The organism is Rhizobium sp. M1 (assembly GCF_002531805.1).
Lineage (GTDB): Bacteria > Pseudomonadota > Alphaproteobacteria > Rhizobiales > Rhizobiaceae > Rhizobium > Rhizobium etli_C.
Genome location: NZ_NWSW01000020.1, coordinates 110,163 through 151,026 on the forward strand (window position 1 = coordinate 110,163; position 40,864 = coordinate 151,026).

Annotated in this window: 30 protein-coding genes and 1 pseudogene (1 of these 31 running past the window's edge); 22 read left to right on the forward strand and 9 right to left on the reverse strand. The window is 62.2% G+C overall.

All coding sequences use genetic code 11. From position 1 onward, the window contains the following. From CO655_RS20615 to CO655_RS20650, 7 genes are all read left to right on the forward strand, one after another. Positions 1-1,394: the 3' portion of a heme lyase CcmF/NrfE family subunit gene (locus CO655_RS20615; protein WP_097666246.1), read on the forward strand. 601 nt of this gene lie to the left of the window's left edge; 1,394 of the gene's 1,995 nt are visible here — the last part of the coding sequence; its start codon lies beyond the left edge, outside the window; the stop codon is at positions 1,392-1,394. Positions 1,395-1,540: 146 nt separating this feature from the next. Further along, positions 1,541-2,038, forward strand: a complete 498-nt coding sequence (locus tag CO655_RS20625) for a cytochrome c-type biogenesis protein (RefSeq protein WP_097609051.1) — start codon at positions 1,541-1,543, stop codon at positions 2,036-2,038. A gap of 207 nt (positions 2,039-2,245) precedes the next feature. Beyond that, positions 2,246-3,844, forward strand: coding sequence for a Do family serine endopeptidase (locus CO655_RS20630; protein WP_097609050.1), 1,599 nt, complete (start codon positions 2,246-2,248; stop codon positions 3,842-3,844). Positions 3,845-3,918: 74 nt separating this feature from the next. Next, positions 3,919-4,665 (forward strand): response regulator transcription factor, encoded by a 747-nt coding sequence (locus CO655_RS20635; protein ID WP_097666250.1) that lies wholly within the window; start codon positions 3,919-3,921, stop codon positions 4,663-4,665. After that, the gene (locus CO655_RS20640) at positions 4,662-6,074 is read left to right on the forward strand and encodes a HAMP domain-containing sensor histidine kinase (RefSeq protein WP_097666251.1); all 1,413 of its coding nucleotides are present in this window, start codon (positions 4,662-4,664) and stop codon (positions 6,072-6,074) included. Before CO655_RS20635 ends, CO655_RS20640 begins: the two co-directional genes overlap by 4 nt. 136 nt (positions 6,075-6,210) lie before the next feature. Next, the gene (locus CO655_RS20645; protein ID WP_097666253.1) at positions 6,211-9,168 is read left to right on the forward strand and encodes a bifunctional [glutamine synthetase] adenylyltransferase/[glutamine synthetase]-adenylyl-L-tyrosine phosphorylase; all 2,958 of its coding nucleotides are present in this window, start codon (positions 6,211-6,213) and stop codon (positions 9,166-9,168) included. A 189-nt stretch (positions 9,169-9,357) separates the two neighbouring features. Further along, a complete protein-coding gene (locus tag CO655_RS20650) occupies positions 9,358-10,812 on the forward strand; it encodes a methyl-accepting chemotaxis protein (protein ID WP_210201025.1) in 1,455 nt (484 codons plus the stop codon). A 255-nt stretch (positions 10,813-11,067) separates the two neighbouring features. On the opposite strand, the gene CO655_RS20655 is transcribed toward CO655_RS20650, so the two are convergent. Continuing rightward, positions 11,068-13,377 carry a PAS domain-containing sensor histidine kinase gene (locus tag CO655_RS20655; protein ID WP_097609047.1) on the reverse strand — a complete coding sequence of 770 codons (2,310 nt, stop codon included), beginning with the start codon at positions 13,375-13,377 and terminating at the stop codon, positions 11,068-11,070. Between the two features lie 192 nt (positions 13,378-13,569). Then, positions 13,570-16,218 carry an aminopeptidase N gene (gene pepN / locus CO655_RS20660; protein WP_097666255.1) on the reverse strand — a complete coding sequence of 883 codons (2,649 nt, stop codon included), beginning with the start codon at positions 16,216-16,218 and terminating at the stop codon, positions 13,570-13,572. A 275-nt stretch (positions 16,219-16,493) separates the two neighbouring features. On the opposite strand from pepN, the gene CO655_RS20665 reads away from it, so the two are divergent. Next, positions 16,494-17,432, forward strand: coding sequence for a DMT family transporter (locus tag CO655_RS20665; RefSeq protein WP_097666257.1), 939 nt, complete (start codon positions 16,494-16,496; stop codon positions 17,430-17,432). Positions 17,433-17,608: 176 nt separating this feature from the next. Next, positions 17,609-18,481, forward strand: coding sequence for a hypothetical protein (locus CO655_RS20670; protein WP_097666259.1), 873 nt, complete (start codon positions 17,609-17,611; stop codon positions 18,479-18,481). A 51-nt stretch (positions 18,482-18,532) separates the two neighbouring features. On the opposite strand, the gene CO655_RS20675 is transcribed toward CO655_RS20670, so the two are convergent. Beyond that, positions 18,533-19,450 (reverse strand): LysR family transcriptional regulator, encoded by a 918-nt coding sequence (locus tag CO655_RS20675; protein WP_097666261.1) that lies wholly within the window; start codon positions 19,448-19,450, stop codon positions 18,533-18,535. Between the two features lie 91 nt (positions 19,451-19,541). Here CO655_RS20675 and CO655_RS20680 point away from each other — a divergent pair, with 91 nt between their 5' ends. The 11 genes and pseudogenes from CO655_RS20680 to CO655_RS20730 all read left to right on the forward strand — a co-directional run bounded on the left by CO655_RS20680 (position 19,542) and on the right by CO655_RS20730 (position 30,567). Beyond that, positions 19,542-20,351 (forward strand): RraA family protein, encoded by an 810-nt coding sequence (locus CO655_RS20680; protein WP_245423864.1) that lies wholly within the window; start codon positions 19,542-19,544, stop codon positions 20,349-20,351. Positions 20,352-20,356: 5 nt separating this feature from the next. Next, positions 20,357-21,361, forward strand: coding sequence for a D-2-hydroxyacid dehydrogenase family protein (locus CO655_RS20685; RefSeq protein ID WP_210201026.1), 1,005 nt, complete (start codon positions 20,357-20,359; stop codon positions 21,359-21,361). Further along, positions 21,358-22,146, forward strand: a complete 789-nt coding sequence (locus tag CO655_RS20690; RefSeq protein ID WP_097666263.1) for an SDR family oxidoreductase — start codon at positions 21,358-21,360, stop codon at positions 22,144-22,146. The genes CO655_RS20685 and CO655_RS20690 overlap by 4 nt, the downstream gene beginning before the upstream one ends. Positions 22,147-22,185: 39 nt before the next feature. Beyond that, positions 22,186-23,493, forward strand: a complete 1,308-nt coding sequence (locus tag CO655_RS20695) for an MFS transporter (protein WP_097666265.1) — start codon at positions 22,186-22,188, stop codon at positions 23,491-23,493. 155 nt (positions 23,494-23,648) lie between these two features. Beyond that, positions 23,649-24,155, forward strand: a complete 507-nt coding sequence (locus CO655_RS20700; protein ID WP_097666267.1) for a cupin domain-containing protein — start codon at positions 23,649-23,651, stop codon at positions 24,153-24,155. 171 nt (positions 24,156-24,326) lie between these two features. Further along, positions 24,327-24,743, forward strand: a complete 417-nt coding sequence (locus CO655_RS20705; RefSeq protein WP_097666293.1) for a RidA family protein — start codon at positions 24,327-24,329, stop codon at positions 24,741-24,743. Positions 24,744-24,886: 143 nt separating this feature from the next. Continuing rightward, positions 24,887-26,461 carry a Re/Si-specific NAD(P)(+) transhydrogenase subunit alpha gene (locus CO655_RS20710; protein WP_097666269.1) on the forward strand — a complete coding sequence of 525 codons (1,575 nt, stop codon included), beginning with the start codon at positions 24,887-24,889 and terminating at the stop codon, positions 26,459-26,461. 20 nt (positions 26,462-26,481) lie between these two features. After that, complete coding sequence (locus CO655_RS20715; protein WP_097666271.1) at positions 26,482-27,915, forward strand: NAD(P)(+) transhydrogenase (Re/Si-specific) subunit beta; 1,434 nt, start codon at positions 26,482-26,484, stop codon at positions 27,913-27,915. A gap of 155 nt (positions 27,916-28,070) precedes the next feature. After that, entirely contained in the window at positions 28,071-28,688 is a 618-nt protein-coding gene (locus tag CO655_RS20720) for a TetR/AcrR family transcriptional regulator (RefSeq protein WP_097666273.1), read from the forward strand. 174 nt (positions 28,689-28,862) lie between these two features. Then, positions 28,863-29,436, forward strand: a pseudogene (locus CO655_RS20725) (NAD(P)(+) transhydrogenase (Re/Si-specific) subunit beta); the annotation flags it as partial. Positions 29,437-29,604: 168 nt separating this feature from the next. Further along, complete coding sequence (locus CO655_RS20730; protein ID WP_097666275.1) at positions 29,605-30,567, forward strand: MBL fold metallo-hydrolase; 963 nt, start codon at positions 29,605-29,607, stop codon at positions 30,565-30,567. 213 nt (positions 30,568-30,780) lie between these two features. Here the strand turns inward: CO655_RS20730 and CO655_RS20735 are convergent, their stop codons facing one another. The 5 genes from CO655_RS20735 to CO655_RS20755 form a co-directional block, all read right to left on the reverse strand. Then, complete coding sequence (locus CO655_RS20735) at positions 30,781-30,972, reverse strand: hypothetical protein (RefSeq protein ID WP_010035016.1); 192 nt, start codon at positions 30,970-30,972, stop codon at positions 30,781-30,783. Between the two features lie 132 nt (positions 30,973-31,104). Continuing rightward, positions 31,105-31,995, reverse strand: coding sequence for a uracil-DNA glycosylase (locus CO655_RS20740; protein WP_097609043.1), 891 nt, complete (start codon positions 31,993-31,995; stop codon positions 31,105-31,107). A gap of 68 nt (positions 31,996-32,063) precedes the next feature. Further along, entirely contained in the window at positions 32,064-33,356 is a 1,293-nt protein-coding gene (locus tag CO655_RS20745; RefSeq protein WP_097666277.1) for an Hsp70 family protein, read from the reverse strand. 227 nt (positions 33,357-33,583) lie between these two features. After that, on the reverse strand, positions 33,584-36,700 hold the full coding sequence (locus CO655_RS20750; RefSeq protein WP_097666279.1) for an efflux RND transporter permease subunit: 3,117 nt from the start codon (positions 36,698-36,700) through the stop codon (positions 33,584-33,586). Then, positions 36,697-37,980: an efflux RND transporter periplasmic adaptor subunit gene (locus CO655_RS20755; RefSeq protein WP_097666281.1), complete on the reverse strand. Its 1,284-nt coding sequence runs from the start codon at positions 37,978-37,980 to the stop codon at positions 36,697-36,699. Before CO655_RS20755 ends, CO655_RS20750 begins: the two co-directional genes overlap by 4 nt. Positions 37,981-38,271: 291 nt before the next feature. Between CO655_RS20755 and CO655_RS20760 the strand changes: the two genes are divergently transcribed. Beyond that, a complete protein-coding gene (locus tag CO655_RS20760) occupies positions 38,272-39,150 on the forward strand; it encodes an aminoglycoside phosphotransferase family protein (RefSeq protein ID WP_097609039.1) in 879 nt (292 codons plus the stop codon). Positions 39,151-39,164: 14 nt separating this feature from the next. Here the strand turns inward: CO655_RS20760 and CO655_RS20765 are convergent, their stop codons facing one another. Continuing rightward, positions 39,165-39,953 (reverse strand): SDR family oxidoreductase, encoded by a 789-nt coding sequence (locus tag CO655_RS20765; protein ID WP_097609038.1) that lies wholly within the window; start codon positions 39,951-39,953, stop codon positions 39,165-39,167. Between the two features lie 247 nt (positions 39,954-40,200). On the opposite strand from CO655_RS20765, the gene CO655_RS20770 reads away from it, so the two are divergent. Then, positions 40,201-40,864, forward strand: a 664-nt coding sequence (locus tag CO655_RS20770) for an NAD(P)/FAD-dependent oxidoreductase (RefSeq protein ID WP_141514341.1), incomplete at its 3' end; no start/stop codon positions are given.

The following is a 40,864-nucleotide window of genomic DNA, read 5'->3' on the forward strand; positions in this document are numbered from 1 at the left end:
CCGCCTGGGCGCGCTGGGTGCGGCCCTGGACGCTGGCCGCCTGGACCTGTCTGACATTAGGCATCGCCATGGGCTCCTACTGGGCCTATTACGAGCTCGGCTGGGGCGGCTGGTGGTTCTGGGATCCGGTGGAAAACGCCTCGTTCATGCCCTGGCTGGCCGGCACCGCGCTGCTGCATTCGGCGCTGGTCATGGAAAAGCGCGAGGCGCTGAAGATCTGGACGGTGCTGCTCGCCATCCTGACCTTCTCGCTGTCGCTGATGGGCACCTTCCTGGTGCGCTCCGGGGTGCTGACCTCGGTGCATGCCTTTGCCAGCGATCCCTCCCGCGGCGTCTTCATCCTTTGCATCCTGTTGTTCTTCATCGGCGGAGCGCTGTCGCTGTTTGCCCTGCGGGCGCCGAAGCTTGCGGCCGGCGGGCTGTTTGCGCCGATCTCGCGCGAGGCGGCGCTGGTTCTCAACAATCTGATCCTGACGGTCGCCTGCGGCACGGTCCTGACCGGCACGCTTTATCCGCTGCTCTTGGAGACGCTGACCGGCGACAAGATCTCCGTCGGGCCGCCCTTCTTCAACCTGACCTTCAGCCTGCTGATGGCGCCGCTGCTCGTCATCGTGCCGTTCGGGCCGCTGCTTTCCTGGAAGCGCGGCGATCTGCTCGGCGCCCTGCAGCGGCTCTATCTTGTCGCTGCTCTCGCCTTCGCCGCCGCCGTCATCCTGTTCTACATCGAGCATGGCGGGCCGGTGCTCTCCGTGCTCGGGCTGGCGGCCGGGCTGTTCCTGATCCTCGGCGCCATTGCCGATCTCTGGTATCGCGCCGGCATCGGCAAGGTCGCCGGAAGCATCGCCTGGCGCCGGCTGACCGGCCTGCCGCGCTCGGCCTTCGGCACCGCCCTTGCCCATGCCGGGCTCGGCGTCAGCGTGCTCGGCATCGTCGCCGTCACCACCTTCCAGAGCGAACATGTCGTCGAGATGAAACCGGGCCAGGTGGTCGAGGCCGGCGGCTACAGCCTTGAGTTCGACGGCATGCGGCCGGCAAGGGGACCGAACTATAGCGAGGAGCGCGGCCACTTCACCATCCGGCGCGCCGGGGTAGCGGTCGCCGACACCTGGTCGGCCAAACGCCTCTATACCGCCCGGCAGATGCCGACGACCGAGGCCGGCATCCTGACTTTCGGTCTCAGCCAGCTCTATGTCTCGCTGGGCGACGCCACCACCGACGGCGGCATCGTCGTGCGCATCTGGTGGAAGCCGTTCATCCTGTGCATCTGGGGCGGCGCCCTGATCATGGCCGCCGGCGGTCTCGTCTCGCTCTCCGACCGCCGCCTGCGCGTCGGCGCCCCGCGCCGCAAGGCTAAGGCGAAGCCGGTGGCTCCCGCGATGGAGCCGGCGGAATGACGGGCTCACGACCTCCCTCATTCCTGTGCTGGTCACAGGAATCCAGCGCGCCCAAGTCCTTGGGCGCAGGAGACTCGTTGAGTGGCGGTATGGATTCATTCACGGCGCCGACGCGCCGTGGCTGGATTCCTGTGACGAGCACAGGAATGAGGGGAGGAGAGGTTCGGCGCATCTCGCAGAGGTCGCCTTTTCTCTCCCGTCTCCTCGTCATCCTGTTCATCCTCTTCGCACCCCTGTCCGCCTTCGCCGTCAATCCCGACGAAGTTCTAACCGATCCCGCACTCGAGGCGCGCGCCCGCACTCTTTCGGCTGAACTGCGCTGCATGGTCTGCCAGAACCAGTCGATCGACGATTCCAATGCCGAGCTGGCGAAAGATCTGCGCCTGCTCGTGCGCGAGCGCATCAAGGACGGTGACAGCGACGAGGAAGTGCTGGACTACATCGTCTCGCGCTACGGCGAATTCGTGCTGCTGAAGCCGCGGTTCAATCCGAAGACAGTGCTGCTCTGGGGCGCGCCGGTGCTGCTGGTGCTCGCCGGCGGGCTGTCACTGCTGGTCTTTGCGCGCCGGAGGGCCGGCAAGCCGACGGGAAGCAAGCTGACGGCGGAAGAACAGGCGAGGCTGAACGAGCTTCTAAAGAAATAACAACCCGTCGAGCCGGGATGAATATTTCCGCATCCTTTGGACACCCCAGGGAAACGCCGGGCGCAGTAACCGCCAGAAACATTCCAAACATTACCAATTTTTCATTGGCCGGACAGTTCGCAGTAAGGTGCGCTATCCTATATCTTGATGCATCGACTGATCCGGCCTTGCCGGTCTGAAGGTTTAAGAACAAGAGAAGGTGCACCAATGCTGAAGAATTTCAACGGACGTCCGTCCCTCGCCACTGTGCTCAAGGCTTCTACCGTCGCCGGTATCGCAGCCGCTGTGCTCGCAACCGGCGTTCCGCTCGAAATCACCCGGTCTTATGCCGAAGCCGTCAAAGTTCAGGCGCCTGCCGTTCCGAGCTTCGCCAATGTCGTCGATGCCGTTTCGCCCGCCGTCGTGTCCGTTCGCGTCGAAAACCGCGTCAATCCCGTCGCCGACAACAATGACGGCTTCTCCTTCGATTTCAATGGCCGCGGCTTTGACGACCTGCCTGATGATCACCCGCTGAAGCGCTTCTTCCGCCAGTTCGGCCAGGATCCGAACGACCAGCAGGGCGGCCATCAGCGGCGCTTCGGCCAGAACGGCCCCGGTGGCCCGGGCGGCCCGAATGGTCCCGGCAAGGGCCGTCTGCGTCCGGTCGCTCAGGGCTCCGGCTTCTTCATCTCCGAGGACGGCTACATCGTCACCAACAACCACGTCGTTTCCGACGGGCAGGCCTTCGTCGCCGTTATGAATGACGGCACCGAACTCGATGCCAAGTTGATCGGCCGGGATCCGCGCACCGACCTCGCTGTGCTGAAGGTCGACGGCAAGGGTAAGAAGTTCACCTACGTCAACTGGGCCGACGACAATAACGTCCGCGTCGGCGACTGGGTCGTCGCCGTGGGCAATCCCTTCGGTCTCGGCGGCACGGTCACGGCCGGCATCGTCTCGGCCCGCGGCCGCGATATCGGCTCCGGCCCCTATGATGATTACCTGCAGGTGGATGCGGCCGTGAACCGCGGCAACTCAGGCGGTCCCACCTTCAACCTCAGCGGCGAAGTCGTCGGCATCAACACCGCGATCTTCTCGCCGTCCGGCGGCAGCGTCGGCATCGCCTTCGCCATTCCCGCCTCGACCGCCAGGGATGTCGTCGCCGATCTGATGAAGGACGGCCAGGTTTCGCGCGGCTGGCTCGGTGTCCAGATCCAGCCGGTGACCAAGGATATCGCCGAATCCATCGGCCTTTCCGAGCCGAGCGGCGCCCTCGTCGTCGCCCCGCAGGCCGGATCGCCGGGCGACAAGGCCGGCATGAAGGCCGGCGACGTCGTCACCGCCCTGAACGGTGAAACGATCAAGGATGCGCGTGACCTCAGCCGCCGCATCGGCGCGATGCAGCCTGGCAGCAAGGTCGAGCTTTCGGTCTGGCGCGCCGGCAAAGCGCAGTCCCTGACCGTCGAACTCGGCACGCTGCCGGCCGACCAGAAGGATGCGTCCGCCGATGACAACACCCAGCCGCAGCAGCCCGAGGCGCCGGCGTCTGAAAAGGCGCTCGCCGATCTCGGCCTGACGGTCGGTCCTTCCGATGACGGCAAGGGCCTGGCGATAACAGGTATCGACCCGGACTCCGACGCCGCCGACAAGGGCATCAAGGAGGGCGAGAAGATCACCTCGGTCAACAACCAGGAAGTCTCCACCCCTGCCGATGTCGTCAAGGTGCTGAACCAGGCCAAGAAGGACGGCCGTACCCGGGCGCTCTTCCAGATTCAGTCGGGCGAAGGAAGCCGTTTCGTCGCTCTGCCGATCAACGGCCAGGGCTGATCCCCGAAAACCGTGAGCCGTGCGGAGCAAACTCCGCACGGCTCGATTGTTCTGATTTTTGAAGGGTGATCGCGATGAGCGCCGCTCCGCAGCCAGATGCTTTGAGCCTTGCCGAAACGCAGCCGGTGGGTAATGTCGGCCGCATGAAGATTCTCATCATCGAAGATGATCTCGAAGCCGCGGCCTACCTCACGAAAGCCTTTCGCGAGGCGGGCATTGTCGCCGACCACGCCAGCGACGGCGAGAGCGGCCTGTTCATGGGATCGGAAAATACCTATGACGTCATCGTCATCGACCGCATGCTGCCGCGCCGCGACGGTCTTTCCGTTATCAGCGAGCTGCGCCGCAAGGGCATCCATACGCCGGTGCTCATCCTCTCCGCGCTTGGCCAGGTCGATGACCGGGTGACCGGCCTTCGCGCCGGCGGCGACGATTACCTGCCGAAGCCTTATGCCTTCAGCGAATTGCTGGCGCGTGTCGAGGTGCTCGGCCGCCGCAAAGGCACGCCGGAGCAGGACGTCGTCTATCGCGTCGGTGATCTCGAACTCGACCGCCTCTCCCACGAGGTGCGCCGCGGCGGCAAGGAAATCCCGCTGCAGCCGCGCGAATTCCGCCTGCTCGAATATCTGATGAAGAATGCCGGCCAGGTGGTGACCCGCACCATGCTGCTCGAAAACGTCTGGGACTACCACTTCGACCCGCAGACAAACGTCATCGACGTCCATGTCTCGCGCCTGCGCTCGAAGATCGAGAAGGACTTCAGCCAGCCGCTCCTGAAAACCATCCGGGGCGCGGGGTATATGATCAAGGACGAGGGATGAGCCGCTTCAGGGTTCTCTTCAAGTCCACCCCAGTCCGCCTTTCGGCACTCTACATCCTGCTTTTCGCCATCTGCGCCGCGACCCTCGTCTTCTATGTGACGGCGATGTCGGAACGGCTGCTGACCGGCCAGATCCGCGATGCCGTCAAGCAGGAGGTGGAGCAGGTGCAGCGCGCCTATGACACCGGCGGCATGAACCTTCTGCTGCGCACGATGGAGCGGCGCGCCCGCCAGCCGGGCGCCAATCTCTATATCATCGCCGGCCCCTCGGGCGATATTCTCGCCGGCAATGTCGCCTCGGTGCAGCCGGGTGTTTTCGAGGAGGTCGGCTGGACCTCCGCCCCCTTCGCCTATCAGCGCTATACCGACGGCGGCGGTGTCGAGCGCCGCCATCGGGCGATCGCCAATATCTTCGTGCTCGACAACGGCTTGCGGATCCTGATCGGCCGCGACCTCGGCGATCCCGAACGTTTCCGCCTGCTGGTGCGTCAGGCGTTGATGGTGGCGCTGGCGATCATGGGGCTCGGCGCGATCATCATCTGGTTCGCCATTGGCCGCAATGCGCTGAAGCGCATCGACCGCATGTCGGATGCGAGCAAGAAGATCATGGCCGGCGACCTGTCGCAGCGTCTGCCGGTCGGCGGCTCCGGCGATGAGTTCGACCGGCTTTCGATGTCATTGAATACCATGCTGGAGCGCATCGAGAAGCTGAATGAAGGCCTGCGGCAGGTCTCCGACAACATCGCCCACGATCTCAAGACGCCGCTGACGCGGCTGCGCAACAAGGCGGCCGATGCGCTCGACATGAGCGATGTCGATGCGCGGCGCGTCGCCCTCGAAGGCATCATTTCCGAATCCGACCAACTGATCCGCACCTTCAACGCGCTGCTGATGATCTCCCGCGTCGAGGCAGGCTCGGTCGCCGCCGAGATGTCGTCGGTCGAGCTGTCGGCCATCGTTTCCGACAGCGCCGAGCTTTACGAGCCGGCGGCGGAAGAGGCCGGGCTTGGCTTGAGCGCCAACGTCGAACCCGGGATCGAGGTGCAGGGAAATCGCGAGCTGATCGGCCAGGCGATCTTCAATCTGCTCGACAATGCCATCAAATATTCTTCCGATACGGAAGGGGCGGGTGAGGTGTCGCTGAGGCTTGCCCGCCGCCCGGACGGCGTCTGCCTGTCGGTGGCCGACCACGGGCCGGGCGTACCGGCCGATCGGCGCGACGACGTAGTGAAGCGCTTCGTCCGCCTCGACGAAAGCCGCTCGAAACCGGGCACCGGACTCGGACTTTCACTGGTGGAAGCGGTGATGGAACTGCACAACGGCCGGCTGGAACTCTCCGATACCAATCCCGACAAGCCGGAACAGCGCGGACTGACCGTCAGCATGATCTTCCCGGCCAAGGCTGCCTGAACGGCGCCTGCGCAAACACGATCGGTTGAATCGCGTATTGGCGGTTTGGCGCCGAGACCCTAGTTTAATCCCGATCGAGGAGGCGGGGCCGTGATTCTGGCGCCCGTTTCCTCCGCTCCAAAGCCAGGGAGAGCCTATGCTGACGAAATCGACGCATGGCCTCAAGGACGTCGCCGAAGGGCTGCTGCGTCCATTGAGCCAGACGGAGTTGAAGCTGGCGCTGAGCGACCTTCAGCAGGCCGGCAAAAGCGAGCCGTCGGTCGCTGCGATGCTGAAGAGCGAAGGGCCACTGCGCGATTTCATCTCCGCCGTGCTGACGCTCTCGCCCTACCTGCGCGAAATCGTCAATCTCGACCCGGCCATTCTCGCCGGCGCCATCACGCAACCACTGGAGCCGCAGATCGAAGCGCTGATCGCCGAGGCGCGGGACTGCTGGCGGCCGGACGGGGAAGGGGTCGCGCCGGCGGAATCGGCGGTGATGAGCAGACTGCGCATCATCAAGCGCAAGGCCGCCTTCCTCGTCGCACTCGCCGATCTCTCGCGCATCGTCGATGGCCGGGCCACGACCGCCTGGCTGAGCGAGCTCGCCGAAGCCTCTGTCGCCGCTGCAATCGACCATCTGCTGCTCTCCGCGCATGAGAGCGGAAAGGTCAGGCTGCGGGATCCGGCGAAGCCGAGCGAGGGCTCGGGGCTGATCGTGCTCGGCATGGGCAAACTCGGCGCCTGCGAGCTCAACTATTCCTCCGATATCGACCTCGTCGTCTTCTTCGACGAACAGGCCGGCATCGTGCCCGACCCCGATGACGCCATCGAGGTGTTCCCGAGGATGATGCGCCGGCTGGTGCGCATCCTGCAGGAGCGCACGGCGGATGGTTACGTCTTCCGCAGCGATTTGCGATTGCGGCCCGATCCCGGTTCGACGCCGCTGGCAATTCCCGTCGACGCGGCGATGATCTATTACGAGGGCAGGGGCCAGAATTGGGAGCGGGCGGCCTTCATCAAGGCGCGCGCCGTGGCCGGCGACCTCGTGGCCGGCGGCGAGTTTTTGCGCGGGCTGTCGCCTTTCGTCTTCCGCAAATATCTCGATTACGCGGCGATCGCCGATATCCATTCGATCAAGCGGCAGATCCACGCGCATAAGGGTCACGGCGCCATCGCGGTCAAGGGCCATAATGTCAAGCTCGGGCGCGGCGGCATCCGTGAAATCGAATTCTTCGTCCAGACGCAGCAGCTGATCGCCGGCGGCCGCATGCCGGCGTTGCGCGGCCGGTCGACGGAGGAGACGCTCGGCGAGCTCACCAAGGCGAAATGGATCGATGCGCAGACGCGCGACGAACTGACGGAGGCCTACTGGTTCCTGCGTGACGTCGAGCATCGCATCCAGATGGTGCGCGACGAGCAGACCCACCTTCTGCCGGAGACCGACGCCGACCTCAAGCGCATCGCCTTCATGATGGGCTTTTCCGACACGCCGAGTTTTTCCGAACGGCTGGTCGGCGTGCTGAAGACGGTGGAGCGGCGGTATGCCCGCCTCTTCGAGCAGGAGAGCAGGCTTTCCGCCGAAACCGGAAACCTCGTCTTCACCGGCCAGGGCGATGACCCTGATACGCTCAAGACCTTGAAGAAGCTCGGTTTCACCAGGCCGTCCGACATTTCCCGCATCATCCGCACCTGGCATTACGGCCGCTACCGCGCGACGCAATCGGTGGAGGCGCGTGAGAGACTGACGGAGCTGGCGCCGGAGCTCCTGCGCGTCTTCGGCGAAAGCAAGCGCGCCGACGAGGCGCTGCTGCGTTTCGACAGTTTCATCTCCGGCCTTCCCGCCGGCATTCAGCTCTTCTCGCTGCTCGGCAGCAATCCGGCGCTCCTGTCGCTGATCGTCAACATCATGTCCTCAGCACCCCGGCTGGCCGAGGTGATCGCCGCCAAGCCGCATGTCTTCGACGGCATGCTCGATCCAGGCCTGATGGCTGAGCTGCCAACGCGCGACTATCTCGGCGAACGCCTGAAGGGCTCACTCGTCCAGGCGCGCCATTATGAGGAGGTGCTCGACCGGCTGCGCATCTTCGCCGCCGAACAGCGCTTCCTGATCGGCATCCGCCTGCTCACCGGCGCCATCAACGGGGCAATGGCCGCTCGCGCCTTCACCCATCTCGCCGATCTCGTCATCGCAGCCGCGCTCGACGCCGTGATCGGCGAAATGCGGGCGGCACACGGCAACTATCCCGGCGGGCGCATCGCCATATCAGGCATGGGCAAGCTCGGCAGCTTCGAGCTGACAGCGGGTTCCGATATCGATCTGATCCTGCTCTATGATTATGACGACGCCGCCTCCGAATCCGACGGGCCGAAGCCGCTCGACGCGACGCGCTACTTCACCCGCATCACCCAGAGGCTGATCGCCGCCTTGTCGGCGCCGACCGCCGAAGGCGTGCTCTATGAGGTCGACATGCGGCTGCGTCCCTCCGGCAACAAGGGGCCGGTCGCCACCCGCATCAATGCCTTCGGCAAGTATCAGCGCGAGGAGGCCTGGACCTGGGAGCATATGGCGCTCAGCCGCGCCCGGCTGATCTCTGGCGATGACAGCCTGATCGCCGAAGCGGAGCATATCATCCGCGAGGTGCTGTCGGCCGGTCGCGACATCGCCAAGGTGGCGCATGACGTCGCCGAGATGCGCGAACTGATCGAAACGGAAAAGCCGCCTTCCGGCCCGTGGGACCTGAAGCTGATCCCCGGCGGCGTCGTCGATCTCGAATTCATCGCCCAGTATCTGGCGCTGATCGCTCCCACCAAAGGCGTCGGCATCCCCGTCAATGGACTGAGCACCGGCGAGGCCCTGAAGCTGCTCGGCGACCGGCTGCTGGCCGCGGACGATCTCGCCACCTGTCTCGAAGCCTTCGCACTCTATACCAGCCTGTCGCAATTGATTCGTCTCTGCATCGACGGTGAGTTCGATCCGAACGACGCCCCTGCCGGCCTCATCGAACTCGTCTGCCGTGCCGGCGACTGCCCCGATATCAGGACGCTGGAGGGGGAAGTGAAACGGCTCTCGAAGGCGGTTCGGAAGATTTTTCTGTCTCTAGTGAAGAGCTGATGGGCATCGACCTTCGATCGAAATCCTATCCATTCTTGGAGCTCTTATCCATTTTGCGCAACCAACTCTTCGCCGTCCCCGGAAATGTAGGAGTTTGTTTAGCTTCACAGATTTTTAATCGGCGCGACGCAATCCCTCACTGGTTTGGTCAAGATTATCCCGCTTTAGTTGCATATAAACAGGTATACGATGAAAAATATTGAAGAGCAGATCAAGCCTTGGAGCGATGCACAAAAGCGGGTGGGAACCGAAGTTAGGGATCTTGTTCAAAAAAATCTGCGCCACGTCCTGACTTGCGCATATCGCTCGGTCGATCCGAATTTCAAAGAGCTTTCCGAAGCGCTGTTTCAACAGGAACTGCGCAAGTTCAACCGTATCGCTACCGGCGATCTCTCCGAGCAATATTTTACCGAACAGGCGGCGATTGCCCAAAATATCGCGCAGATGGTCGAATATCCCGCCTACCTGTCGGGCTACGCAATTTATGCAGCGGAACTCGTGATTACGCTCGTCGAAGCATCAAAATGGAAAACCGCCGCCAAACGCCGGGAACTCCTTCGCAGCCTTCTGAATTCGATCTTTGTTGATGTTTCCGTTGCGATGCATCATTTCTTTGCGGAAATTTCCGCAACGGCGGAAAGAGAGCGCAACGAATTCGATCGCCGGCTCAAGGAAAGCGAAGCCGAAGCCGACCGGGTCTCCATGGCCAACCTCAGCGACGCGCTCACCGCACTTGCCAACCGAGATCTGAGTTATCGGATCGAGGCTGAGTTTCCCGCAAAGAGCAAGGCCGCCAAGACCAACTTCAATGGTGCGACCGAAGCTTTGCTGGATGCCATGCTGCGCATCAGCGCGACAGCCGAAGCAATTCGCACCGGCACCGAGGAAATTGCCACGGCATCGGATGACCTCTCCCAGCGCACCGAGCGGCAGGCGAGTTCGCTCGAAAAGACGGCGGCGGCCGTCGAGGAAATTACCACGACCGTCCAACGCACTTCGCAGGATGCAAAGCGGGCGAACGAGGTCGCATCCGGCGCCAAAGCCGATGTCGATCGATCCGGCGAAATTATGAGTCAGGCCGAACAGGCCATGAGTGAAATCGCCAGAAGCTCAGGGGAAATCAATCAGATCATCGCAGTTATCGATGAAATTGCTTTCCAGACCAATTTGCTGGCGCTCAATGCCGGCGTCGAAGCGGCGCGTGCCGGCGATGCGGGAAAAGGCTTCGCGGTTGTCGCGTCCGAAGTGCGTGCACTCGCACAGCGTTCGGCGGAAGCCGCCAAGGAAATTCGCGGCCTTATCGCGGCAAGTTCGCAGCAGGTGAAGCGCGGGGTCGAGCTGGTGGAAAGTACCAGCCAGACGCTCGGAACCATTGTCAGCAAGGTCAACGAGATTGACGGTTTGATAGGCGCAATCGCCACCTCCGCGCAGGAACAGGCTGCCGGCCTGACCGAGGTCAACGCGGCAATCGTGCAAATGGATCAGGTTACGCAGCAGAATTCGGCGATGGTCGAAGAAACAACAACCGCGGCGTCCGATCTTCGAGCCAAGACGCGGCACCTCGCCGACCTGGTGAATAACTTCAAACTTGCCGCCGACCCCGTTCGTTCACGGTCCATCATTCGCGGTAACATCGCCGCTTGATGCTACGATATGCCCTGCAGCGCTGCGCTCCGTTTCAGGGGCGCAGCGGGCGCTATATCACGTCGAATTCCTGCGCAGCCAGATCACGGTCCGCATAGCTTCGCGGAGCGGATCTTCATGCGGCCGCCGTGCAGCGAGGGTCAGCGAGCTGTCACCGACCAGCAAATCATAGACGATCGTCACGATCCTGTGGCGTCGGAATAATCCGCGGCTGGCCATCATCATCCGGCGTTACAATGACCGCCTTAGTCGAAATTAAACGTCGTCCGGAATGCGCAGCGAGATCACCGTGCCCACCGCTTCGCGCGAGCGGATCTTCATGCGGCCGCCATGCAGCGCGGTCAGCGAGCGCGAGATGGCAAGCCCGAGGCCGGAGCCGCCCTTGCTCTTGGCGTATTGGCTCTGCACCTGTTCGAACGGCTGGCCGATCTTCGACAGCGCCGAGCGCGGGATGCCGATGCCGGTATCGGCGATGGTGACGGTGACGGCGCCGTCGACGCGCCGTGTGCGCACCGCGATGCGGCCGCCATTGTCGGTGAACTTGACCGCATTGGAGAGCAGGTTGAGCAGCACCTGTTTCATCGCCCGGCGGTCGGCCGTCAGCGTCAGGCCGGAGGAGATGCGCTGGTCGATGACGATGTTCTTTTCGGCCGCCGGAATGGCGGTGAAGCGCAGGCTTTCCTCGATCAGCGGCACGAGGTCGATGCGCTCGCAATGCAGCCTGAGATGGCCGGCCTCGATCTTCGACATGTCGAGGATATCGTTGATGACGTTGAGCAGATGTTTGCCGCTGTCATGGATATCACGGGCATATTCGTCGTATTTCAGCGAGCCGAGCGGTCCGAACATCTGGTTCTGCAGGATTTCCGAAAAGCCGAGAATGGCGTTCAGCGGCGTGCGCAGCTCATGCGACATGTTGGCGAGGAATTCCGACTTCGCCTTGTTGGCGGCCTCGGCGCGTTCCTTCTCCGCCTGGTAGTTGGCGTTGGCGGTCGAAAGCTCGGCCTTCTGGATCTCCAGCGTCTGGCGCGAGGCCGAAAGATCGCCGATCGTCGCCATCAGCCGGCGTTCGGATTCGCGCAGCCGCTCCTGATGGCGTTTCATCAGCGTGATGTCGGTTCCGACCGACACCCTGCCGCCGTCGCGGGTGCGCCGCTCGTTGATCTGCAGCCAGCGCTCGTCGGCCAGCTGCACCTCCGTCGTGCGCGAATAGCCGGAGCCGTCGGCATCGGCGATCCGCCGCTCGATGACCGGGCGGGCGGCGGCGGCATTGACGATCGAGCGTTCGGTGCCGGGCACCAGCACGCTGTCCGGCAGCCCGTAAGCCTGCTGGAAATGCGTGTTGCACATGACCAGCCGGTCGTTCTTGTCCCAGAGCACGAAGGCTTCCGAGGTGCATTCGATGGCGTCGGCCAAGCGCTGATCGGCTTCCGCATAGCGCTGGGCGAGTCGGTGCTGTTCGGTCACGTCCATGGCGATGCCGATCAGGTGCATGCGGCCGGAATTGCTGCGGATCACCTGGGCGCGCGCCCGCATCCAGACATAGTGGCCGCCGGCATGGCGCATGCGGAAGATCTGGTCGACCTGGCCGGAATGGCCCTTGGCGATGGCGCGGGCGATCTCATAGAGGCCACCGTCGTCGGGATGCATCAGCCGCGCGGCTTCGCCGAAGCCCATCGTCTTGTCGGAGCCCGGCAGGCCGAGCATGTCGTACATCGAGCGCGACCAGAAGAATTCGCGGTTCTCGAAATCGAAGTCCCAAAGGCCGCAGCGGCCGCGCGACAGCGCCGTCTCGACGCGCAGGTTCGATTCCAGGAAAATGTCGTCGGCGTCGCGGGCCCGCTTCACCTGCGTGTAATAGGCATAGAGGATGACGAGCAGGATCGAGGAGATGCCGGCAAACAGCGTGACGTTGAGCGCCAGCTGCTCGCGCCAGAGCCGGCCGACCTCCTCGAGCGAGGTGGCGGCGACGACGTAGCCGCCAGCATTGCCCATCAGCGTGATCTCGGCATAGTGCGGCACGCCGCCGATCGTCGTTTCGATGACGCCGGCCCGATCGCCGAAACGCCGGATCGCCGAGACTTCCGGGAAGAAATCGCCGACATTGCTGCCGACATGCGAAAGCCCGGCGGTCGTTGCGGCAAAAACCTTGCCGCTGGCTTGCACCAGCAGCACGAAAGCGCCGTTGTCCAGCCGGTCCTGCGGCAGGTACCTGGCAAGCCGGGCCTGTGCCTCGGTGATATCGCCGCTGTCAAAAATGTCGGCCGCATCGGCAAATACGGCCGAGGCCGTTGCCGCCGAAAGCGCGGTGGCATGGCGGGCGGAAGCCTCCAGCCGGCTGTATTCGCTCATCATGCCGAAGAAATGCGAGGCGGCGACGACGGAGAGGAAGGCGATGATCAGCGCCGGAATGGCGCGCTTCAAGATCAGCTCCGCCTTCGGCAGATGACGCAGGAGCGGCTCCGATGTCGAGTGACCGGATAGGCTGTCTCGCCAGGCTTTCAGCCCGTCAAAATCGACACGCAGCCGTCCTCCGGCCACGGTTGCCCGCCGCACGTCCATCATCTCTTCGCCTGTCCCTCGTGTGATTCGCGCGCCGCTCGCTCGAACCTGACCTAGAGAATCATGGGTGATTCGCCTTGTCCAGAGGCAAAGGTAAAAATCCGTTAACTATTTATATTTTCGTATTTTTCGGGCGATTCGAATCGCCGGGCGAGGCGGCCGCCGCGTGGTGCGCGACGGCCGGACCAAGCAAAATCACCCTTTAAGCGTGCGCTCGACGATATCGCGCACGTCGGTGGAAAGGTCGGGCGCCCGCTCGATCTCGATCAGGGCAGAGCGGGCGTGATCGGCGCGTATCGGCTCCAGCGAGCGCCAGGAACGCATCGAGGTGAGAATGCGGGCTGCAAGCTGTGGGTTGCGGCCGTCGATCTCGAGAATCTGACCGGCGAGGAAGCGATAGCCTTCGCCGTCGGCCCGGCCGAAACCGGTCGGGTTGGCAAAGGCGAAGGTTCCGACCAGCGCCCGCATCCGGTTCGGGTTGGTCCGCTTGAAAAGCGGGTTCTCCATCAGGCCGCGCACTCGGTCCAGCGCCTTGGCGCCCGGAATGCCGGCCTGGATCGTGAACCATTTGTCGATGACGAGTGCGTTTTCGGCAAAGCGATCGCGGAAGGCGGCCAGCGCCTCGCTTGCCTCCGCACTGTCGGGGAAACGATGGGCGAGGATCGTCAGCGCATGGCTGAGGTCGGTCATGTTGTCGGCTGCGTCGAAGGCTGCCTTGGCGCGCGCAGGTGTCTGTTCGGCGTGCGAGAGATAGGTCAGCGCGCTATTGCGCAGCGCCCGCAGGCCGGCGCTCTTGGCATCCGGGCTGAAGCCGCCGGATGTCGCCATCGCCGCGTAGAGGCCGGCAAAGACATCCTTTCCGGCGTCGGCGATCTGTTTGAGGATCGCCTGCCGGCCGGCATGGATGGCGTCGGGATCGTTGTTGCCGCCGAGTTCGCGGGCAATATCGGATTCGCTCGGCAGCGCCAGCGCCTGGGCGCGGAAGGCCGGTTCGAGGCTTTCGTCGGCAGCCGCCGCAATCAGCGTCTCGACAAAGGTCGGCTCGCAGACGACCGGCTTGCCCTCGCGCGCGTCGCGGGCAGCCTTCAGAAGGTTCGGCAGCGCCAGATCGGTCAGCGCCTGCCAGCGGGCGAAATGATCGGTCTCATGACGGGCGAGATGGGCGAGATCGGCCGGGCTTTGATCGAAATGCAGGTTGATCGGCGCCGAGAAGCTGCGGTTGATCGAAACGACCGGGCGCGAGCCGATGCCATGAAACACTGCCGTCTGCGTGCGGCCGGTCAGGTGCAGCACCTCGCCGGCATATTCGGCGCCGTCGACCGAGCTCGGCGCGATCTTGCCGCCGTTTTCGCCGAAGAGCGCCAGGCTGAGCGGGATATGCATCGGTTCCTTGCTCGACTGGCCGGGTGTAGCGGGCGTCATCTGTTCGAGCGACAGGGTGAAGCTGCCGGCCACCGCATCATAGCTGCCCGATGCGGTGACGAGCGGCGTACCGGCCTGGTGGTACCAGAGCGAGAATTGCGTGAGGTCGCGCCCGCTCGCATCCTCGAAGCATTTGACGAAATCCTCGATCGTCACCGCCTGCCCGTCATGGCGGTCGAAATAGAGGTCGATGCCCTTCTTGAAGCCGTCTCTGCCGAGCAGCGTCGCGATCATCCGCGTGACTTCGCTGCCCTTCTCGTAGACGGTCCTCGTGTAGAAATTGTTGATCTCGCGATATGTCGTCGGCCGCACCGCATGGGCGAGCGGGCCGCCATCCTCCGGAAACTGCTCGGACTTCAGGTGGCGCACATCGGCGATGCGCTTGACCGGGCGCGAGCGCTGGTCGGAGGAAAATTCCTGGTCGCGATAGACCGTCAGGCCTTCCTTGAGACACAGCTGGAACCAGTCGCGGCAGGTGATGCGGTTGCCGGTCCAATTGTGGAAATATTCGTGCGCGATGACCGCTTCGATATTGGCGTAGTCGGCATCGGTCGCGCTCTCAGGATCGGCAAGGACGTATCTGTCGTTGAAGACGTTGAGGCCCTTGTTCTCCATCGCCCCCATGTTGAAGTCGGAGACGGCGACGATCATGAAGATGTCGAGATCATATTCGCGCCCGAACCTCTCTTCGTCCCATGCCATCGAGCGCTTCAGCGCATCCATGGCGTAGGCCGCGCGCGGCTCCTTGCCGTGCTCGACATAGATCTTCAGCACCACGTCGCGGCCCGACATGGTGGTGAAGGTGTCTTCGACGACGCCGAGATCGCCGGCAACGAGGGCAAAGAGATAGCTCGGCTTCGGATGCGGGTCGAACCAGGCGGCGAAATGCTTGCCGGGGCCATAGCCGGCGCCGCCGAGGAAGTTGCCGTTCGACAGGAGCAGCGGATTGGCCTCCTTGTCGGCGATGATGTTGACGGTGAACGGCGCAAGCACGTCGGGCCGGTCGGGGAAATAGGTGATGCGGCGGAAGCCCTCCGCCTCGCACTGCGTGCAATAGATGCCGCCGGTACGATAGAGGCCCATCAGCTGGGTATTGGCCTCGGGGTTGATGATCGTGGTGATCGTCAGCTCGAAGGGGGCGCTCTCCGGCAGGTCGCGCACGATCAGGCTTTCCGGCGTCGCATCATAACGCGAAGGGTCGAGCTCCACCTGGTCGAACAGCAGCCCCGCCAGCGTCAGCTCGTCGCCGTCGAGCACGATCGGCGCGGTAATGTCGGCGCCCGGGCGACGGTGAAAGATCAGACGGGCTTCGACCTTTGTCTCCGTCGGATCGAGTTCGAAGGTCAGGTCCACGCGTTCCAGCACGAAGTCGGTGGGACGGTAATCTGCCAGATGAATGACCTGGCCGGTATCTGTTCGCATGGTGTTTCCTGAAGACCGTTATTTGACAACCGCGGATACAGAGGCGGGCGCACTCTGCGAGAATTTGCCGGGCATGATTACATTAAAGTCTGAACTAAAGTTAAAGCAAATTGCCCGTGAACACGAAGTTCACGGGCAAAATTTATCCTGATGTCGATTCCGATTTAAGGATTATGCAGCGGGATTTTCTTTCGCTACGATGGCGGCGTCACCTGTTGCGTTCCCGAGTCGAACGCGTCTCCCCGTTCGTTCAAGTCAGCATTAGAGCCAGGATCATGCACTCGGTTCTCAGAAACCCGATGAGAGGCATTGCGCTGAAAGTCTCGTCGGTCGTGGTCTTCCTGGCCATGCAGACCTGCATCAAGCTGGCCGGCCCGGATATTCCGCCGGGTCAGGTCACCTTCTGCAGGTCCTTCTTCGCGCTCTTCCCGATCATGGCCTATCTCGCCTATATCGGACAGCTGCGCGCCGCCTTCCACACCGCCAATCCGGTCGGCCACCTGAAGCGCGGCACGATCGGCATCCTGTCGATGGCTTTCGGTTTTTACGGCCTCCTGCATCTGCCGCTGCCGGAGGCGATCGCCCTCGGCTACGCATTGCCGCTCGTCGCCGTGATCTTCGCCGCCGTTTTTCTCGGCGAGACCGTGCGCATCTATCGCTGGAGCGCCGTTCTGGTCGGCATGGCCGGCGTTGCCATCATCTCCTGGCCGAAGCTCACCCTGTTTCGCGACGGCGGCATGGAAACCGAACAGGCCGTCGGCGCGCTGTGCGTGCTGTTTTCGGCGGTTCTCGGTGGCATGGCGATGATCCAGGTGCGTCGCCTCGTCGAGGAGGAGAAGACGGCGACGATCGTGCTGTATTTTTCGCTCACCGCATCGGTCTTCTCGCTGGCTTCGCTTCCTTTCGGCTGGCTCGTCCTGCCATGGCCGTCGGCGCTTTATCTGATCGTTGCCGGCTTTTGTGGCGGCGTCGCGCAGATCCTGCTGACCGAAAGCTACCGCCATGCCGACGTCTCCACCATCGCGCCGTTCGAATATACATCGATCCTGCTTGGCGGCATCGTCGGCTACTTCGTCTTCGGCGACGTGCCGAGCATCACGATGCTGATCGGCACCGTCATCGTCGTTGCCGCCGGTATCTTCATCATCTATCGCGAGCATCAGCTGGGTATCGAACAGCGCGAAGCGCGCAAGGCGACGACGCCGCAGGCCTGAGTTCACGGCAGGAATGGTCAATTCTTAGGATGGCGTCGACCTCAGGAATATGATTGTTGAACATGAGAAACTATCATTTATTCAACGCTGTGCACGGCTGGCGGGCCGCTGCCGCCGCGGCTTTCGATATTACTGCTCCGAACGCTGGTCTGCGAGCGGAGGTGGAGAAAAGCATAATGGCATTCACGGCGGAGCAATTGGCGGGGAACTGCTCCTTTCTGACGAGTATCCGCTTTCTGGCCGGGCAAACGCGCGGCATGTTCGACGCCGGCCCGCGTCTGGCACGATTGCTCGCCTCCCACCAGCGCTGGCTGCTGACCCAGACGGCCTATGCCCTTCACCTGGAATATGATCCGCGCGAGCCGACCTCGGGTTTTACCGCCGTTCGGCTGACCGGCCGCATCACCGCCCACAAGGTGGCCAGCCGTAACACCGTGCTCGCCTTCATCGAAGAACTCTATACCTACCGCTTCATCACCCATACGCCCGGCGACGAGCGGCGCCGGCCACGCCATTTCGAGCCCGCCAATGTCAGCCATCAGGCGATGTTTGCGTGGATTCACGCCAATCTCGCCGCGCTCGACCTGCTCGACGGCGGTGAACGGGCGGCTGTTTTCCAGGCAAATCCATCATTGATGAGGCTCGTTCAGCCGCGCGTTGCCCGCCACTGCCTGGAAGATGCCGCCTGGCGGGAGCCGCCGGCGCAGGTGGCGTTGTTTCTCTGGACCGAAGCTGGCGGCCTCGTCGTCGACAACTTCATCGCCAGGATGGATCCGGAAGACACCGGGGCGGGCAAGTTTCTCGTCGGCCGCGTCGAAACCCGCGCGCTTGCCGCCGATTTCATGATGTCGCGCACGCACCTGCAGCGGCTCCTGGCAAAGGCGGCGCAGCGCGGCTGCGTCGGCTGGCATGATGAGCCGCGCAAGACGCATCTTTGGATATCGCGGCATTTCGTCGAGGAATATTGCGCTTGGCAGGCGGTCAAGTTCGCCTATGTCGACGAAGCCTTCGAATGGGCGAAGGCCCGGATCGAGGAAATGACCGCCTGATCAGATTGCCGCAGCGCCTGTGCTTTGGCAGGACGGCCGCATTGCACTCTCCTATGGCGTTGCCGCCACCGGAGCCCCGCAGACATCGGCAACGACCGAGCGGAACCATTGATGCGCGGGATGAGTGTGAAGGCGCTCATGCCAGACAAGCTTGTAGATCAGCTTCTCGGTCTCGAAGGGTAGGTCGTAAGAGACTAGTCCGTGCTGCGCTACCAGCCCCGCGCCGGGTCCGTTGATAAAACCGCTTGGCACACAGGTCAGCAAGTCGCTTCTCGCGACAATTCTTAGCGCATCTGCAAAGTGATTGACGACCGCGGCGATTGTCCTTCTACGACCATGTAGACTCAGCCAGCCATCAACGACCCCTAGATCGACTCCGGATGGAGTTACCAGCACGTGCGACGCTGTGACGAACCGGCCCAAATCCATTTCGTTTCCCACTTTGTGCCCCGGCCGCATAACGCAGAGATAATGATCCGTCCGAAGCCCTTGAACATGGATGTCGCGCGGAAGTGACGGAAACATTCCGACGGCGCAGTCAAGCGTGCCGCGATCTATTCCCTCGAGAGAGCTCGCATTGGTGTGGAAGGAAAACGCCACCCGGGCATAGGGCGACATTGACTGTAGCTTCAGCGTGATGCCGCTGACCGCCTCTGCAGCGAGGCTGTCGGTGATGGCAATTCGGAAACTGGTCGGATCCGTGCGGGGATCAAATTGCTCGGGTGCGATCGAGGCTCGGATAGCTGCCAATGAACGATGGAGTTCGGGCCAGATCGCCATCATCCGCGCGGTAGGCTGAACGCCCTCAGCGACCTTCAGGAACAGTTGATCGCGCGTCAGGCTCCGGGCGCGCCTGAGTGCGTTGCTGACGGCTGGTTGGCTCATCGACAGACTGGCGGCGGCGCGCGTCACATTCCGCTCCAGCATGATCGCCTCGATAACCACGAGCAGGTTCAAATCCAGCCGCATATTATTCACCTCAGTTATAACGGTTACCCCTAAAACGAAATTGGACGATTCAAATCTTTTGCGCAACTCTATTGCCAGGACCCAAGGCGGCATGAACGAACATGCGGCTGCAACAGACACAGTCGGCTGCGCCGATATTGCGAGGATTTATTTCATGAATGATGCTCCTGCCGGAGACCTCGGGCTGAAGTTGACCGGAAAGATCAGCCCAGACCGTATTCAGCTGCTGCGCGCACCCCGGCCGCCTGCGGGTCTGGTCGAGAAGTTCAAGCATATTGCCGATGCTACCAGCGTCATTGCCGACGTCATGGACGAGCTGGGCATCACTGGCGCCGTCGGTGCATCGGTTCTAAAGCCGACCTTGCCACACGCCAGCATCGTTGGCCCGGCCCTAACCGTACGCAACATCATGCAACGCGAGCACGTCTACGAGACTGCGCGTGGCCGCGTGAATCGCATGGCGGAGTTCGAGGCGCACAATCTGGCGCTGCCCGGAGACGTCATCGTGATCGATGGCGTTCTTGGTGTATCCAACATGGGTGGCATATCGGCGCAGACCGGCAAACGGCAAGGCGAAGCCGGGGCGATTGTCTCCGGGGGCATCCGTGACGTCGGTCATTCCCGCCGTGTGGAATATCCGCTCTGGGCCACCGAGATCACGCCCGTCACTGGGAAATGGCGTATCGAAACGGTGGAGATCAACGGCGATATCCAGATCGAAGGCGTCCGGGTATCGCCCGGCGATATCGTCGTGGCCGATGAAACCGGGGTCTGCTTCATCCCGATTGCGCGTGCTGTTGAAGTGCTGGAACGGGCGCTGGCGAAAGCTGCCTTCGAGCACGAGAAATGTAGCGCGATCGACTTCGGCACGCCAGTTGCCGATCTGCCGAGCAAGGAGTGAGTTCAATGGCCAATCTCACCCCGAGACTGCGTGTTGCGATCCTCGACGACTATCAGGACGTCGTTCGTACGCTCGACTGCTTCAGCAAGCTTGAGGGCCATGAGGTAAAGATTTGGAACGATACGGTAGCCGATGTGGAGATATTGGCGGAACGGCTTGCGGCTGTTGACGTGCTGGTGCTGCTCCGCGAGCGGACCAAGGTGGACGAAGCGCTGGTCAGCCGGCTGCCGAAGCTTAAGCTGGTCAGCCAGAACGGTCACGTGCCACACATCGATCTCGCCGCATGCACGCGTTACGGCGTGCTCGTTTCCTCGGCGCTGACGCAACGCCCTTCCTACCCGACGGTAGAGTTCACCTGGGGTTTGATTTTGGCGGCGATGCGCAACATTCCTCTTGAAAGCGCAGCGCTTCGCAAAGGCTCATGGCAGAGCACAGTTGGGCTCGGCCTGCGCGGGCGGACACTTGGGATTTATGGCTTTGGCCGTCTCGGCTCCATGGTGGCGCGGATCGGCAGCGCATTCGGCATGGAGTTGCTGATTTGGGGCCGCCAGGGCTCGCTGGATCGGGCGCGTGCGGAAGGTTTTCACGTTGCCCCGAGTAAAGAGGCATTTTTCGAACAAGCAGACGTACTCAGCCTGCACTTGCGCCTGAATGCCGAGACCACCGGCCTCATCGGCCCGGGTGAGCTTGGCCTCATGAAGCCGACGGCGCTGCTGGTGAATACCAGCCGGGCGGAGTTGATTGAGCCGGGGGCGCTTGTCGCGGCGCTGCGCAACGGTCGGCCTGGAAAAGCGGCGGTCGATGTGTTCGAGCATGAGCCGCTGACCGACCCTCACGATCCCTTGCTGTTGCTGCCAAACGCCTTGTGCACGCCCCATCTCGGCTATGTCGAGCGTGATAATTACGAATTTGCCTACGGCAATGCCTTCGACCAGGTCGTGGCTTTCGCCCAGGGGATGCCGATCAACATCCACAATCCGGATGTGTTGAAACAGGGAGCACTGCAATGAACCTCGAGCTTGACGGGAAAGTCGTTCTGGTCACCGGCGGCAGCAAAGGCATCGGACTTGCCTGCGCTCGGGCATTCGGCAGCGAAGGCGCCCGCGTCGTCATCGTGTCACGCAGCCAAGACAACCTGGCCGCCGCCAAGGCGACACTTGCGGCGGACGGCATCGACGTCACGCCCTTTGCTGCCGATCTTGCCGACGGGGCGGCGGCCGAACGGACAGTGATTGCCGCCGAAGAGCAGGTCGGGCCGATTGCCGTGCTGGTCAATTCTGCGGGTGGCGCCGTTCGCGTGCCCCCGAGCGAGCTAACGCCGGACAAGTGGCGCGTGGCCATGGACGCGAAGTTCTTCACCTACATGAACGTCATGGACTTCGTCCTGCCACGCATGGTGGCGCGGCGCACGGGAGCAATCGTCAACATCATCGGCACCGGAGGCAAGATCGCATCACCGATCCACATTCCCGGCGGTGCTGCCAACGCGGCGCTGATGCTGGCTTCGGCAGGCTTGGCTGCTGCCTGGGGCCATGCCGGCATTCGCGTCAACGTCATAAATCCCGGCGCCACCATGACTGACCGGGTGCAGATGTCACTGGATGCAGAATCGCGCGCGACCGGAAAGCCCCCTGAGGAACTGCTGCGTCAGAACCAGCAGCGCATACCGCTCGGGCGCTACGCTACGCCGGAGGAGGTGGCCGATGCGGCGCTTTATCTTGCAAGCGCGCGAGCATCCTACGTCACCGGCGCGTCGCTGACTATGGATGGAGGGTTGACGCCGCTCGTCGTGTGACCGGCCGAGCCGGGAATTCAACATTGGGAGGAGATCGAAATGTTCAGCTGGTATCGTGAGTTAACAAAACGAGAGCGAAATACGTTCTGGGGATGCTTTGCGGGATGGGCGGTAGACGCGATGGATGCACAGCTCTTCAGCTTCGTGCTTCCGGTGCTGATCGCCGCCTGGGGCATGTCGACGGCGCAGGCGGGCTATCTCGCTACAGCCACACTCATTTCTGCGGCAGTGGGCGGGTGGGCGTGCGGCTATCTGGCGGACCGGTTTGGCCGCGTCCGCATCATGCAATTCACCATTTTATGGTTCTCGGTCTTCACCTTCCTCGCGGCCTTCACGCAAAATTTCGAACAACTCATCATCGTGAGGGTGTTGCAGGGGTTGGGGTTTGGCGGTGAGTGGGCGGCCGGCGCGGTGCTGATGGGCGAGATCATCCGGCCTGCTCATCGCGGCAAGGCGGTGGGAAGCGTTCAAAGCGGCTTCGGCGTCGGCTGGAGCGCGGCGGCAATCTTGGCCGGTATCGTTCTCGCCCACATACCGGCGGAATATGCGTGGCGGACCCTGCTGATGATTGGCGTGCTGCCTGGCTTTCTGGTGCTTTACCTGCGCCGATCGCTGGAGGAGCCGGAGCTTTATCAACAGACCCGTGCTGCGATTAAGGCTAGTGGCCGCGACCCGGGCCTCAGTGCGATCTTCGGCCCTGGCGTTCTGCGCGTGACAATCCTGGCGTCGCTGCTGGCCTTCGGCGTCGTTGGTGTCGGCGGCGCGATCGTCAACTGGCTGCCGACGTTCATGAAAACGGTCCGTCATCTCTCGCCCAGCGCCTCCGGCTATTACATCTTCCTGGTTACGGGCGGCTCCTTCTTCGGTTTCCTGGCGAGTGCGTATTTGTCCGACGTGCTCGGCCGGCGCCGCACATTTCAATTGTTTCTGGTCTGCTCGTGGCTCGTGACCATCGCCTATATGTTCCTGCCGCTCTCAGGTTGGGGACTCATCTTGATGGGAGTGCCATTCGGCTTTTTCACGATCGGAAACTATGCCGCACTTGGCCCCTTTTTCACGGAGCTGTTCCCAACGGCGGTGCGTGGCAGTGGTCAGAGCTTCGCCTACAACTTCGGCAAGGCCGCCGGTGCCATCGCGGTCTCCTGCATCGGCATCTTGGCACAGTGGATCACATTGGCGGAGGCCATCGGCTTGATCGCATTGCTCGGCTACAGCATCGCGATCGTCGCAACGCTGCTGCTCCCGGAAACGAAAGGCATTCGGCTTACGCCAAGCATGGGACCGGCTGCCGAGGAGCAGGGCCCGTCGATCGCAGTGTCGGAACAAACTGCTCCCGGCAAGCCCTGACCGTCCCCGAAAAGCCAGGCGGAACCGGCCGCCGGGCTTCTCACCAAGCGAAATGTCCAAGGTCCGCCAAGCGCATCTGCTTAGGGATGCTGGACAAATTCGACCACTTCCGATGGAGCCTGGAGGCGTCCGTTTCTCAGAACAAGGAGTGAGTGATGAAATCGATTTTTCCGCTGCTGTTTTGCGCGATGACCCTGATCACACAGGCGGGAACGGCAGAGGCCCAAGATGCGGGCGGACCCATGCAAATCATTGTCGCAACACCGCAGCAGCTTTCCATCACTGAGAGCGCGTCGAAGACAGTCGGTGTGTCTCAGGTCGGCGGCCAGAGCGCAAAGGTACTCTACGGCGATCCGACGAAGCCTGGACTTTATACCGTTCTGCTGCACCTCGAGCCCCACAAGCGCATCATGCCGCTGTCACACCCAGACTCCCGGTTCGTAACTGTCTTGTCGGGAACCTTCTACGTTGGGTTTGGCGACACCTACAATGAAGCCAAGCTCAATAGGTTGCCGGCGGGAGGGATCTACACTGAGCCCGCCAACGCCAACCACTTCGGGGAGACGCGAGACGAGCCCACTCTCGTCGCGATAACCGGATATGGGCCGAGCGGCACGAGCTACGCGAATCCGGCCGATGCGCCAGGCGCGGTCACGAAATAGGTCCATATCCCGCCAGGAGAGCGCTTGCAGGCAGGCATGCGTGGAGACTGGTGTCATAGCCTTTCCCAGAGGGCGGACATGGCTGCCGAAACATGCACTCCGGGCAACAGAGAAAAGCACTTAATGAAAGGAAAACAGATGTCTCAATCGTCAATGCCCGATCCGACCGACATGGGGACGAAGGCGAGCGCCGCCGCAAGCCGCCGCAGGAGTATCACCGTCGATGGCCTCGCCCACAAGTACCCGGTGCCGAACGCTTGCCGGATCGGTAACCTGATCGTATCGGGTGCGATACATGGGGTAGACCGCGAGACGCGTACCATGCCGGAGGACCTGCCCTCCCAGTGCGCCCACGTATTCGCAAACATGAAAGCGATCGTGGAGGCTGCCGGCGGCAGCGCCGAGGACATTATCAAGATGACGATCTACCTGCGCGACCGCGACAACCGCGGTCCGGTGAACGCGGAATGGGTGCGCATGTTTCCAGATCCCGAAACCCGGCCGGCTCGACACTCTCAGCCCTTGCTGGTGGAGGGCCCTTCGCTGGTTCAGTGCGATTTCATGGCGGTGATCGGAAGGGTGGACTGATGTCGATGGCAGGTCGCTTTACCAAAATCCGGCCGCGTCGAACGTCGCCGCCGTGAGCTCTGGCACTTGCATTCATCCGCTAAAACCAAGGCGTAGAACGCCTAACTGGCGACCACGGAACGATCGTGGAGGGGGAAATTATGATGCAGATCGGCGCAACGAAAGAAGTTGCCAAGAATGAAGCCCGCGTCGCTCTTACGCCGGAAGCGGCTCTCCAGCTGAAGAAGCTGGGTTATGGGTGCGTCATTGAAGCAGGGGCCGGAAGGCAAGCCGGTTTCTCCGACGAAGCCTACCGCGCGGCCGATGTGACAATCGTTGCCACGGCGACAGAGGTCTATGAGACAGCGGATGTCTTGATAAAGGTCCGCCCGCCCGAAGCCGCCGAACTCGATCGCCTCGGCAGTGGAAAGACGCTCATCTCGTTCTTTTATCCGGGCCAGAACAACGCTCTTCTCGAACAGGCCCGGTCTAGCGGCGCCAACGTCATCGCCATGGATATGGTGCCGCGCATTTCCCGCGCACAGAAAATGGATGCCCTGTCCTCCATGGCCAATATCGCCGGCTATCGCGCCGTCATCGAGGCCGGCAACAATTTCGGTCGTTTCTTCACAGGCCAGGTGACGGCCGCCGGCAAGGTGCCGCCGGCAAAGGTGCTGGTGATCGGCGCCGGGGTTGCCGGGCTCGCGGCGATCGGCACGGCGACTTCACTGGGTGCCATCGCCTATGCATTCGATGTAAGGCCGGAGGTGGCCGAGCAGATCGAGTCGATGGGCGCCGAGTTCGTTTACCTCGACTTCGACGAAGTGCAACAGGATGGCGCGGCGAGCGGCGGATATGCCGCGCCGTCCTCGCCGGAGTTCCGGGAGAAGCAGTTGGCCAAGTTTCGCAAACTTGCGCCTGAGATCGATATCGTCATCACCACGGCGCTGATCCCCGGGCGAGATGCTCCAAAACTCTGGCTTGCCGACATGGTGGCGATGATGAAGCCCGGATCGGTTGTGGTCGACCTCGCCGCCGAGCGTGGCGGCAATTGCGAGCTGACGGTCGCCGATGAGCGCGTCGTTTCCGACAATGGCGTCATTGTCATCGGTTATACGGACTTCCCGAGCCGTATGGCCGCCCAGGCCTCGACGCTTTACGCGACGAATATCCGCCACATGCTGGCAGACCTGACGCCAGGTAAGGACGGCCAGCTCGTCCACAATATGGAAGACGATGTCATCCGCGGCGCCACCGTCACCTACCAGGGCGAGATCACCTATCCACCGCCACCTCCGAAGATCCAGGCGATCGCCGCGCAGAAACCCAGGGAAAAGCCGAAGGAACTGACGCCGGAGGAGCGGCGAGCCAAGGAGGCGGCCGCCTTCAAAGCGCAGACGAAGAAGCAGGGTGTGCTTTTGGCTGCGGGAGCCGCGCTGCTGCTTCTCGTCGGCGCCTATGCTCCGGCCACCTTCATGAACCACTTCGTCGTCTTCGTGCTCTCCTGCTTTATCGGTTTCCAGGTCATCTGGAACGTGTCGCATTCACTGCACACGCCGCTGATGGCCGTGACGAACGCGGTTTCCGGCATCGTCATCATCGGGGCGTTCCTGCAGATCGGGTCCGGTCATTGGCTGGTGGTGGTGCTGGCGGCGCTCTCGCTGCTGATTGCCACCATCAACATTGTCGGCGGCTTCCTCGTCACGCGGCGCATGATCGCCATGTTCCAGAAGTCTTGAGCGGGTAGGGAACTTCAGAAATGACTATCGGTATCGTTTCGGCCGCCTATATTGCAGCCGCAGTTTTCTTCATCCTGTCGCTTGGCGGATTGTCCGGCCAGGAAAGCGCTAAGCGTGCCGTCTGGTACGGCATCGTCGGCATGGGCCTTGCGGTCACCGCCACCGTGCTTGGCCCGGGTGTTGGCAACGGGTTGGTCATTCTCCTGGTGATTGCCGGCGGCGCGGTATTCGGGACCTATGTGGCCAACCGCGTGCAAATGACGGAAATGCCCCAGTTGGTCGCGGCGCTGCATTCCTTCGTCGGCCTGGCTGCCGTGTTCATCGGCTTCAATGCCCATATGGAGGCCGCGAATGTCGCCGGCATGGATGAGGCGGCCCGCGCGGCGCTCGACGGCTTTGCCGGTATCCTTGCCCATAAGACGCCAGTAGAACTCATCATCATGAAGGCTGAAGTCTTCCTCGGCGTCTTCATCGGTGCTGTCACCTTCACCGGTTCGGTCATTGCCTTCGGCAAACTTGCCGGTCGAGTGGACGGCAAGGCGAAAAAGCTGGCGGGCGGCCATTTCCTCAATGCCGGTGCAGCGATCGGCTCGCTGATCCTGCTCATGATGTATGTGAATGGCGAAGGCGTCTGGACGCTCGGCCTGATGACGGCGCTCGCCTTCTTCATCGGCTATCACTTGATCATGGGCATCGGCGGCGCCGATATGCCGGTGGTGGTGTCGATGCTGAACTCCTATTCCGGCTGGGCGGCTGCGGCGATCGGCTTTTCGCTCGGCAATGACCTGTTGATCGTCACCGGCGCCCTGGTCGGCTCCTCCGGCGCGATCCTTTCCTATATCATGTGCAAGGCGATGAACCGCTCCTTCGTCTCGGTCATCCTCGGCGGCTTCGGCGCGACCAGCGGACCGCAAATGGAGATCGTCGGCGAGCAGATCGCCATCGATGCGGATGGCGTGGCGGCTGCGCTCAACGATGCCGACAGCGTCATCATCGTGCCCGGCTACGGCATGGCGGTCGCTCAGGCTCAACAAGCTGTTTCCGAACTCACCCGCAGGCTGCGCGCTGCCGGCAAGAACGTCCGCTTCGCCATCCATCCGGTTGCCGGACGCCTGCCCGGACACATGAACGTGCTGCTTGCCGAGGCCAAGGTCCCTTACGACATCGTGCTTGAGATGGACGAGATCAACGACGACTTCCACGAAACCGATGTGGTCATCGTCATCGGCTCCAACGACATCGTCAACCCGGCAGCTCAGGAAGATCCCAATTCGCCGATCGCGGGCATGCCGGTCCTCGAAGTTTGGAAGGCCAAGCAGGTTTTCGTCTCCAAGCGCGGTCAAGGAACCGGCTATTCCGGCATCGAGAACCCGCTGTTCTTCAAGGAGAACACCCGCATGTTTTACGGCGATGCGAAGAAGTCGATTGGTGAATTGCTGGCAATGACGAACTGAAGCGAATTCGCTGAGGCGCTTCGGCAAGACTTTTCAGCGATCGCGCAGGCTGTACATCATTCACGCTTGTGATGATGGTCCCGTGGAAGTCATTTGTTTGCTACGGCTATTGTATGACCACCTCAGTGTCTGGACCCGTATCGGTAGGAAAGCGAATGGCACGACTGACGCGTGAGCAAAGTCAAGCACTTACGAGAGACAAACTTCTCGAATCCGCTTATGAGATGATGGCCCGGTTTGGTTACGGCGGAGCGTCGATCGAGCGCATCGCCGAGGACGCTGGGTTTTCCAAAGGAGCGTTTTATTCGAATTTTGCAAACAAGGAGGACATTTTCATTCAACTCCTTGAAGGCAATGCAGGTCGCGACGTCACGGAATTAACCGAGCTTCTGGACAAATACGACAATCCGGAAGAGCTGATCGATGTGTTGGCGAACTGGGCGAGCGAACGGGGAGGGGACCGGAGGTGGGGCTTGCTTGCCATCGAGTTGCTGCGCAGGGCGCAAGATGACGAGATGTTGGGGGGCCGCCAAATCAAGCTTTTTCGGGATCAATGGGAGGGCGTAGGAAAAATCCTTATCCGAAAACTGGGTCTGGTACTGCGGCCACCTGCCAGTGCATTCTACATCGGCGGCATAGTCCTTGAACTGACATATAGCGGTATTTCCAGCTTCCTTAAGGACGGCGCGCCCGGGGACCTGTTGAAGATCGTTCTAGGTTCAATGTACTGTGACTCCCATCGAGCCAACGCCACCACCGCTGTCTCGAAATGAGGTCTCCTTGCCGCGCCGCGTCGGCCAGAGAGCTGGCGGCAGCAAAAAAGCCCGGAGGGGACTCCATGTGGGATGGCGATTGACAGCAGCAAGACATCGGGATGTTGCGTGGTGATTTGTGGTCAAATAGTGGGCGATCAAGCCAATGTGCTTGAAATGCCGATGCCAATCAGCCCTGTCATCGCCGCCATACCACCGAGGAAGCTGAACTCCTATTCCGGCTGGGCCGCAGCAGCGATCGGCTTTTCGCTCGGCAACGATCTGCTGATCGTCACCGGCGCCCTTTGTCGGCTCCTCCGGCGCGATCCTTTCCTATAGCATGTGCAGGCGATGAACCGCTGCTTTCAGTCATCCTCGGCGGCTTCGGCACGACCAGCGGACCGCAAATGGAGATTCTCGGCGAGCAGATCGCCATCGATGCGGATGGCGTGGCGGCTGCGCTCAACGATGCCGACAGCGTCATCATTGTGCCCGGCTACGGCATGGCGCTTGCCGAGGTCAAGGTCCCTTACGACATCGTCAACCCGGCAGCTCAGGAAGATTCCAATTCACCGATCGCCGGCATGCCGGTTCTTGAAGTGTGGAAGGCAAGGCAGGTGTTCGTCTCCAAGCGGGGTCAGGAACCGGCAATTCCGGCATCGAGAACCCGCTGTTCTTCAAGGAGAACACTCGCATGTTCTATGGCGATGCGAAGAAATCGATTGGTGATTTGCTGGCAATGACGAACTGGGAGCGGGTTCGCTCCTGAGGTCATTCATAATTGTTATAATGGTACCGTCGAACTCTGAATTAGACGAATGTAAAGCGCCGGTGCAACCTGAGCCCATTCAGAACTGGGGCCGGCGACACTTCATCCTCTCGAATATTCGCGTCATCGCGCCACCGGTCCGTAACGACAGCCAAGGAGGCAACCACGATGAAGAACCGACCGATCGATCCTACGCGCCGCTCCCTCCTCATCGCGTCGTGCCTCTGCATAGGGTGCGCGATCCCTGGCCCGCTATTTGCTGATGCTCCGATGGTAAAGAGTGAGGCACCCGAATTCCATCGTTTGATGGTTGGTGACTATGAGGTGACGGTGCTGTCTGACGGCAAAAACCCGCTTGCGGCCATGAAACTGCTGCGAGGTAATTCCTCACGAATTGCCGACGCTCTGAAAGGCGGCTTTCTCGGAGAACAGGTAGAGACTTCTCACAATTCCTTTCTTATCAATACGGGTGAGAAGCTGGTGCTGGTCGACGCAGGCGCCGGCACTCTATTAGGCCCACATACCGGCAAGCTGCTGTACAATCTTCGTGCCTCAGGCTACCGGCCGGAGCAGGTGGACGAGGTCTACCTGACGCACATGCATACCGATCACATCGGTGGTCTGATCGTCGGGGGAGAGCGCGCTTTCCGGAACGCTGTTGTTCGCGCGGACAAGCGCGACACGGACTACTGGCTGAGCGATGAAAACATGCGAGCTGCTCCGGCAGAGGCGAAGCGCTTCTTCCAGGCCACTGCGGCTTCGTTGTCTCCCTACATAAAAGCTGGCAAGCTCAATACGTTTGAAGGCAGTGCCGACCTAATCCCTGGCATTCGAGCTCGGCCGGCCTATGGACATACCCCCGGACACACGATGTACGAGGTGGAGAGCAAGGGTGAGAAACTCCTTGTGTGGGGTGATATCGTCCACGTTGCCGCAGTTCAGTTCGTCGATCCAACTGTGACAATCGGTTACGACGTCGATCCGGTCGAGGCCGAACAGGAGCATTGGCTCGTCTTCGACGATGCGGCACGGAACCGATATATGGTCGGTGGCGCACACCTCCCGTTTCCGGGACTCGGTCACGTGCGCAACAACGGAGACAGAACCTATGCTTATGTGCCGTCGATCTAATTTTCGATATTAGCATCGCGCATTCCTCCGAAGCCCTGCTCTCAATTCGAGCACGACACCAATCCCGGAGATTGTGACTTGGATGAGCTTTGCCGGCGACATGCGGGCCGATTGAAGACAGCAAACCACTGGGTTGCCATGCAATCCTACTTCGCTCCGATTACCTCGGTGAGGCAGGCGGCCCGATCAAAGGGCAGGCAATGCGCCTGCCGCTCAATATTGCTGGAAGTCCGAGAAAATGGCGTTCGGGCGCGCCGTGCGGCTGTTGATGCCGGTGCCGCGGGCGATCATCTGTTCGTTCGTGGCGAAGCCGAAGCGGCTGTAACCATGTGTGGAGCGAAGCTGGTCGCCGGCAAGGCGAAGGGTTTCAAACCCGGAATGGATAGGACGAAATCTCTTGTTCATGGCCTTGGTTCCTGTGATTCCTCCCAAGACACAGGCTTATATTGCAGTGCAACATAGATTCTACAATGCATGCTGGCGCGATGCAGCTATGCGAAAAATGCATGGTGCGCTTCATAAATTATTCAAGTCAGGCTAATTTCTGAGCAGAGAGAGGGATTTGAGTTTTGCCTGAAAGGCGAGAAGATCGTTCCAGGCCAGCCGCTTGTTGACGGGTGCGGTTAACAGATCCTGAGGATGCAGGCTGGCGATGGCCGGAATGGCGCGATCGGCGATGACGATGTCCTTCCAGCGGCCGCGCAGGCCGTGAATCGTATCGTTTTCCCCGAGGAAGAATCGCGCCGCGAAGTTGCCGAGCAGCAGGATCGCCTGCGGTTCGGCGAGCGCGATCTGGCGCTCGATGAAGGGCCGGCAGATGTCGATCTCGGCCGCCGACGCCGCCCGGTTGCCGGGCGGGCGCCAGGGAATGACCTGCGTCAGCAGAACGCTCGAGCGGCTGAGCCCGATCGCCGCCAGCATCTTGTCGAACAACTGGCCGGACTTACCCGAGAAGGGCAGGCCTTCCCGATCGTCTTCGGCGCTCGGCGCCGAGCCGATCACCATGATGCCGCTTTCGGCATCGCCGCTGGCAAAGATGGTCGAGCGGGCGCTGTGCTTGAGATTGCAGCCGTTGAAGGCTTCGATCGCGGTCTTGAGCTCTGCCAGCGATCGCGCCGCTTCGGCGACGAAGCGCGCCTGCTGCACCGCCTCGCCGTCGGGAATCGCCGGTTGCGGGCCGGAGACCGGGGCCGGACGCGCTGCTGCCGTCGGGCGCGGCAATGTCTGGCGTTCTCCGCTGTTTGGGCGCTCTCCGACCGCGGGACGTTCCTGCTGCGCCGACGCCGGACGGCGCGCCGCCTTCATCGCCTCGAACTCGGCGAAGCGGTCGACCGCCTCTTCCTCCAGCAGCCATTCCACGCCGGCATCCGCATGGAAATGCAGAAGCGCTGCCAGCTCGGCGGGGGAAAGGTCGTTGGCGGAGATCATGCGGCAAGCTTAACGGAGAGAAATGGGCATTGAAAGGGCAGGCGGCACATTGGCCGCTCCTGCCGGCTTTATTGCACAGTCCATTGCGCGATGTCGTCGCGCTCGCCGATCAGCGCCAGGCCATGGGCGATCGACAGCAGTTCGCCGCCGCTTTCGATCCGGTCGCGCTCGAAGCGCTCGGTGAAGATGCGGCGCACCGCCGGCACGAAGGAGGTGCCGCCGGTGAGGAACACCTTGTCGATCTCGGCAGCCTTCGTCTCGGTCTTGTCGAGCACCTCGTCGAGCGCGCCTTCGATGCGGGCGAGATCCTCGGCGATCCAACCTTCGAAATCGCTGCGCTTGATGCTGCGGCGGCCGCCGCGGCCAAGCGGCGCGAAATCGAAAGGCGCCTCCTCGGCGGCCGAAAGCGCCATCTTCGTCGCCGAGACCGCCTGATAGAGTGGGTAGCCTTCGTCATGGTCGATGAGATCGATGAAGATCTCCAGCTTTTCCGGCTCCAGGCTGGTGCGCACCAGCTTCTTCAGATCCTCGAATTCGCGCGTGGTCTTGAAGATCGACAGCTGGTTCCAGCGGCCGAAGCTGGAATAATAGTTGGACGGCACTTCGAGAACCTTGTCGAAGCTCTTGAAATGGCTGCCCTTGCCGATCAGCGGCGCGACGATGTTGTCGATCATCCGGTAGTCGAAATGGTCGCCGGCGACGCCGACGCCGGAATGGCCGATCGGCGTGGCCGTCAGCCTGCCGGCGACGGTCTCGAAGCGGATCAGCGAATAGTCGGTGGTGCCGCCGCCGAAATCGGCGACCAGCACGGTCGCATCCTGCTTGAGGTTCTGCGCGAAGTAGAAGGCGGCGGCGACCGGCTCGTAGACATAGTGGATTTCGGGAAAACCGAAGCGCGACAGCGCCTCGTTGTAGCGTTCGGTCGCCAGATCAGGATCGGGGCTGGCGCCGGCGAAATGCACCGGACGACCGGTGACGATGCGGCTGACATCGGAAGGCCAGCTGTCGCCGGCATAGTTGCGCAGGCGCCGCACGAAGACCTCCATCAGGTCCTCGAAATTATGGCGCTTGGCAAAGATCAGCGTGCCCTGGAACAGCGCGCTTGCGGCAAAGGTCTTGATCGACTGCAGAAAGCGGCACTCGCCGGGATTGTCGATGAATTGGCGGATCGCCGCATGGCCCGCCTCCACCTTCAGCGCCGAGGCGCCGAGCTGGGCATCCTTCATGAAGGAAAGCGCCGTGCGCATGCTGTCGGCCGTTCCCGCCGTGCTCGTGAACGCCATCGAGCGCGTTGCCCCGCCATCCGCCATGGCGAGAACCGTATTCGTCGTGCCGAAGTCCAAACCCAGCGCCTGAGCCATGCCCGCACCTCTTCATGCCGATTGTTATGGAGACGGAGCGTTGCTCCGCGAAGGGCGAAAGGACGCCCGGATTCAGGAGGGCGGGTGATGCCACAGAGGCGTGACACATTCAAGAGGATCGAAAGTTGATGTGATCGAAGGCGCACGTGTTCTCCCTGGGGAAGAAATGCCCGGGGGAGAAGACGTGCGCCGCAAGGGTTGGCGATACCGAAATCAGAGGGCCGTCATCATTCGGCAGCCATTGCCCTGGCCTCCTGCAACTCCGGCTCATCGAGCTTCGTGCCGCCCATCAACCGGCCGAGGAAGTTTCCGAACCGGTCCATCTCGACGAAGATGACAGGGGTGATGAACAGCGTCAGCAACTGCGAGACGACGAGGCCGCCGACGACGGCGATGCCGAGCGGCTGGCGCAGTTCCGAGCTTGCGCCGGTGCCGAGCGCGATCGGCAGGGCGCCGAGCAGGGCACAGAAGGTCGTCATCATGATCGGCCGGAAGCGCCGCACGCAGGCCTCGTGGATCGCCGCCGTCGCCTTTTCGCCGGTTGTGCGCATGGTCTCCACCGCCACGTCGATCATCATGATCGCGTTCTTCTTGACGATGCCGATCAGCATCAGCAGGCCAATGAGGGCGATGATCGACAGATCGAAGCCCATGACCTTCAAGGCCAGCAGCGCGCCGAAGGCCGCCGCCGGCAGGCCGGAGAGAATGGTCAGCGGATGGATGAAGCTTTCATAGAGCACTCCGAGCACGACATAGATGGTCAAGACGGCCGCCAGGATCAGGTAGGGCGTATTGCCCTGCGACTGCTGGAAGATTTCCGCCGTGCCGCCATAGGAGGTGAAGACATCGGTCGGCAGGCTGATCTCCTTCTTGATCTCATCGATCGCCGCCGTCGCGTCGCTAAGCGAGACGCCCTCCGGCAGGTTGAAGGAGACGGTGGTCGAGACGAGCTGGCCCGTCTGGTTGATGGTAACAGGGCCGGTGGTGCGCTCGACATGCGCGAAATTCGAAAGCGGCACCAGGCTGCCATTCGACGAGGCGACACGGATTTCCGCCAGTTTCTGATCGTCCCAGGGTTTGCTCGTATCGTATTCGACGATGACGTCGTAGCTGTCGCCGGTCGACTGGATCTCCGCCGCGGTATATCCGCTGAAGGATTCCTGCAGCGTCGTGCGCAGCGTGTCATTGTCGATCCCGTAAGCGGCCGCCCGCTCGGTATCGATGACGATATTGGCCTGCAGGGCGTTGTTCTGGGCGTCCGAGGTGACGTCGGTGAACAGCCGGTCCTTACGCATCGCCGCCTGGATCTTGCCGGCCCAGAGGTTGGTCTGGTCGGCGCTCAGCGCCTGCACCACCAGCTGATACTGGCTGGCGGTCTGGCGGCCGCCGAACCGCAGGCTCTGGTTCGGCGTCACGAAGGCCTGCAATCCGGGAATCTTGTTGATCGCCGTGCGCAGCTCGCGCAGCGTCTGGTCGAGCGGCGGACGCTCCTTCTTGTCCTTCAGCTCGACGAACATCGAGCCGTTGTTCTGCGGCTTGTTCGGGTTGCCGCCGATCGTCGACATCACGTGGTTGACCGCCGGGTTCGCCTTGACGGCGGCTGCCGCCTGCTGCTGCAGCGCCTCCATGGCCGAGTAGGAAATATCCTGGCGGGCTTGGGTGCTGATCGTCAGGCGGCCGATATCCTCCTGCGGGAAGAAGCTCGTCGGCAGTGTCATGAAGAAGTAGATCGTCAGCGCCACCGAACCGAGAAACACGCCGAGGATCGTGACGCGATGGCGCAGGCACCAGCCGACCGCTCGGTCGTAGCCGCTGAGCGTCCGCTCGAAGCCGGCATCGAAGAGGCGGATCAAGAGCGGCGGCCGGCTGTGATTGTTGGAGAGGCGCGAACCGAGCATCGGCGTCACGGTCAGCGAGACGATGGCCGACGAGATGATGGCGATGGCGACCACCATGCCGAATTCGTTGAACACGCGGCCGACGACGCCGCCCATCAGCAGGATCGGGATGAAGACGGCGATCAGCGAAACCGACATCGAAATGATGGTGTAGCTGACTTCGCCCGCTCCCTTGATCGCCGCTTCCCGCACCGGCATGCCTTCCTCGACATGGCGCAGGATGTTTTCCAGCATGACGATGGCGTCGTCGACCACCAGCCCCACCGCGAGCGTCAGCCCGAGCAGCGAGATATTGTCGATGCTGTAGCCGAGCACATACATCATGCCGAAGGTCGAAATCAGGGACAGTGGAACGGCAAGCCCCGGAATGATCGTCGCCGTCGCATGGCCGGTGAAGAGATAGATGACCAGGACGACGAGGCCGATCGTCAGGAACAGCGTGAATTTCACGTCGGCGATGGCCGCACGGATGGGTTTTGCGGCGTCATTCATGACAACAGTCGTGACCGAAGCCGGGATTTCGGCGTGAAGCTGCGGCAGCTTGGCGTTGATGGCGTCGACGACGTCGACCGTATTGGCATCCGGCTGCCGCTGAATGGCGAGGATGATGCCGCGCTGCCCGTCATACCAGCTGCCGGTATACTGGTTCTCGACGCCGTCCTGCACATCGGCGACATCGCCGAGATGGATCGGCGCGCCGTTCGGATTGGCGATGACCAGCGAGCGGAACTGTTCGGCATTGGTGCGCTGCGTATTCGCGGTGATGGTCATGCTCTGCGCGTTGTTCTGCAGCGTGCCCACAGGCTGCTGGCTGTTGGCGGCAGAAAGCGCCTTGTTGACGGTGTCGATGCCGATGCCGCGGGTGAGCAACTTGTTGGGGTCGACCTCGACGCGCACCGCATAGGTCTGCGCCCCGAAGACGCTGACCTGGGCGACGCCCGGAAGCGTCGACAGCGACGGCGAGATGATGTCTTCGGCGATCTCGTCGAGCTTGCTGCGCGGTATGGTGTTGCTCTGCACCGAGAGCAGCATGACCGGCGCATCGGCCGGGTTAGTTTTGCGGTAGCTCGGCGGGGTCGTCAGATTGTCGGGCAGCTGCCGGGTGGCGTGCGAGATCGCCGCCTGCACGTCGGCCGCGGCCGCGTCGATATCACGGTTGAGGTCGAACTGCAGCACGATGCTGGTGCTGCCGAGCGAGCTCGAGGCGCTGATCTCGCTGATGCCGGGAATGGTCTCGAACTGCTTGATCAGCGGCGTGGCGACCGACGTCGCCATCGTCTGCGGCGAGGCGCCGCTCAGCTGCGCCGAAACGTTGATCGTCGGAAAATCGACCTGCGGCAGGGCCGCGACCGGCACGAGCCGGTAGCCGGCAAGGCCGGCCAGAATGACGCCGATGGCAAGCAGCGTCGTGGCAACCGGGCGCTGGATGCAGAAATTCGGGATCATTGCTGCGCTCCCACCGTGATCGTCTCGGACTGCTGCGGCTGCCGAGGCGCGTCGGCGGAGGCGACATTGAGCGCCTTTTCGTCGAACTCTTCGTGGATCGCCTGCTGATCGCTGAGCTGGCCCTGACCCTCGACGACGACATGGTCGCCTTCGGAAAGGCCCGATTCGATGGCGGTGAAGCCGCCATTGGCGCGGGCGACGGTGACCGGCATCAGATGCGATTTGCCGTCCTTGGCGACGAAGGCGAAGAAGCCGTCCGGGCCGGGGCTGACGGCAACCGTCGGCACCACCACCTGCTGTTCCTTGCTGTTGAAATGCACGACGATATTGACCGACTGGCCGGGCCAGAGCGCGCCGGAGGCATTCTCGAATTTCGCCTTGGCGAGGATCGTGCCGGAGGCGGTGTCGACCGTGTTGTCATAGAAGCTGATCTCGCCCTTGCGGACCTGCCCCTTGGTGGAATTGGGCGCCGTGCTGACCTCGACCGGTCCGGCTGCGAGTGCCTTCTTCAACTCGCGCAGATAACGTTCCTGCAAGTGGAATTTCACATAGATCGGATCGTACTTGGCGATGGTGACGATGGCCGCGCCGGCATTGAGGAAGGCGCCCTTGCTGACGGCGATATCGCCGAGCCGGCCGTCGAAGGGCGCGCGGATATCGGTATGCTCGAGCAGGATCTGATCGGAGGCAAGTGTTGCCTTATCCGCATCGACCGTCGCTGCGGCAGTGTCGCGGGCGGCTCTCGCCTGATCGAGGCTCTGCTGGGTGCCGGCCTTCTGGTCGAACAGATCCTGGGCGCGCACCAGCGCGGTCTCGGCCTCTGAAAGCGTCGCCGTGTCGCGCACGATCATCGCATTGTCCTTGTCGACGGCGGCCTTGGCCGTCCGGTCGTCGAGCTTGGCGATCAGGTCGCCGGCCTTGACGGTCGCCCCGTCCTGCGCCGCGATGCTGACGATCAGCCCCTGTTCCTGGGCGGCGATGGTGGTGTTGTCATCGGCGTCAGCCCAGCCGGACGCCGTCACATCCATCGGCAGCGTCGTTTTGACGGCTGCGACGGTTTTGACGACGGTCGGGCCGCCACCGCCGCGTCTGCGCCCGCCGCCCTGATGCCGTCCGCCGTCCTGGGCCTGGTCGGCCTGCGCCTGCTGACCACCGCCATTGCCGCCGGCCGGCTGCGACAGGTAGGGAATATGCGAGGCATAGGGGATCAGATTGCCGAATTGCCAGAGGCCGATGGCGGCAACGGCGATAATACTGACGGTGATCCAAAATTTCTTCATGGGGCAGAACCGGGTTGAGCAAGGGTTGCGAATTTTATGCTCCGATTGAGCCGCTTATATTGCGGCGCAAAAAAGACATAATTCCCCGGTCGCGATCACTAAGTGGTTATAACGGCTTAAAATTTTGTAATGAATATTCCGTAATACTCAAACTACACTAATATAATAGGAGTGCGTTTGACGCGGCTCCGTGGCGGCACTGCCGGCGGTCCGCGGCGCAGGCTGATGCCGTTCCCGCACGCGGATCGCTGCACGCAAAGAACGGCGGAAAAACAGAGGAGGCAGGTCGTCATGACTGAGTTGGACGCCAGCGAATTTCGCTCTCTCATCATAAGCGTGTTTCCCCAACTGACGGCCTCCGTCTTCAAGCTGGCGGCGAAGGGCTGGGATTCGATGGCGGTCGACGTCGACGACACGCTGATCTTCAAGTTTCCCCGCCATCTCGGCGCCGAAAGGGCGCTGGTGAGGGAAGCGGCCCTGCTCGACATCATCAGGCCGTCGCTGTCGATTGCGGTTCCCGACATGCGCATTCACGACGGCCCGCCGATCTTCTCCAGCCACGCCAAGCTGGAGGGCGAACACCTCATTGCCGAAGATTACGATGCGCTCGGGGAGGGCGACCGCCAGCGTCTGGCGGATGATCTCGCGCGTTTTTACGCCGAGCTGCATGCGCTCGACGCCGACCGCCTGCGCGCGGCCGGCGCAACGGCGATCCAGCCGTGGCAATCGCCGGACGTGGTACGAAAGAAGGCTTTGCCGCTGCTGCCGGCTGACATCCAGCGCTTTGCCGAGGTCGTCGTTTCGGATTTCGAATTCCTGCCGCCGGATCCCTACGGCAAGGTCTACGGCTTTTTCGACGGCCACGGATGGAACATGGCCTTCGACTTTCGGCAGGGCAGGCTCAACGGCCTTTACGATTTTGCCGATTCCGGTTTCGGGCCGTTGCACCAGGAGTTCGTCTATTCGAACTTCATCTCGCCCGATCTGACCGCGCGCATCATCTCGGCCTATGAAATCCTGACCGGCCGCCGGCTCGACCGGCGGCGCATCACGATCATGACCGGCTTCCACCGGCTTTCCGAACTCGCCGAATTTGCCGACGATCCGGGGAATGTCGAGCAGATGATCCGCAGCGCGACGAGCTGGGCTGCTCAGGCGGCGCGCGCCTGAGCAGCCTCTAGAGACTAGACGGATCGCGCCGCGCCGCCGTCGCAGCGGATGAGCGAGCCGGTGATGTAGCTTGCCGGCTGGCTGCAGAGGAAGGCGGCCGTTGCGGCAAACTCCTCCACCCGGCCGTAGCGGCCGACTGGAATGCGCGCCTCCTTGTCGGCGCGGATCTCCTCGAGGCTTTTGCCGGTGCGCTTTGCTGCGGCGCCATCGAGATCGTCGAGCCGCGCCGTCAGAATGCTGCCCGGCAGGAGCAGGTTGGTGGTGATGCCGAAGCTCGCCACTTCGGCGGCAAGCGTCTTGCTCCAGCCGGCAAGCGCCGGGCGCAGCGTATTCGACAGCGCCAGGTTGGCGATCGGCTCGATCACGCCCGATGAGGCGACCGTCAGGATGCGGCCCCAGCCCTGCGCTTTCATATCAGGCAGCAGTGCATTGGTGAGGGTGATCACGCGGGCGACCATGGAGAGGAAGTAGGTTTCGAGTTTTTCGGCCGTCATTTCCTCGGTCGTGCCGGGCGTCGGTCCGCCGGTATTGTTGACGAGGATATCGAGGCCGCCGAATTTGTCCTTCACGGCCGTCCTCGCCGTCTCGACGAAGCGCTCGTCTGCGAGGTCGGCCCAGATCCAGTCAGCCCGGCCATTGCCTTCGCTGTTGATTGCCTTGCAATTGGCCTCGAGCTGCTCGCCGCTACGCCCGCAGAGCAACACGTTTGCGCCCTCCCGCGCCAGCGCCACGCCAATGCCGAGGCCGAGCCCGCGTGAGGAGGCGAGAACGAGTGCCCTTTTGCCCTTGATGCCGAGATCCATGATATCCTCCAATGTCTTCGAGCGATGTATAAGGCGCAGGCGACGAAAAAGGAAAGGGAGGACGGTAACCCGATCGGGGTTTCCTAATTGACGTTAACGTAAGCGTTATTGTAAATCTTGGATCGGCTGAATATCATTGTGCGAATTGAGGATTGGCTGTCGCATCCCGGCTCGACAATGCTTCGTCGTTTTGACAAGACAGGGACCATGGGATGATGGCCACAGGTGGCCAAGCGGAGACGAGTGAATGAGCGAGACGACTGAGCTGCCCGAGCGCGAGAGCATGGAATTCGACGTTGTGATCGTCGGAGCAGGCCCTGCCGGGCTTGCGGCGGCGATCCGGCTGAAGCAGGTCAATCCGGAACTGTCGGTCGTCGTGCTGGAGAAGGGGGCCGAGGTTGGCGCCCATATCCTCTCGGGCGCCGTCGTCGATCCCATCGGCATCGACCGGCTGCTGCCCGGCTGGCGCGATGAGGCCGATCATCCCTTCAAGACGGAAGTCACCGCGGACCATTTCCTGCTGCTCGGCCCGGCCGGCTCGATCCGCCTGCCGAATTGCATGATGCCGCCGCTGATGAACAAGCACGGCAACTACATCGTCTCGCTCGGCAATGTCTGTCGCTGGCTGGCCGGCAAAGCCGAAGAACTCGGCGTCGAGATCTATCCGGGCTTTGCCGCAACCGAGGTGCTCTACGACGACAAGGGCGCGGTGATCGGGGTTGCCACCGGCGATATGGGCATCGAGAAGAGCGGCGAGCCGGGGCCGAACTACACCCGCGGCATGGAGCTGCGCGGCAAATACACGCTGATCGGCGAGGGCGTGCGCGGCTCGCTCGCCAAGCAGCTGATCGCCAAGTTCGACCTGCAGAAGGATCGCGAGCCGCAGAAATTCGGCATCGGCATCAAGGAGC

Excerpts from the sequence above, each read along its gene's own strand:
- CO655_RS20750 (WP_097666279.1), bottom strand. The coding sequence starts at position 36,700 with ATGATCCCGAATTTCTGCATCCAGCGCCCGGTTGCCACGACGCTGCTT.
- CO655_RS20635 (WP_097666250.1), top strand. The coding sequence starts at position 3,919 with ATGAGCGCCGCTCCGCAGCCAGATGCTTTGAGCCTTGCCGAAACGCAG.
- CO655_RS20645 (WP_097666253.1), top strand. The coding sequence starts at position 6,211 with ATGCTGACGAAATCGACGCATGGCCTCAAGGACGTCGCCGAAGGGCTG.
- CO655_RS20735 (WP_010035016.1), bottom strand. The coding sequence starts at position 30,972 with ATGAACAAGAGATTTCGTCCTATCCATTCCGGGTTTGAAACCCTTCGC.
- CO655_RS20755 (WP_097666281.1), bottom strand. The coding sequence starts at position 37,980 with ATGAAGAAATTTTGGATCACCGTCAGTATTATCGCCGTTGCCGCCATC.
- CO655_RS20710 (WP_097666269.1), top strand. The coding sequence starts at position 24,887 with ATGCAGATCGGCGCAACGAAAGAAGTTGCCAAGAATGAAGCCCGCGTC.
- CO655_RS20655 (WP_097609047.1), bottom strand. The coding sequence starts at position 13,377 with ATGATGGACGTGCGGCGGGCAACCGTGGCCGGAGGACGGCTGCGTGTC.
- CO655_RS20670 (WP_097666259.1), top strand. The coding sequence starts at position 17,609 with ATGGCATTCACGGCGGAGCAATTGGCGGGGAACTGCTCCTTTCTGACG.
- CO655_RS20740 (WP_097609043.1), bottom strand. The coding sequence starts at position 31,995 with ATGATCTCCGCCAACGACCTTTCCCCCGCCGAGCTGGCAGCGCTTCTG.
- CO655_RS20630 (WP_097609050.1), top strand. The coding sequence starts at position 2,246 with ATGCTGAAGAATTTCAACGGACGTCCGTCCCTCGCCACTGTGCTCAAG.
- CO655_RS20680 (WP_245423864.1), top strand. The coding sequence starts at position 19,542 with ATGAACGAACATGCGGCTGCAACAGACACAGTCGGCTGCGCCGATATT.
- CO655_RS20695 (WP_097666265.1), top strand. The coding sequence starts at position 22,186 with ATGTTCAGCTGGTATCGTGAGTTAACAAAACGAGAGCGAAATACGTTC.
- CO655_RS20690 (WP_097666263.1), top strand. The coding sequence starts at position 21,358 with ATGAACCTCGAGCTTGACGGGAAAGTCGTTCTGGTCACCGGCGGCAGC.
- CO655_RS20760 (WP_097609039.1), top strand. The coding sequence starts at position 38,272 with ATGACTGAGTTGGACGCCAGCGAATTTCGCTCTCTCATCATAAGCGTG.
- CO655_RS20705 (WP_097666293.1), top strand. The coding sequence starts at position 24,327 with ATGGGGACGAAGGCGAGCGCCGCCGCAAGCCGCCGCAGGAGTATCACC.
- CO655_RS20730 (WP_097666275.1), top strand. The coding sequence starts at position 29,605 with ATGAAGAACCGACCGATCGATCCTACGCGCCGCTCCCTCCTCATCGCG.
- CO655_RS20765 (WP_097609038.1), bottom strand. The coding sequence starts at position 39,953 with ATGGATCTCGGCATCAAGGGCAAAAGGGCACTCGTTCTCGCCTCCTCA.
- CO655_RS20625 (WP_097609051.1), top strand. The coding sequence starts at position 1,541 with ATGAGGGGAGGAGAGGTTCGGCGCATCTCGCAGAGGTCGCCTTTTCTC.
- CO655_RS20650 (WP_210201025.1), top strand. The coding sequence starts at position 9,358 with ATGAAAAATATTGAAGAGCAGATCAAGCCTTGGAGCGATGCACAAAAG.
- CO655_RS20685 (WP_210201026.1), top strand. The coding sequence starts at position 20,357 with ATGGCCAATCTCACCCCGAGACTGCGTGTTGCGATCCTCGACGACTAT.
- pepN (WP_097666255.1), bottom strand. The coding sequence starts at position 16,218 with ATGCGAACAGATACCGGCCAGGTCATTCATCTGGCAGATTACCGTCCC.
- CO655_RS20665 (WP_097666257.1), top strand. The coding sequence starts at position 16,494 with ATGCACTCGGTTCTCAGAAACCCGATGAGAGGCATTGCGCTGAAAGTC.
- CO655_RS20675 (WP_097666261.1), bottom strand. The coding sequence starts at position 19,450 with ATGCGGCTGGATTTGAACCTGCTCGTGGTTATCGAGGCGATCATGCTG.
- CO655_RS20720 (WP_097666273.1), top strand. The coding sequence starts at position 28,071 with ATGGCACGACTGACGCGTGAGCAAAGTCAAGCACTTACGAGAGACAAA.
- CO655_RS20715 (WP_097666271.1), top strand. The coding sequence starts at position 26,482 with ATGACTATCGGTATCGTTTCGGCCGCCTATATTGCAGCCGCAGTTTTC.
- CO655_RS20745 (WP_097666277.1), bottom strand. The coding sequence starts at position 33,356 with ATGGCTCAGGCGCTGGGTTTGGACTTCGGCACGACGAATACGGTTCTC.
- CO655_RS20640 (WP_097666251.1), top strand. The coding sequence starts at position 4,662 with ATGAGCCGCTTCAGGGTTCTCTTCAAGTCCACCCCAGTCCGCCTTTCG.
- CO655_RS20700 (WP_097666267.1), top strand. The coding sequence starts at position 23,649 with ATGAAATCGATTTTTCCGCTGCTGTTTTGCGCGATGACCCTGATCACA.